This is a genomic window from Scopulibacillus darangshiensis, assembly GCF_004341035.1.
In the GTDB taxonomy this organism is placed as follows: domain Bacteria; phylum Bacillota; class Bacilli; order Bacillales; family Sporolactobacillaceae; genus Scopulibacillus; species Scopulibacillus darangshiensis.
This window is the reverse complement of record NZ_SLXK01000018.1, coordinates 1-57,671: the sequence shown is the minus strand read 5'-3', so window position 1 is coordinate 57,671 and position 57,671 is coordinate 1. Positions and strand designations below refer to the sequence as shown.

58 protein-coding genes (1 of these 58 running past the window's edge) are annotated in these 57,671 nt (G+C 41.9%); 22 read left to right on the top strand and 36 right to left on the bottom strand.

Annotated elements, in window-relative coordinates:
- Together EV207_RS12845 and EV207_RS12840 are read right to left on the bottom strand one after the other, a co-directional pair.
- On the bottom strand, positions 1-374 hold the 5' portion of the coding sequence (locus tag EV207_RS12845; RefSeq protein ID WP_132746555.1) for an RNA polymerase sigma factor. 187 nt of this gene lie to the left of the window's left edge; 374 of the gene's 561 nt are visible here — the first part of the coding sequence; its start codon is at positions 372-374; the stop codon falls past the left edge of the window.
- Between the two features lie 75 nt (positions 375-449).
- Positions 450-680 carry a hypothetical protein gene (locus tag EV207_RS12840; protein ID WP_132746554.1) on the bottom strand — a complete coding sequence of 77 codons (231 nt, stop codon included), beginning with the start codon at positions 678-680 and terminating at the stop codon, positions 450-452.
- A 586-nt stretch (positions 681-1,266) separates the two neighbouring features.
- On the opposite strand from EV207_RS12840, the gene EV207_RS12835 reads away from it, so the two are divergent.
- Positions 1,267-3,144 carry an LTA synthase family protein gene (locus EV207_RS12835; RefSeq protein WP_132746553.1) on the top strand — a complete coding sequence of 626 codons (1,878 nt, stop codon included), beginning with the start codon at positions 1,267-1,269 and terminating at the stop codon, positions 3,142-3,144.
- Between the two features lie 28 nt (positions 3,145-3,172).
- On the opposite strand, the gene EV207_RS12830 is transcribed toward EV207_RS12835, so the two are convergent.
- The 4 genes from EV207_RS12830 to EV207_RS12815 form a co-directional block, all read right to left on the bottom strand.
- Positions 3,173-3,430, bottom strand: coding sequence for a hypothetical protein (locus EV207_RS12830; protein ID WP_132746552.1), 258 nt, complete (start codon positions 3,428-3,430; stop codon positions 3,173-3,175).
- A 103-nt stretch (positions 3,431-3,533) separates the two neighbouring features.
- Entirely contained in the window at positions 3,534-4,676 is a 1,143-nt protein-coding gene (gene spoIIP / locus EV207_RS12825; RefSeq protein ID WP_132746551.1) for a stage II sporulation protein P, read from the bottom strand.
- A gap of 273 nt (positions 4,677-4,949) precedes the next feature.
- A complete protein-coding gene (locus EV207_RS12820) occupies positions 4,950-5,690 on the bottom strand; it encodes a YwaF family protein (protein ID WP_132746550.1) in 741 nt (246 codons plus the stop codon).
- Between the two features lie 85 nt (positions 5,691-5,775).
- Positions 5,776-6,918: an AbrB family transcriptional regulator gene (locus EV207_RS12815; RefSeq protein ID WP_132746549.1), complete on the bottom strand. Its 1,143-nt coding sequence runs from the start codon at positions 6,916-6,918 to the stop codon at positions 5,776-5,778.
- 173 nt (positions 6,919-7,091) lie between these two features.
- Here EV207_RS12815 and EV207_RS12810 point away from each other — a divergent pair, with 173 nt between their 5' ends.
- Positions 7,092-7,964, top strand: a complete 873-nt coding sequence (locus tag EV207_RS12810) for a LysR family transcriptional regulator (protein WP_132746548.1) — start codon at positions 7,092-7,094, stop codon at positions 7,962-7,964.
- 35 nt (positions 7,965-7,999) lie between these two features.
- On the opposite strand, the gene EV207_RS12805 is transcribed toward EV207_RS12810, so the two are convergent.
- Positions 8,000-9,538, bottom strand: a complete 1,539-nt coding sequence (locus tag EV207_RS12805; protein WP_132746547.1) for an ABC-F family ATP-binding cassette domain-containing protein — start codon at positions 9,536-9,538, stop codon at positions 8,000-8,002.
- A 557-nt stretch (positions 9,539-10,095) separates the two neighbouring features.
- On the opposite strand from EV207_RS12805, the gene EV207_RS23080 reads away from it, so the two are divergent.
- Positions 10,096-10,242 (top strand): hypothetical protein, encoded by a 147-nt coding sequence (locus tag EV207_RS23080; RefSeq protein ID WP_165886935.1) that lies wholly within the window; start codon positions 10,096-10,098, stop codon positions 10,240-10,242.
- Positions 10,243-10,320: 78 nt separating this feature from the next.
- The gene (gene aceA, locus EV207_RS12800) at positions 10,321-11,601 is read left to right on the top strand and encodes an isocitrate lyase (RefSeq protein ID WP_132746546.1); all 1,281 of its coding nucleotides are present in this window, start codon (positions 10,321-10,323) and stop codon (positions 11,599-11,601) included.
- A 51-nt stretch (positions 11,602-11,652) separates the two neighbouring features.
- Here the strand turns inward: aceA and EV207_RS12795 are convergent, their stop codons facing one another.
- Positions 11,653-11,940: a hypothetical protein gene (locus EV207_RS12795; RefSeq protein WP_132746545.1), complete on the bottom strand. Its 288-nt coding sequence runs from the start codon at positions 11,938-11,940 to the stop codon at positions 11,653-11,655.
- A 201-nt stretch (positions 11,941-12,141) separates the two neighbouring features.
- Between EV207_RS12795 and EV207_RS12790 the strand changes: the two genes are divergently transcribed.
- Positions 12,142-12,285 carry an acid-soluble spore protein N gene (locus EV207_RS12790; protein WP_132746544.1) on the top strand — a complete coding sequence of 48 codons (144 nt, stop codon included), beginning with the start codon at positions 12,142-12,144 and terminating at the stop codon, positions 12,283-12,285.
- A gap of 134 nt (positions 12,286-12,419) precedes the next feature.
- Here the strand turns inward: EV207_RS12790 and EV207_RS12785 are convergent, their stop codons facing one another.
- The gene (locus EV207_RS12785; protein WP_165886934.1) at positions 12,420-13,901 is read right to left on the bottom strand and encodes a PAS domain-containing sensor histidine kinase; all 1,482 of its coding nucleotides are present in this window, start codon (positions 13,899-13,901) and stop codon (positions 12,420-12,422) included.
- A 154-nt stretch (positions 13,902-14,055) separates the two neighbouring features.
- Between EV207_RS12785 and EV207_RS12780 the strand changes: the two genes are divergently transcribed.
- Positions 14,056-15,114 (top strand): M20/M25/M40 family metallo-hydrolase, encoded by a 1,059-nt coding sequence (locus tag EV207_RS12780; protein WP_132746542.1) that lies wholly within the window; start codon positions 14,056-14,058, stop codon positions 15,112-15,114.
- A 233-nt stretch (positions 15,115-15,347) separates the two neighbouring features.
- On the opposite strand, the gene EV207_RS12775 is transcribed toward EV207_RS12780, so the two are convergent.
- The 5 genes from EV207_RS12775 to EV207_RS12755 form a co-directional block, all read right to left on the bottom strand.
- A complete protein-coding gene (locus tag EV207_RS12775; protein ID WP_132746541.1) occupies positions 15,348-16,376 on the bottom strand; it encodes a hypothetical protein in 1,029 nt (342 codons plus the stop codon).
- Between the two features lie 111 nt (positions 16,377-16,487).
- Positions 16,488-16,904, bottom strand: a complete 417-nt coding sequence (locus EV207_RS12770) for a (4Fe-4S)-binding protein (RefSeq protein WP_132746540.1) — start codon at positions 16,902-16,904, stop codon at positions 16,488-16,490.
- A gap of 78 nt (positions 16,905-16,982) precedes the next feature.
- Positions 16,983-17,192: a hypothetical protein gene (locus EV207_RS12765; protein WP_132746539.1), complete on the bottom strand. Its 210-nt coding sequence runs from the start codon at positions 17,190-17,192 to the stop codon at positions 16,983-16,985.
- Between the two features lie 190 nt (positions 17,193-17,382).
- Positions 17,383-17,868, bottom strand: a complete 486-nt coding sequence (locus EV207_RS12760) for a dihydrofolate reductase (RefSeq protein WP_132746538.1) — start codon at positions 17,866-17,868, stop codon at positions 17,383-17,385.
- Positions 17,865-18,659 carry a thymidylate synthase gene (locus EV207_RS12755; RefSeq protein ID WP_132746537.1) on the bottom strand — a complete coding sequence of 265 codons (795 nt, stop codon included), beginning with the start codon at positions 18,657-18,659 and terminating at the stop codon, positions 17,865-17,867. Before EV207_RS12755 ends, EV207_RS12760 begins: the two co-directional genes overlap by 4 nt.
- 149 nt (positions 18,660-18,808) lie before the next feature.
- Between EV207_RS12755 and EV207_RS12750 the strand changes: the two genes are divergently transcribed.
- Both EV207_RS12750 and EV207_RS12745 read left to right on the top strand, forming a co-directional pair.
- A complete protein-coding gene (locus tag EV207_RS12750; protein ID WP_132746536.1) occupies positions 18,809-19,684 on the top strand; it encodes a transporter substrate-binding domain-containing protein in 876 nt (291 codons plus the stop codon).
- Positions 19,685-19,690: 6 nt separating this feature from the next.
- Positions 19,691-20,362: an amino acid ABC transporter permease gene (locus tag EV207_RS12745; protein WP_132746535.1), complete on the top strand. Its 672-nt coding sequence runs from the start codon at positions 19,691-19,693 to the stop codon at positions 20,360-20,362.
- 61 nt (positions 20,363-20,423) lie between these two features.
- On the opposite strand, the gene kapB is transcribed toward EV207_RS12745, so the two are convergent.
- A complete protein-coding gene (gene kapB / locus EV207_RS12740) occupies positions 20,424-20,813 on the bottom strand; it encodes a kinase-associated lipoprotein KapB (protein WP_165886933.1) in 390 nt (129 codons plus the stop codon).
- Positions 20,814-20,938: 125 nt separating this feature from the next.
- Between kapB and hpaB the strand changes: the two genes are divergently transcribed.
- Genes hpaB through EV207_RS12725 form a run of 3 tightly spaced genes read left to right on the top strand, consistent with a single transcriptional unit; the run spans position 20,939 to position 24,058 of the window.
- Positions 20,939-22,405 (top strand): 4-hydroxyphenylacetate 3-monooxygenase, oxygenase component, encoded by a 1,467-nt coding sequence (gene hpaB / locus EV207_RS12735; RefSeq protein ID WP_132746576.1) that lies wholly within the window; start codon positions 20,939-20,941, stop codon positions 22,403-22,405.
- A gap of 10 nt (positions 22,406-22,415) precedes the next feature.
- The gene (locus EV207_RS12730) at positions 22,416-23,396 is read left to right on the top strand and encodes a hypothetical protein (protein ID WP_132746533.1); all 981 of its coding nucleotides are present in this window, start codon (positions 22,416-22,418) and stop codon (positions 23,394-23,396) included.
- Positions 23,393-24,058, top strand: a complete 666-nt coding sequence (locus EV207_RS12725; RefSeq protein ID WP_132746532.1) for a protein-glutamine gamma-glutamyltransferase — start codon at positions 23,393-23,395, stop codon at positions 24,056-24,058. Before EV207_RS12730 ends, EV207_RS12725 begins: the two co-directional genes overlap by 4 nt.
- A gap of 251 nt (positions 24,059-24,309) precedes the next feature.
- Here the strand turns inward: EV207_RS12725 and EV207_RS12720 are convergent, their stop codons facing one another.
- From EV207_RS12720 to EV207_RS12705, 4 genes are all read right to left on the bottom strand, one after another.
- On the bottom strand, positions 24,310-25,479 hold the full coding sequence (locus EV207_RS12720) for an acyl-CoA dehydrogenase family protein (RefSeq protein WP_132746531.1): 1,170 nt from the start codon (positions 25,477-25,479) through the stop codon (positions 24,310-24,312).
- A 70-nt stretch (positions 25,480-25,549) separates the two neighbouring features.
- A complete protein-coding gene (gene trhO, locus EV207_RS12715; protein ID WP_132746530.1) occupies positions 25,550-26,476 on the bottom strand; it encodes an oxygen-dependent tRNA uridine(34) hydroxylase TrhO in 927 nt (308 codons plus the stop codon).
- 181 nt (positions 26,477-26,657) lie between these two features.
- Entirely contained in the window at positions 26,658-27,101 is a 444-nt protein-coding gene (locus tag EV207_RS12710; protein WP_132746529.1) for a BrxA/BrxB family bacilliredoxin, read from the bottom strand.
- A gap of 106 nt (positions 27,102-27,207) precedes the next feature.
- The gene (locus EV207_RS12705; protein ID WP_424511371.1) at positions 27,208-28,884 is read right to left on the bottom strand and encodes a formate--tetrahydrofolate ligase; all 1,677 of its coding nucleotides are present in this window, start codon (positions 28,882-28,884) and stop codon (positions 27,208-27,210) included.
- 185 nt (positions 28,885-29,069) lie between these two features.
- On the opposite strand from EV207_RS12705, the gene EV207_RS12700 reads away from it, so the two are divergent.
- Genes EV207_RS12700 through EV207_RS12690 form a run of 3 tightly spaced genes read left to right on the top strand, consistent with a single transcriptional unit; the run spans position 29,070 to position 34,114 of the window.
- Positions 29,070-29,471 carry a reverse transcriptase-like protein gene (locus tag EV207_RS12700; RefSeq protein ID WP_132746527.1) on the top strand — a complete coding sequence of 134 codons (402 nt, stop codon included), beginning with the start codon at positions 29,070-29,072 and terminating at the stop codon, positions 29,469-29,471.
- Between the two features lie 20 nt (positions 29,472-29,491).
- A complete protein-coding gene (locus tag EV207_RS12695; protein ID WP_132746526.1) occupies positions 29,492-30,403 on the top strand; it encodes a DMT family transporter in 912 nt (303 codons plus the stop codon).
- A 24-nt stretch (positions 30,404-30,427) separates the two neighbouring features.
- Positions 30,428-34,114 carry a dynamin family protein gene (locus EV207_RS12690; protein WP_132746525.1) on the top strand — a complete coding sequence of 1,229 codons (3,687 nt, stop codon included), beginning with the start codon at positions 30,428-30,430 and terminating at the stop codon, positions 34,112-34,114.
- A gap of 68 nt (positions 34,115-34,182) precedes the next feature.
- Here the strand turns inward: EV207_RS12690 and EV207_RS12685 are convergent, their stop codons facing one another.
- The 3 genes from EV207_RS12685 to EV207_RS12675 all read right to left on the bottom strand — a co-directional run bounded on the left by EV207_RS12685 (position 34,183) and on the right by EV207_RS12675 (position 36,818).
- Positions 34,183-34,410: an IDEAL domain-containing protein gene (locus EV207_RS12685; RefSeq protein ID WP_132746524.1), complete on the bottom strand. Its 228-nt coding sequence runs from the start codon at positions 34,408-34,410 to the stop codon at positions 34,183-34,185.
- Positions 34,411-34,538: 128 nt separating this feature from the next.
- Positions 34,539-35,984 (bottom strand): degradosome RNA helicase CshA, encoded by a 1,446-nt coding sequence (gene cshA, locus EV207_RS12680; RefSeq protein WP_132746523.1) that lies wholly within the window; start codon positions 35,982-35,984, stop codon positions 34,539-34,541.
- A gap of 216 nt (positions 35,985-36,200) precedes the next feature.
- Complete coding sequence (locus EV207_RS12675) at positions 36,201-36,818, bottom strand: trimeric intracellular cation channel family protein (RefSeq protein WP_132746522.1); 618 nt, start codon at positions 36,816-36,818, stop codon at positions 36,201-36,203.
- 119 nt (positions 36,819-36,937) lie between these two features.
- On the opposite strand from EV207_RS12675, the gene zwf reads away from it, so the two are divergent.
- A complete protein-coding gene (zwf, locus tag EV207_RS12670; RefSeq protein WP_132746521.1) occupies positions 36,938-38,413 on the top strand; it encodes a glucose-6-phosphate dehydrogenase in 1,476 nt (491 codons plus the stop codon).
- Positions 38,414-38,559: 146 nt separating this feature from the next.
- On the opposite strand, the gene gnd is transcribed toward zwf, so the two are convergent.
- Together gnd and bcbE are read right to left on the bottom strand one after the other, a co-directional pair.
- Positions 38,560-39,456: a phosphogluconate dehydrogenase (NAD(+)-dependent, decarboxylating) gene (gene gnd, locus EV207_RS12665; protein ID WP_132746520.1), complete on the bottom strand. Its 897-nt coding sequence runs from the start codon at positions 39,454-39,456 to the stop codon at positions 38,560-38,562.
- Positions 39,457-39,497: 41 nt separating this feature from the next.
- Positions 39,498-40,730 (bottom strand): bacillibactin exporter BcbE, encoded by a 1,233-nt coding sequence (bcbE, locus tag EV207_RS12660; RefSeq protein ID WP_132746519.1) that lies wholly within the window; start codon positions 40,728-40,730, stop codon positions 39,498-39,500.
- 152 nt (positions 40,731-40,882) lie between these two features.
- On the opposite strand from bcbE, the gene EV207_RS12655 reads away from it, so the two are divergent.
- Positions 40,883-41,182 (top strand): hypothetical protein, encoded by a 300-nt coding sequence (locus EV207_RS12655; protein WP_132746518.1) that lies wholly within the window; start codon positions 40,883-40,885, stop codon positions 41,180-41,182.
- Positions 41,183-41,217: 35 nt separating this feature from the next.
- Here the strand turns inward: EV207_RS12655 and EV207_RS12650 are convergent, their stop codons facing one another.
- From EV207_RS12650 to EV207_RS12605, 10 genes are all read right to left on the bottom strand, one after another.
- Positions 41,218-41,910 (bottom strand): DUF421 domain-containing protein, encoded by a 693-nt coding sequence (locus EV207_RS12650; protein WP_132746517.1) that lies wholly within the window; start codon positions 41,908-41,910, stop codon positions 41,218-41,220.
- Between the two features lie 80 nt (positions 41,911-41,990).
- Positions 41,991-42,830 (bottom strand): D-amino-acid transaminase, encoded by an 840-nt coding sequence (gene dat / locus EV207_RS12645; RefSeq protein WP_132746516.1) that lies wholly within the window; start codon positions 42,828-42,830, stop codon positions 41,991-41,993.
- Between the two features lie 220 nt (positions 42,831-43,050).
- Positions 43,051-43,155, bottom strand: coding sequence for a small acid-soluble spore protein P (locus EV207_RS12640; protein WP_424511370.1), 105 nt, complete (start codon positions 43,153-43,155; stop codon positions 43,051-43,053).
- Between the two features lie 78 nt (positions 43,156-43,233).
- Entirely contained in the window at positions 43,234-43,905 is a 672-nt protein-coding gene (locus EV207_RS12635) for an SGNH/GDSL hydrolase family protein (protein ID WP_132746514.1), read from the bottom strand.
- Between the two features lie 114 nt (positions 43,906-44,019).
- Positions 44,020-44,322, bottom strand: a complete 303-nt coding sequence (locus EV207_RS12630) for a hypothetical protein (RefSeq protein WP_132746513.1) — start codon at positions 44,320-44,322, stop codon at positions 44,020-44,022.
- Positions 44,323-44,468: 146 nt separating this feature from the next.
- Complete coding sequence (locus tag EV207_RS12625; protein ID WP_132746512.1) at positions 44,469-44,588, bottom strand: FbpB family small basic protein; 120 nt, start codon at positions 44,586-44,588, stop codon at positions 44,469-44,471.
- A gap of 88 nt (positions 44,589-44,676) precedes the next feature.
- Positions 44,677-45,234 carry a GNAT family N-acetyltransferase gene (locus EV207_RS12620; RefSeq protein WP_132746511.1) on the bottom strand — a complete coding sequence of 186 codons (558 nt, stop codon included), beginning with the start codon at positions 45,232-45,234 and terminating at the stop codon, positions 44,677-44,679.
- A 112-nt stretch (positions 45,235-45,346) separates the two neighbouring features.
- Complete coding sequence (locus EV207_RS12615) at positions 45,347-45,670, bottom strand: DUF3870 domain-containing protein (RefSeq protein WP_132746510.1); 324 nt, start codon at positions 45,668-45,670, stop codon at positions 45,347-45,349.
- A gap of 18 nt (positions 45,671-45,688) precedes the next feature.
- Positions 45,689-47,362: a thiamine pyrophosphate-dependent enzyme gene (locus EV207_RS12610; RefSeq protein WP_132746575.1), complete on the bottom strand. Its 1,674-nt coding sequence runs from the start codon at positions 47,360-47,362 to the stop codon at positions 45,689-45,691.
- A 28-nt stretch (positions 47,363-47,390) separates the two neighbouring features.
- Positions 47,391-48,563: an LL-diaminopimelate aminotransferase gene (locus EV207_RS12605; RefSeq protein WP_243647055.1), complete on the bottom strand. Its 1,173-nt coding sequence runs from the start codon at positions 48,561-48,563 to the stop codon at positions 47,391-47,393.
- Positions 48,564-48,906: 343 nt separating this feature from the next.
- Between EV207_RS12605 and EV207_RS12600 the strand changes: the two genes are divergently transcribed.
- Genes EV207_RS12600 through EV207_RS12590 form a run of 3 tightly spaced genes read left to right on the top strand, consistent with a single transcriptional unit; the run spans position 48,907 to position 52,471 of the window.
- A complete protein-coding gene (locus EV207_RS12600) occupies positions 48,907-50,403 on the top strand; it encodes an aldehyde dehydrogenase family protein (RefSeq protein ID WP_132746508.1) in 1,497 nt (498 codons plus the stop codon).
- Positions 50,404-50,434: 31 nt separating this feature from the next.
- Positions 50,435-51,619, top strand: coding sequence for a saccharopine dehydrogenase family protein (locus EV207_RS12595; RefSeq protein ID WP_132746507.1), 1,185 nt, complete (start codon positions 50,435-50,437; stop codon positions 51,617-51,619).
- A gap of 51 nt (positions 51,620-51,670) precedes the next feature.
- Positions 51,671-52,471 (top strand): IclR family transcriptional regulator, encoded by an 801-nt coding sequence (locus EV207_RS12590; RefSeq protein WP_243647054.1) that lies wholly within the window; start codon positions 51,671-51,673, stop codon positions 52,469-52,471.
- Between the two features lie 41 nt (positions 52,472-52,512).
- On the opposite strand, the gene EV207_RS12585 is transcribed toward EV207_RS12590, so the two are convergent.
- Positions 52,513-53,706 carry an acyl-CoA dehydrogenase family protein gene (locus tag EV207_RS12585; RefSeq protein WP_132746506.1) on the bottom strand — a complete coding sequence of 398 codons (1,194 nt, stop codon included), beginning with the start codon at positions 53,704-53,706 and terminating at the stop codon, positions 52,513-52,515.
- A gap of 24 nt (positions 53,707-53,730) precedes the next feature.
- On the bottom strand, positions 53,731-54,921 hold the full coding sequence (locus EV207_RS12580; RefSeq protein WP_132746505.1) for a CaiB/BaiF CoA transferase family protein: 1,191 nt from the start codon (positions 54,919-54,921) through the stop codon (positions 53,731-53,733).
- Positions 54,922-55,207: 286 nt separating this feature from the next.
- On the opposite strand from EV207_RS12580, the gene uptA reads away from it, so the two are divergent.
- The 3 genes from uptA to EV207_RS12565 all read left to right on the top strand — a co-directional run.
- Positions 55,208-55,804, top strand: coding sequence for an undecaprenyl phosphate transporter UptA (uptA, locus tag EV207_RS12575; RefSeq protein WP_132746504.1), 597 nt, complete (start codon positions 55,208-55,210; stop codon positions 55,802-55,804).
- 14 nt (positions 55,805-55,818) lie between these two features.
- On the top strand, positions 55,819-57,189 hold the full coding sequence (locus EV207_RS12570; RefSeq protein ID WP_132746503.1) for a dipeptidase: 1,371 nt from the start codon (positions 55,819-55,821) through the stop codon (positions 57,187-57,189).
- Positions 57,190-57,308: 119 nt separating this feature from the next.
- On the top strand, positions 57,309-57,671 hold a 363-nt coding region (locus EV207_RS12565; RefSeq protein ID WP_341539803.1), incomplete at its 3' end, for an HTH domain-containing protein.

Genomic DNA, 57,671 nt, shown 5'->3' with positions numbered 1-57,671 from the left:
CGTATCGTCTCTTTTTCCTCTTTCCATGTAATTTCATCTTCAACACTAGGCTCTTCAGATTGAAGGGCATCGCGTTCATCAAGTTCGAAGGCATCTTCCTGTTTGAGTTTGCGAATATGATCAATCGCAGTATATCGCGTAATCGTTAGAAGCCATGAAGAAAACTTTCCCTTTGTTTGATCGTATTCACTTTTGCCGTGCCAGAGCTTCATAAAAACCTCCTGCACCACATCCTCTGCTAAACCCGTGTTTTGTGTCATACGATAAGCAAAAGAATAGAGCAATTTTTCGTAGCGATCATAAATGGCCTCTAGTGCAGATTGATCGTGTTGTCTTAACTCAAAATACAGTTTGACATCAGTCTGCAAATTCATAGTAAACTCCTTTGTTTCCGTTAGACTGATCGTAACATGCTCTCAATTAGCTAACGGAAAATATTTATTATTGGATCACTTTTTTTGAAAAACAAGTAAAACACCCAATACCAACACAATCAAAATTAAGATATAGACAGCAAAAGGTGTTTCGTGTAAAGCATTTTCATAAGAAATCGATCCTCCGGATTTTGCAAACCATGCTGCTTCTTTTATAGAGGAAGCAACATGTGCCAGCATTAAGACAACAGCCAGCGTTAAGATTGATCCTCCAATTAACAACATGCTGACAAGTTTTTGATTCATCGTTTCTGCCTCCCTTAAATCAGTCCAATAAAAGATTCCAATGCCTTTATTCTATAGTTTTTATATGTAAAGAACAATAAAGAAAACTTGCCGATTGGCAAGCCTTTGGCGAAGACAGAGGCGTAGTTGCACTTATGTGCGTCAGAAAGGCTACTGCCTGCCACTTCGTCTACGTTGCCTTGCGACGAAGCGAAGTGGAGGAGCACATATACTTTCTGATTAACTAAAGAAAACTGACGGCTCCTCTAAGCCGTCAGTCATATACCATTTATTGAGCTGCGTAGCCTCCATCAATGCAAAACCTCCATTATGTTATATTAAACAACTTACTTAATATATTTACTCTTATGAAGTGTTCAAAACCTTTAAATGTCGCATTCACCAGCGAAAAAATAAGCTGAAAGTCTTAAAACATTCCTTGATAAGGCATCATGGCAGGGATTTTAAAGCATAATCGTTTCACTTCACAATAAGCCGTTGACATCTCTTCTTTACATAAATGTAACCAACATGTAATATATCTTGTGTGGCTTTTAAGCATGTCTGTAAAGAGTCCCGGTAGATTTGCAAAGGAGGATACTCTTTAATGAAAGAACAAATCAAAAAAATTGTCTTCAATAAGTATTTCTATTTTATATTAGCGCTCATTTTATTTTGGATAAAATCATACGCTGCATTTAAAATATTTTTTCAACCTGATTTAGAAAATGACACGCAAGGTTTCATTCTGCTAATTACTCCAATAAGCACAGCGCTGGTCTTCTTTGGACTCAGTCTCTTTTTCAAAGGACCGGCACATAGAGTGGCTGTGCTTGTGATTGATTTTGTTTTGAGCTTCATATTAACCGCTAATATTATTTACCATCGCTTTTTCGATGATTATATTACAATACCGGATCTCATGCAGTTTAAGAATTTCGGAGAGCTTGGCGGCAGTGCCAAAGTATTGGCCGAGCCAATAGACATTTTATATTGGGCAGATTTCATTATTCTAGTTATTCTTGCCTTAGTCCTTAAAAAAGCAGGTTCAGGTTCATTTAAATTTAAAAAACGGTTTGCGGTCGGTATAATAGCTGCCGGGATTGCTGTCTTTTTTGTTAACTTGACACTTGCCGAAGAACAGAGATCTGATCTTCTTACGAGAACATTTGATAGAGCAAAGCTCGTAAAGTTACTTGGGCTATACAACTATCATATCTATGACGCCGTCATCAATATTCGCACGTCAAGCCAAAGGGCGATAGCTGACAGCTCCGACATCAACGGTATTAAGAATTATGTGAAGGCAAATCATGTTAAACCGAGCGATAAATTCTTTGGTGCCGCTAAAGGGAAGAACGTTATTCTTGTGTCACTTGAATCGACCCAAAGCTTTTTAATCAATTACAAATTACACGGTCAGGAAGTGACCCCATTTCTAAATGACCTCGTAAGTAAGAGCTTCTATTTCGATAATTTCTACCATAATACTGGGCAAGGGAAGACATCCGATGCTGAATTTCTCATTGATAATTCGATCTACCCTTTACCAAGGGGTGCAGTTTATACGACGAATGCCCAAAATGAGTATCACGCCACACCGGAGATTTTAGATCAGCATGGCTATACAAGCGTCGCTTTTCACGGCAACCACAAGAGTTTTTGGAACAGGGACATTATGTATAAAACGCTTGGATATGACAAATTTTATCCGGAAAAATATTTTAATATAACAGAAGATAACTCAATCAATTATGGGTTAAAGGATATTCCGTTCTTTAAACAGGCCGTTCCAATCCTGAAAAAAGTCCAGCAGCCTTTTTATGCAAAATTTATAACATTGTCCAATCACTTTCCATTCGTGCTTGATCCTGAAGATGAAATGATTGAACCCGCTAACACTGAAGATAATGTTGTTAACCGGTATTTCCAAACGGCACGGTATGAGGATGAGGCATTGCGGATCTTCTTTGAAAAATTAAAGGAAAGCGATCTTTATAAGAATTCAGTGATTGTCCTTTACGGCGATCATTACGGCATTTCCGAAAATCATAATGAGGCAATGGCAAAGGTTATTGGTGTTGATGAGATCAATTCCTATCATCATCTTAAGCTCCAGCGTGTGCCGCTGTTCATTCATATACCTGGCATGGAAGATCAAGCAAAAGTCATGCATACTACCAGCGGTGAAATTGATGTCAAGCCAACTATACTCCATTTATTGGGGATTCAAACAAAGGATGATATTGCGTTCGGCGCTGATCTCTTTTCACCAGAACGGCCGAGCTTTACGATCCAAAGAGACGGCAGCTTCATTTCCGGTAAATACATCTATTCTAAGAAGGATTCGACATGCTATTTACAAAAAACCGGCGATGTTGTAGGGAATAAGCAGTGTAAACCTTTAGAGAATAAAGCCTTACATGAACTGCAATTATCAGATAAGGTTATCTATGGTGATCTGCTCCGCTTCACGGATAGATAAAGAGAACTCGCCAATCGGCGAGTTTTCTTTACCATATAAACGGCCAAGCTACAATGGCGGCAATGGCCGTCACTGCAACCGGAAGGCCGAGTCCCCATCCCCATGCAAAGGTCCCCGAGTCATCCATAGGGCCTTCCTCACCCACCTTATCAAAAGGTTGAATGTAAACATTGGATTCATCCACTCTCGTCAACACCCCGCGATGGACAGTGCCGTCGTAACATGTGATTTCTACCGATTTATTTATATTTTCTAGGCAAATCGTATAGAAGTCATAAGCGGACATTGATTTCCCCCCTGATTCATCGTGCATACTTTCTATTTTATGATAAGCCATGGTGTTTTGGATAGGTTAACCACATACACAATAAAGATGGGGCTCTTGTCGGCTAGACTTTGTCAGCATTCTTCAAGTAATCCTGCACAACCCTGGCTAATGCATCAATGGTGTTTTGTAATTCCTCTTTCGTATTATCTACACCGCCGACTTCAATCAGTATGACGTGAGGTGAAAGGTCCTGATTGTAGACGCCATTTACGCCGGTTCCCCTTTTCTCAAAGATACCTTTTGACAAACCTGGATACAATTTATTTAGATCGTCATGAAGCTTATTGGTTATCGCAAGATTCTTTTTATAATATGGATTTTCCTTGCCGATAACAAATGACACTCTGGCAAACGGTTTATTGTTGATATGTGCTGTTGTATCCTTTTTCCTCGACGAATCCCGATGAACGTCGATAAATAACTTATAGTCCTTATTGCTATTAATAGCTTCCTTGACTATTGGCCTTGAAGCATCGTATGCTTGTGCTGTCGTCCAGTTTTTCTTACGAAGGAGTTCTGTCATACTTGACAGATCCGCTACCGCTTTGACACCTCTCTCCTTCAAGGCTTTTGCAAACATCTCATCAACCATATGAATATTCTTTGATGTACTTGTCGCTTTGTTAGCATCCTTCGCACCGGTTAATCCTAATATCGGAAGATAGGATTCATAGCTGTGTGTTGAATAAAGAAACACCTTTCCATTTTTCACGTCTTCAGGGGCTGGTTTTGGCTTCTCTTGATCATGATCCGTTTTATCCTTTTTCTTTTCCTTTAATAGATAATCCAGCGGCGGTGAGGATTCGACTGGCACGTTCGAGTAGTTTGTCCCTTCCCCAGCCACAATAATTTCTGTGTCAAAAATCGAGAAACCCGGAAGCTCATTTCCCAGCAAACTTCTCGTATCCCCAAAGTTAATGTTCGTCAGTGATTGAAATGAAAGCTTTGAAAGACTAACAGACTGATGATCATCTGGTAAGACTTGCTTAAAATAAGGATTTTCCCAACCCAAGAAATCAACCATTGTCTCCGCTTTCATTGCCTGAAGAGCCTTGCTGACATTTTGGTATGAAAGATAATAGCTTATTTTCGTTACCGTCAGTAAAGAGATAACAATAAACAGGAAACAAATCAATACAGGAAGCATCACAATAGCACGTTTCAAAAAAATCGGTTTCTGCTGTGAGGAGTAAGGTATAAACATCGAATCTTCCTTTTTTAGCTTTTTATAAATTCTATGACTGCAAGTCTATAAAATGACTAGAAATAAATAGAAATGTTAAAAATGAAAGATTTCATTTAAAGAAAACTCGCCGATTGGCGAGCCTTTGGTGAAGACAGAGGCGTAGTTGCGATGCACAGGACGTGCTAGTACTGGCGTTGTAACAGGATGTTACGTCTTTAGCCAGTGCACTTATGTGCGTAAGAAAGTTTATACTTTCTTATTAACTTAAAAAGGGAAAATATAAAAGGCGCCCTAGGAGGCACCTTTTATATTTTCCTCTAATTTCCTTGAAAACCTAAGCAGAGCATATAGAATAAAGAAAATGATAATCATCACAGCTTCGAGCGATAACATGTACCATGGCCACGGGCCTAGGAAATCCAAAATAGAATGTCCCTTTGGTTTCTTCATGATGTACAAATAATTTGCATCTATCATGCGGTTGACAAAAAACACAATAGCACCGTATATGTCTACGATTAGCACCGTGATCCATAAAGAACGGATTGACACGTGATACCTTTCAACCGCAGCCATAAATAAAATAGACAGAAAAGCCCCGCCATGCGATACAAAAAATTCTATATAGCGAAAGTGAGGAAATGAGTAAATCCCTAAGTCTGGCGTCAACATCGCCTGAATGGCACTGCCCAAACCTGCGAAATACAAAAATTTAAACAGATTTGCGCTTCTCGTAAGCAGCATGATTATTGTAAGGAGAACGGTGATATCGCTAAGCTGCAGCGGCAAAGCATATCGAACGGACCAAGCACCTGAGGACACGTACCATATTTGGAGACAAACTTCGGTTGCGAGTAACAAAAAGGCAAGCAAGTATCTAATACATTCGCCTAAGCCCCGATGTCTTAATAAAACTCGAAAGATTAATAACATGACTCCGAGCAACCCAATAATCAGTAACGTGATAAGATGTTCTTTTGAAAAAAGGTGAAATTGCTCACCTTTATAATGATATGCAAAATATTTTTCCATGCGGCCACCTTCGTTTTGCAAGCTAGCCTTAGTTTACATTAAAACCTTGTCATTCATACTTTTTACTTAACAATCAGTACCAATATTAACTTACATGATAAGATGTCGCATGCTTTTTCTTATCGATGCGATGGGTTAGAAAGCCAAACAACGGAGGTAAAATCAAGCAAATTGTCATAACCCTTAGGACTTGAACTGCCACAACAAATGTTGAATCCGCATGCAGCACAACGGAAGTAGTCGCCATTTCCGCAATTCCCCCTGGAGAAAAGGCCAAAATAGAAGTGATTAAATTCATCCCTGTGACCTTCGATACAAGATAGGCATATCCTAGCATTGTGATGATAAAGCAGATTGATCCTAGCAGACCGACGATAAAAACCCGCGCGAGTCCCTTAAACATACCTTTGTTTAGCCGAGAACCAATGCATGCCCCGATGAATATTTGGGATAGAATAATGAACCAATGGGGCCACCACGGAAATACAGGAGCTCCCGCAAGCGCTTCTGTAAGCGGCTTTATAACTGCTACACCAAGCATACTGCCAAGCAGCCATGGTGCGGGGAATCTGAGAAGCTTAGCGGCATACCTTCCTGCAAGTGCAGCAAGGACTAATATGAAGGTCAATGTTAATTGAGTTGCCATGCCTTGATGGACTGCCGAAGCGGGCTCAGTCATGGCAGCTGTTTGCGCGGAATGACCGGGGCTCAAAAAGGAAACCATCATTGGAATGGTACCAACCACAAGGAAGACACGTATCAATTGAATAATACTGACGACGGCTGTGTTAGCACCGGCTTCTGCCGCAATACCGGACATGGCCGAAAGCCCGCCCGGGGTTGTGCCAAAGAAACTCGTCAGCATATCCGTCTTTCCGAGCTTCCATAAAACAACCCCAGATAGCAAAGAAAAGATAATAGACAATAGTAGCATGATGGCAATTGTCAGCCAGTTTTCTTTAAAAGTGCTTAAAACCGATACATTTATTTTTTGGCCTAACTCAATACCTAATATAAATTGACCAATCAAAAGCCAATAGTTCTTTGCCCCTTTTTGCCCGCTTCCAAGCTTCAAAAAAGCCGGGCGCCAAAAAGAGAGTATTCCTGCAAAAAGCAATGTACCTACCATCCAGCCAATTGACATTCCTGCTAAAGTGAACAGATAACCGCCAATACTGCTTATTAAAATAAACCATACATTCAACATAATACTTTTAACTTTTCCCATATTAAAGACCTTCTTCCTGTAAACAATGATGTTTAGATTATGGGAACTTATTGATCCGAAATCATTTTCTAACACAATTAAATATAGTACACTTTCTGTAATAGGTAAAATATCATTTTTTTATAATTAACTATAATAATTTCCTATGTCTTAAATTCCCAAGGGAGGCCTATATGGATCAGCGTGATTGGCATATTTTACAACTCCTCTATCAAAAGAAAAATATTACGAAAACAGCCCAGAGTTTATATATTTCCCAACCCACTTTAACAAATCGCCTTCAGCACATTGAAAGGGAATTTGGGGTAAAAATCGTTAATAGAGGCCGGCGCGGCGTCCAATTTACACCTCAAGGCGAGTATTTAGCAAAATGCGCGGATGATATGCTGTTAAACATGCGTAAAATCAAGGAAAAGGTATTAAATATGGGAGAAAACATTTCGGGAACCCTAAGGTTAGGTGTATCCCATTCATTTACACACTACAAGCTGCCGACCATATTAAAGCATTTTAAGGAACGTTATCCAGCCGTTGAGTTTAAGGTGACGACGGCGCATAGTGCAGATGTCATAAACCTGGCATATAACCAGGACGTCCATATCGGTTTTGTCCGAGGTAATGTTAATTGGCAAGGACAGCAGCGGTTATTATTTGAGGAAACCATTTCTGTTGTATCAAAAAAAAGTTTTAAATTGAGTGACCTCCCCCGCCTCCCGAGGATTGATTATCATACGGACTACATGTTAAAAGGTTTGATCGATCATTGGTGGTCAGCACATTTTACCCAGCCGCCGCTCATCAGCATGGAAGTAGACAAAGCGGAAACATGTAAAGATATGGTCATCAACGGGTTGGGATATGCGATTATGCCAAGCATGATCCTGAACGATTTAGATCATGTTCATCGTATCGACATTGAGACAAAAGCTGGTGACCCAATCCTTCGAAAAACGTGGATGATCTATTATGAGGAATTTTTAGAGATAAAACTTGTAACAGCCTTTGTTGATTTTATAGAAGAAGTGAATTTCATACCGAAAAATTAAAAGCCGGGTACAGCTGCCCCGGCTTTAATGATTCATTATTGTTTTGTCCATTCTTCAATATCCCAAACTTTTGTGACCCAATCTTCATAGAAGTCTGCCTCATGGGAAACGAGCAAGACCGATCCGGTGTATGCCTGCAGCGCCTTTTGTAATGAAGCCTTGGCATCAACATCCAAATGGTTTGTCGGTTCATCCAAAATAAGGACATTACCTTGCTCAAGCATAAGCCTGCATAAACGAACTTTAGTTTCTTCACCCCCGCTTAATGTATTTATGCCTTGGTGGATATGCTTGGATAATAATCCGCATTGGGCTAGTTTTTGCCTGATTTCTTTCTCCGAATATTGTGGGTATCGATCCCCAATGATTTGCAGCGGCGTTAACGAAGACGATAATGCCTGCTGTTCAAAATAGCTTATGTGAACCCTGTCCCCAAACGACAGGGTGCCATTAATAGCAGGGATTTCTCCCAAAAGTGTTTTAAGCAACGTTGATTTGCCTATGCCGTTGTGACCGATAATCGCCGCTTTTTCACCGCGCTTAAAAGTAAGATTAAGCGGCGGCAGCAAAGAGTTTCGATAACCAACCTCCAAATCCTTTGTTTTTAGTAACGTTTGGACAGGCTGTTTGACAACCGAAAAGTGAAACCGGGGTTTGGGAAGATCTTTCGGCCGGTCTATTTTTTCTATTTTTTCGAGCCTTTTCTCACGGCTCTTTGCTTGCTTTGCTGTGGCAGCACGCGCCTTGTTTTTCCTGACGTAATCCTCCAGCTTCTGAATTTCCCTTTGCTGTTTCTGGAAGGCTTGCTGAAGCTCCTGCTTCCTTTGGTCATACAACTTATTAAATTGTTCATAATTCCCAGGATATCTCATCAGTTTTTGATGCTCCAAATGGTAGACAACATTGATGACATCATTCAGAAATACCGTATCATGCGAAATTAAAATAAAAGCATTTGGGTAATCCCTTAGCATCTGAGTTAGCCATTTAATGTGTCCTGGATCTAAATAGTTTGTTGGTTCATCCAGCAGTAAAACATCGGGTTCTTCCAATAACAATTTACCCAGCAACAGCTTGGTCCTTTGCCCGCCGCTTAATTTAACCGCCGGCGTATCCATCCCCAAAGCTTTCAGCCCTAATCCCGAGGCGACGCTCTCAATTTTCATATCCAAAGAATAAAAGTCATTCTGGATAAGACATTCCTGGAGTTCGCCATAACGATCCAGCACCCTTTGCTCAAGGCTGCTTTCCATCTGTGCCGCAAGAGCTTCCATCTCATTATTGGCTTGATAAAGGTCAGCAAATGCTGTTTGTAAAAAGGCTCGTATTGTCAGATTCGCCGTTAAATCATAATGCTGTTCTAAATACCCGATTGTCATTTTAGGATGCAGTGTAACGGAACCGCTGTCTGCCAGCAAACGTCCTGTCAGCAATTTTAATAATGTTGACTTTCCAGAGCCGTTAGGACCAACAAGGCCAATATGCTCGCCATTTAGCAAACGAAAAGCCACCTTTTTAAATATTTCTTTATCTCCAAATGAATGTGTTAAATTATCCGCATGGATCAAGCTCATTTTTTCTACACTCCTTGATTGTATAGTTAGCCAATCGCAACAAGCATAGAAAAACCTGCAAAAAAGGAAAGCGAAAATACGCTTTCCCTTCTCCTATAAGAAAAGATGGGGCAAGTGATCCGCTGTTAAAACGATTGGCTTTTTAAAAAAAGGCAGACTTCACCAATTTCAAGCCAAATCGCTTTGAAAAACAACGGATCTTTGCATGCGCCACCTTCACTCCTTTTCGAATATGATTAGTCATACTATACCATGTTTAAAATTTCTAAACAACAACAGTGCCTTGAAACGTGTATTATGGATGGAAAAAACTATTAATAATTTATTTTAATTAAGATAACAGATATTAAAAAAACTTTGTTAAACAATTTTATTAAATTCTTCTAAACGCTGCTATAAAAGGGTTTTTAGCTTGCTTACACCATGTCCCTCACTAAATTTTAAAATATACTGAAATTTGTGTTGACGAAGACGAGCTCGCTGTTATAGTATAGTAGCAACAAATAAAATTACTGTATTACAACAGAGGCCACAAAAAATCATAAGGAGGTTTTACCATGAACTGCCCAACCTGCAATGGCAACGGTGAACTTGAATGTCGAAAGTGTCAAGAAAAGCAAAAGGACGGAAAATGCACGAGCCACTACTGTCATGATGGCGTTGTTATTTGCCCGCGATGCTGCGGAAACGGAAGAATTGATTAAGAGTGTAAGCAAAAAAGCATCTTAACACTGCCAGGATATGAGTGATTGCATGAACCATTTCAAAAGGAGGAATATATTATGGTAAAGCAAAATGAGGGAAGAGCACTGAAAGAGCAATGGCAATCGAAACGCTGGGACGGTATCACCCGACCTTATACAATCGAAGAGGTGCTGCGGCTCCGGGGTTCGGTTACCATTGAACACACTTTAGCCAAATTAGGAGCAGAACGTTTGTGGCACCTTATTAATAAGGAGGATTATGTCCATGCTCTAGGTGCTTTAACTGGCAATCAGGCTGTCCAGCAGGTAAAAGCCGGCTTGCAAGCGATCTATTTGAGCGGCTGGCAAGTTGCTGCCGATGCAAATCTCGCTGGTCAAATGTATCCTGACCAAAGCCTCTATCCTGCCAACAGTGTCCCTCACGTTGTTAAGCGTATAAATCAGGCCTTGCAGCGCGCCGATCAAATTGATCATGCCGAAGGAAAAAATGAGACATATTGGTTTGCTCCAATTGTTGCGGATGCTGAAGCCGGTTTTGGCGGCTCGTTAAATGTCTTTGAGTTAATGAAATCAATGATCGAATCTGGTGCTGCGGGCGTTCACTTTGAAGACCAACTTTCCTCTGAGAAAAAATGCGGTCATCTTGGCGGCAAGGTACTGCTCCCTACCCAGCAGGCAGTTCAACATTTAGTATCTGCAAGGTTAGCGGCAGATGTCATGGATATTCCTACTGTGATTATCGCCCGTACAGATGCCAATGCGGCCAATCTAATAACCAGCGATGTTGATCCTTATGACCATGAATTTCTGACTGGCGAACGGACGGCTGAGGGCTTTTACCGTACAAAAGCGGGTCTCGACCAAGCGATTGCAAGAGGGCTTGCTTATGCCCCCTATGCCGATATGATTTGGTGCGAAACATCGGAGCCGAATCTTGAAGAGGCGCAAAAATTTGCTGATGCCATACATGAGAAGTTCCCTGGAAAGCTTTTAGCTTACAACTGCTCGCCGTCATTCAACTGGAAAAAGAAGCTTGATGATACGACGATTGCAGGCTTCCAAAATGAACTAGGTAAAATGGGCTATAAATTCCAATTCGTCACTTTAGCTGGCTTCCATGCCCTTAATCACGGCATGTTTGAGCTGGCGCGCCATTATAAAACCAAAGGCATGGCCGCCTATTCGGAACTTCAAGAAAAAGAATTCAAAAGCGAGCAACATGGCTATTCTGCAACGAAACATCAGCGAGAGGTCGGAACAGGTTATTTCGATACTGTTTCGCAAACGATCTCAGGCGGGACCTCATCGACCACCGCTCTTAAGGGTTCAACTGAGGAAGAACAATTTTCAACATTATAGCCGAAAAAAAGCCCTCTTATTATTATAATTAAGAGGGTTTTTGACTCAATATTAGTAAAAGCCGCCGTAGCCAAACCGTCTAAAACCAAATATGCTTCCCAAACCTACACCAAGCAATCCTCCAGTGAATCCACCTGCAAAAGCTCCTGGGAAGCCAAATGCAAATATTCCCGGACCATCATAACCGCCGCCATCGAATCCGTCAAAAGGACGGAGATAAACATTCTCTCTATCAACAGAATGGATAATGCCTCGATGAACGGTGCCATCATGACAGGTGATTTCTACTGCGTTGTTAATATGCTCACAGCATTGATGGTAAAAATGCTCTGCAGACATTCCGACACTCTCCTTTCAAGAAGTGTTAGAAGTTAAGGCGTGATATATGACTTAATTATTATCTTTGCTTATACATTAGTATATGGTTCGATTCCCTTTCCGGATGGGTGATCTGCCAGGGACAATCGTTTGTTTCTATCGCTCCTCATTGGATACTGATTAATAAAGACGGTCATATTAAGGGAGAAAGGAGAGATAACCTTGAGCAATCCAAAAAGACACCCCGAAAACTTTACCCCTGACCATCTTGGCGAGCAGTCTGTGGCAGAGGATAGCAACAAAGGAAAACAAATGGCCAATAAGAGTAATGAGGAACCAAAATACATTCCTCCTAAAGGAAAATAATGTCAAAAACAACGTCCAAGAAGGACGTTGTTTTTATATAGCGTTTTTTCAAAATGGTTCATCGATAAGAAAATGAACCCCCCCCCCGCTCATTAAGATTGCTTATATCTTTGTGAGTATCATGGCTAAGCATGTTATCGCTCTCCCATTTTTCGATCATTAAAATGTGTCGGGAGCGTCACTTCGACGGTAGTCCCTTTATCCATTTCACTTCTTATATCCATCGTGCCATGGTGGCTGCGAATAATCTTCTGGCAAATCATTAAGCCTAGCCCTGTTCCTTTTTCTTTGGTACTATAGAAAGGCTCTCCAAGTTTTGTCAAACGATCTTCAGGTATGCCCATTCCTTCATCAATAAATTGAATCAAAATCCGCCCTTCCCTTAATAAGCGCAATTTAATATAGATCCGGCCCCCTTTTTCCATTGCTTCAATGGCGTTTTTAATAATATTAATAAAGACCTGTTTCAATTTGTCAGGTTCACAAGCAATCTTAATTGACTCGACTTCAAACTCCGTGATCAGCTCAATATTTTTCATGATGGCTTGAGTATTCAGCAATGTCACGGTACGGCTTAATAATTTTACGATATTCTCCTGTTCCACATGGACAACTTGCGGCTTAGCCAGAATAAGCAAGTCGCCGACAATATTATCAATGCGGTCCAGCTCCTGAAGAATGACACTGACGTAATGATTTTCCATGGCTCCGTCCATCAGCTGTGTAAATCCTTTAATCGCTGTTAAGGGATTTCTTATTTCGTGAGCTATACCTGCTGCCAATTGACCAACAACCGTTAATTTTTCAGCCTGTTGCAACATTTCTTCTGTTTTCTTCCGTTCGGTCACATCTCTTAAGACAACCTGAACTGTGTTTCGGCCCTTATAATTTGTAGGAATAAATTTGACATCCGCCTGCCTTGTATCGCGGTCTGTTCGCAAGATAATTAGGTTCTCAATATCAACAGGCCGCTGGGTCCTTTTGACCTTTTCAAGGTGTTCGGTTAATACTTGATGTTGGTCCGGGTGAACATATTTGAACAGTGATTCACCAATGACCTCACCAGGTCTCGTGAAACCAAATAATTTTTTTCCGCCATTATTTATGTATATCCAGTTAGCATCACTGGTCATGATACCAATAGTGTCTTGTGTATGTTCAACGAGCAGTCTGTATTTCGTTTCACTGTCACGTGTTTCTGCTTCAGCTAGCTTTAATTCCGTAATATCCCGTGTAATACAAAGAATTTCCTTTGAGGTCCCATCCTTTTTTCGCGTATCTTGACAAAAAATCGATTCAACCCAAATATAATCGCCTTCCTTCCTGAGAAGACGATAAGATGTTTTCTCCCCCTCTAAAGTTGCTTCCTGCCTGACGAAGCTTTCAACAATCGGGCGGTCATCAGGATGGATCAGTTGGTAAAGCGACTTCCCGGACAGTTCGTTGGGTTCGAACCCCAAAAGCGAACGGCTGGCTGCCGATGTGTAGTTAAAAATACCTGTTTCAATGGCATGACGTGAGATCATATCTGAAAAGTACTTTGTAAAAGCAATAAAGTTATCAACATCCTGATCTATTTGCTTATTGCTGAATCTAAATTTATGCTGGGAATTCATCTTGTAAAAATCCTCCAATAGCAAGACACTAAATAGGGTCAAACATGACAGCTGGCATTTGCTTACAAAGGTCTTTAAGTCGGAACAATTTGTCTTCATATTTATGGTACCATATTTATAAGAAAGATGGTTTAAATTTGAGGAGGTAATAGGAATGAACGACCAAGCGAAACAATTTTTAATGGCTTTGTTAAACACTGCTTCACCTTCCAGCCAGGAAGCGGGCATCCAGCGCAAATGGCTAGACTATGTCAAAGGGTTCAGCCATAAAGTACATACTGACAATGCGGGAAATGTCATTGGCGCCGTTAACCCAGACGCGCCATTTAAAGTCTTGCTTGCCGGACACTGTGATGAAATTGGATTAGTTATCAATCGGATTGATGAGGACGGCTTCCTTCACTTTGATAAAATGGGCGGCATCAGCCCCAAGCCCGCCGTAGGTATGAAGGTTGATGTCTTAGGTTATAAGAAAACCTTCACAGGCGTCGTCGGAGCAAACGCGGAGCATCACGGCGGTGTAAAAGATGACTTATCGTTTGAAGATCTCTACATTGATTGCGGGGCAAAAAGTAAAGAAGAAATCGCCGAATTTGTGCAAATCGGGGACCTTGCTGTTTATAAAAGGACACCTGAAATTCTTTTTAACAATAGATTAAGCGGACGCGGTTTAGATAACCGGACAGGTGCATTCATCGTAGCGGAAGTGCTTCGCCGCTGTGCTGAAGACAATCCTAAAGTAGGCGTTTATGCAGCAAGTACCGTAAATGAAGAAACGAATATGGGCGGCGCGTATTTTGCTGCTGCAGGCATTAATCCGTCAATGGCTATTGCCTGTGATGTAACGTTCGCCACAGATTACCCGGGGGTTAATACTAACAAATATGGTGATATCAAATTAGACGGCGGCCCGGTTCTCGCAAAGGGAGCCCCGATTAATTATAAAATGAATCACCTGCTCGAGGGTGCTGCGAGGCGCTTAAACATGGCTGTTCAATATGAGCTGACACCGCGAATGACCGGGACGGACGCCGACCGCATGAGACTGACTGGAGCCGGCGTTCCCGTCAGCCTTGTCTCACTCCCGCTTAGGTATATGCATTCCCCGGTTGAAACCGTTAGTCTCAAAGACATTGATGAGGAAATTGATCTCCTAACGGACATGATCTTACATTTAACCGGTGAGGAAAGCCTGAAACCGCTTGACATTTAAAGTCATTCAGCTAAAGAAAACTCGCCGATTGGCGAGACAGAGGCGTAGTTGCGACGCACAGGACGTGCTAGTACTGTCGTTGTAACAGGATGTTACGTCTTTAGCCAGTGCACTTATGTGCGTCAGAAAGGCTACTGCTTGCTACACTTCTTTGCTGCCTTGCGACAAAACGAAGTGGAGGAGCACTTATACGCTGGTTAACTAAAAAACCTTGGCAAAAGCCAAGGTTTTTACTATTTTCCAAACAAATCTTTAATCGTATGGTCAAAGGGTACAGATAAGCCTTCATATTGATTGTAATAGCTTTGTGCAAGCTTGATATCTAACATTCCGGCACGCACAAGCTCTCTATATTCTGCAGTGGCTTTTTTTATTACCTCGCTGTGAAGCAAAACCGTTTTATTATTTATAGAATGGCTGTCAATATTATAAACCCGGTCTTCCGGGTGAACAGGCTCAAAGTTATGTGGGCCCATCCCGTCAATGACTGCAAATTGGTGATCTGGGAAGTAAATCAAATCAATGTCATTTGTATAAAATGGACATCGGTAAGCTGTGTGAGTCATGCCTCTTTCACAGGCAGTCAATTCAAGCGCTTTCAGACACCAGGAAATCCCCCTGCGATGGTTCCCCTTAAGTATAATTTTCCTTTTAATGTTTTTTATTATGTCTGGATTCATTGAATGTGTAGAATGAAGGCTGCTGTAAAAACAGTTTTCACCTTTTTCTTTCGTTGCCTTGTTATCTGATTTCGGAAAGGTGCTGTCACAAATCATCGTAAGAAGCTTAGCCATTTGCTCTTTATCCGATGCTGATTCATATTTTTCAAAAACGGTATTAAGACATTTTTGCGCCTCCAAAAATGACCGTTTTGCCTGTAGTATCCGTTTTGCCTTTTCACCTTCTTTATACTCATGCAGCTGCCTGAATTCTTCATTGCCAAATTCGGATAATCCAAGAGAAACAAGGCTTTTGAAATCACGTTTTTTTATTTTCTTGTACAGTTTATCTGACAAAACAGCTGTTTTCCTGTTTAAATGGAAGATGCCGTCAACAGCGGTTGGCTTGATTGGATTTAAAATTAAATAAATGTTGTCTAATGGTGAGTTAAAATCGCCCATTTGTTCCAGATGTTTAACCAAATAAAAAGCATCTTCTTTCACAACCCATAAATGCTCTATTTCATTTAAAAGACTTTCAGGAATAAGCATTTCTTCAGGATCAACAATGCTTTCAACATACAGCTTATGATGATAAAACATCCCTCACAGCTCCCAGTAGATGTGTCCTTAGATTACTGTATGCATGCAGGGCTTTGAGGGTTTATAAGTCATTCAAATTCTTTGAAGGCTAAGACAGTATCATATTGCGGTTTAATGCCTGAGATTTTTATGTGTCCCATCACAGAAAGGCTGATTGCCTGAGCGTTTGCACCTGCATAATGCAACCCTTGTATTTTTTCCGACAATCTCACCTTCTTCATTCATAACTTCGATATTGCCATGAACAAAAAACGGACCATTTTCTAAAGGCTTAATCGTGGTAATTTCCGGAGGCTGTTCCTTTTTACCGCCATCAAGCCTTTCATACTGCAGCGCTCCGGTTGGACATAGAGAAATGGTACGGCAGATCTCCTCCACACTTGCTTGATCCAGATTTACCCAAGGCTTCTTCTCTGGATTAAAGACTTCTTTCAAGGTATCCACGCAAGCTCCAATGTGATTGCAGCGGTTTGGATAAAAGGAAACAATGAGATCGTCTGATTTGTAGTCATGTTTGTCTTCAGCCATAAAAATCACCCTTCCTATATAATGGCTATTATCTTAGCGTAACCTTGTCAAGGCGCGGCCATTCAAAAAGAGGCCCCTTTAGAGAGACCTCTCTTGATAAAAGCTGAGAAAAGGTACGACCACCATTGACATAAAGGATATTGGAAACCACAAGCATACTAATAAAATCAGTGGAAAAAGGCGCTTTTTTATTGATTGTTTTGGAAATGGCATGACTACAAGCGCCAATCCCATGGTCAAACCGACGGTGAAGTAGATCAACATGACGACAATACTGTGTTCGATCATTAAATCAACTCCGTCAGCGTCTCCTGCGCTTTTTAATACAATATGCAAATGTCACCCGGGCGTGAAAGTGATCATAAAGAAAACTCGCCGATTGGCGAGCCTTTGGTGAAGACAGAGGCGTTGTTGCACTTATGTGCGTCAGAAAGTTGTACTTTCTGATTAACTAAAGAAAACGGGGTTCTGATAATGATCATTTTCGTCGATCGTAGATTAAAAACCGATGCGGGTACCGATTCTTTTCATCAACAATGCCTTTTCGGTCTGACACGAGTTCCCACTCTGACTCATCAAAGCCTTCAAAATATGTATCACCTGCAAAAGAATGCTCTATCAAGGTTATGTATAAACGATCCACATACGGAAAAAAAGCGTTAAAAATTTGTGATCCGCCGATGACAAATATTTCTCTATTCGGGCTGTCCATATCAAGAATCGCATCCACGGAATGAAAAATGTCACAGCCCGCAGGATAGTAGTCTTTATTTTTAGTCAAAACAACATTTCTTCTTCCCGGGAGCGGCTTTTTGAAGGATTCTAACGTTTTCCTGCCCATGACAATGGTGTGCCCCATCGTCAGCCTCTTAAAAAATTTAAGATCGTTAGGCAACCGCCAGGGCAGATCATTGTTTTTGCCAATAATGCGATTTTCATCCATTGCAAGTAAATAGGAAATCATACCGAAACAGCCCCTTTGATGTGAGGATGCGGATCGTAGCCTTCAATTGTAAAGTCTTCGTACTTATAATCAAAAATGGAAGGAACAGCACGATTGATAGTCAAGACAGGCAGTTTCCGCGGCTGTCTTCCAAGCTGCTCTTTCACTTGTTCAAAATGATTCGAATAAATGTGGGCATCACCCAATGTATGGACAAAGTCCCCCACACCGAGTCCCGTCACATGGGCAATCATATGGGTTAATAAGGCATAAGACGCAATATTGAAAGGCACACCTAAGAACACATCGGCACTTCTTTGATAAAGCTGGCATGACAGCTTGCCATCACTGACATAGAACTGAAACAGACAATGACATGGCGGCAATGCCATCTTATCAACATCAGCGGGATTCCATGCTGTAACAATCATACGGCGGGAATCGGGGTTGTTTTGTATCAAATCAATTAAATTGCTGATCTGATCAACAGTTTCGCCTTTTTTACCAGGCCACGAACGCCACTGATGACCGTAGACAGGGCCGAGATCACCTTTTTCATCTGCCCATTCATTCCAGATCCTCACGCCATTTTCCTGGAGATATTTAACATTTGTATCCCCATTTAAAAACCAAAGCAATTCATAAATAATCGATCTAATATGAAGCTTTTTGGTTGTTAATAAAGGAAAACCTTCCTGAAGAGAAAAGCGCATTTGATGGCCGAACACACTGATTGTTCCGGTTCCTGTCCGATCTGACTTTTCCGTTCCTTCTTCTAAGATTCTATTGCATAACGTCAAATATTGTTTCATTACTGTTCACCTCTGCCGGGGTTTGATTAACCATCATTTTATCATATTAGGGAACCTGCCGACCAGATAAGCCTCAAAGCTTGGACTTTTATTTGAGCCTGTTATAAGATATATAAGGTTTAATATTTTATTTTAATGGGGTGAAGGATATGCTTAGACAAAAAACAGGAAAAGGCATTGCGCTTATAGCAATCCTATCTGTGATATTCGCGGTTCTCTCCGGCTGTTCCGGAGAAAAGAATTCCGAAAGCTCGGAAACCGCCTGGGATAAAATAAAGAAAAAGGATGTTCTTGTGGTTGGTACAGCGGGAACCCTTTATCCGACGTCATACCACGATGAAAAGACAAATAAACTGACCGGGTATGATGTTGAGGTCATGAAAGAAATAGCCAAAAGGTTAGGACTGGATATTAAATTTAAGGAAATTGGTTTCGACGGGTTATTCTCCAGTCTAAATTCCAGCAGGATCGATGTGGCAGCAAATGATATCGGCATAACTAAGGAACGCAAAAAGAAGCTTGCTTTCTCCGATCCTTACAAATATTCTTTCGGCTCAATGGTTGTCAGGAAGAAAGACCATTCAGGCATTCACAGCTTTGATGATCTTAAAGGAAAAGTTGCTGCAGGGGCCGCTAACACGATTTATACCAATATCGCCAAAGACTTCGGTGCCAAGACAAAGATTTATGGCAATGTAACAAATGATGTCTATTTTAGAGATCTATCCATCGGCAGAACCGACGTTATTTTAAATGATTATTACTTGCAAAAAATCGCCTTAAAATATATGCCGCAATTTGATCTCATGATTGCGCCTAACCTTTATTATAAGCCTAGCCAAGGCGGGCTGGCTGTCAAGAAGGGCAATGATGAGCTCGTCAGCCAACTCAATAAAGCCTTAAAGGATATGAAAGCGGACGGCACGCTTAGTAAAATATCCAAGACATTTTTTGCGGGAATGGATGTCTCAAAAAAACCTGATGTTGATATCAAACCCGTCAAGCTTGATAAAAAGGACAAGTAATAAACCATGTCTTTACACCACATTTTTGATGTCGAACTTGCTGTTAAAAGCTTACCGTATGTCATTCAAGGCCTTGGCTATACAGTACTGATCGCATTTCTCAGCATGTTCTTCGGTCTTTCTCTTGGCTTTATCATCTCTTTATTCAGGAGTTCCGAGCGCTTTATATTGCGGCTTCCAGCAAGGGTGTATATATCATTCATGCGCGGGATTCCAATGCTTGCGTTATTGATGATTATCTATTTTGCCTTGCCGGTTGTCGGCATTCAATTCACTGCTGTAACTGCAGCCATGATTGCCTTCAGCATTAACAGTGCGGCGTACATTGCGGAAATCATCCGCGCCTCACTGATGTCTGTCGGCAAAGGCCAGTGGGATGCCGCATATGCATTAGGATTTAATAAACGGCAAGCTTTAATGAGAATCATCGTGCCACAAGCTTCAAGAATCGCTGTGCCTCCCCTTTTGAACGTGTTTCTTGATCTTGTAAAAACGACATCACTGGCATCGTCCATAACAGTACCTGAACTTTTGTATAAAGCACAAATTGTTGCCGGCAGATCATTTGATTCCATGACAATGTATATTTTGATCGCCCTCATCTACTGGGTCATATGTATCCTCATATCGACATTTGGCGAGAAGTTGGAGAAGCGTTTGTCTGCCAGTTATGAATAAAGAAAACCTCCCGGATGACATTGCCCGGGAGGTTTTTTTGCATTGTTTTCTCTTATGTATATTAACCAAAATAATCCTTTTCTAAATCCCTTAGCTGTTCAATAGCGAGCCTTGCCCAATCATCACCACGCTTGCCCAGCTTCTCTAATTTGTCGTTCACCGCTTTTCGCAGCGATGCCTTATATTCTGGGATCTGATTTCCTTCATATTGCTTTAAGGTATTCACTCTCACCACGGCCTTTTCGTGATAGGCAAGCGCCTTTCTTTGGTGGAACAACGGCACATTAATGTTATTTGGCGAATGAAGGTCACCCTGTGTTGGGTGTTTGATGACTGCCAGGATCTCTACAACCGCTTGTTCTGTTTGGCGGGGTTCAATTACTTTTGCAATATATTCACCTGTTTTATACCTGGCAATGACAAGATCATTCGGCTGGATTGTTTCTGTCAATTTACCTTCCTCCTTTTTGGTAAGGGAAATCCCCTAACAACATTATAGCAAAAACATGGCGGTCACAGGTAAAAGCCTAAATGACTATGATACATAAGGAAAGCTTAATTTCAGAGGTGAAAACAATGCCAGTGGCTGATGGAAAGCAATATATTAACCGAATGGACCAACTAAAGGCCAATATTTGGTATGAAGGACAAAAGGTAACTGGAAAACTATCAGCTCATCCCGCTTTTAAAGGTGTTATCCATAGTCAGGCAAAGTTATATGACCTTCAGTACAGGTCCGACCTAAAAGATGTCATGACATGGACAGCTGGTGCGTCAGGTAAACGATTCGGGACGTCCTATTTAACGCCCAAATCCAGGGAAGATCTAGAAAAAAGGCGGCAGGCGATTCAGGAGTGGGCGAAGCTTTCTCATGGTATGTTAGGACGGACACCGGATTACATGAACACCGCACTAATGACATTTGCCAGTTCAGCAGCAATTTTGAAGGGCCAAAGCGAAGCTTGTGCTGACAATATGAGAAAATACTTTGAATTTGTCAGGGAAAATGATTTAGCTCTAACACATACCTTTATTAAGCCACAGGTGAACCGCTCAAGTTCATATGAGGAATCTGACCCAAAAATTATCGACGCACAAATAATTGATAAAAATGATGATGGCATTGTCATCCATGGCGCCCGCCTGCTGGCGACACAAGGCGGGACGACTGATGAAATCATGGTGTTCCCATCAGGAGCCCAGCTGCCTCAGTTGATCGGAAGCGAGCCCCATGCGTTTGCCTTTGCCATTCCAAACAATACGCCGGGTCTTAAATTCTATTGCCGAGAATCCTTTGACTATGGGAAGTCCCGCTTTGATCATCCGCTCGGTTCACAATTTGAAGAAATGGACACCATTGTTGTTTTTGACCATGTGACTGTACCGTGGGGCAGGGTATTTCTGCACGGTGACATCTTTGTCAATAACAGGCTTTATAAGGACAGCGGCTTCTTTCCACATGTAACACACCAGGTTATTTGCAAAAATATTATTAAAACAGAATTCATCTTAGGGCTCATCCAGAAAATGATAGATGAAATTAATATCGGCGAATATCAGCATATCCATGATAAAGTATCCGAAGTCATCATCTCCCTTGAAACATTAAAAGGCTTTATCTATTCTTCAGAAGCCCAAGCGGATGTTAACGAATGGGGTGTCTATACACCTGCAATCGAGCCGCTTCTTGCTGCATCACAATATTATCCAAAGGTCTACCCTAGATACGTGGAAATCATCCAGCTCATTGGCGCCAGCGGTCTAGTAACCATCCCTACAGAAGCTGATTTTAAATCGGAACGAAAAGAAGACATAGATCATTTTCTTCAATCCGCGAAATCACAAGGTGAGGACAAAGTGCGGTTATACCGGCTCGCTTGGGATGCAAGTATGAGCGCTTTCGGCTCCAGACAAGTTCTGTATGAACGATTTTTCTTTGGTGATCCCGTCAGATTAGCAACCAGTTTATATTGCCAATACAAAAAACAACCGTATGTTGATAGAGTAACCGCGTTTTTGGCTGATCTTCAAAAGGAGGAATGAGGGTTGTATTATGACATTTTCAGAAATAAACCAACCAAACCCATTGAACGAACGTCGCAAAGAAGGCATGGTTTCACTGAAGAAAGAGTGGAACAACCTCTATTCAGAGAATGACCATCACGCATTGGCATTAATCAATGACGGGGACTTGGAATTCCCAACATTGTATGTTTTAAGGGAGGATATTAAAGAAAAAAAATGCCAGCATCTACTTATTGAAAGGAATCAGCTGGCATTACATCATATTGAAAATATTCTTCATGAAACCAATTTGGGTATAGCTGAACATAAGCATTTTAGCGACCAACATTATGTGATTTTATCAAGCTTCCGCTGGATGTTGGATACTGGTGCTGCGGCTTCGCTAAACAATGGCTATATCAAGGTGATCGATGGTGCAGTCATCCAAATGCTTTTAACCTATCAACAAAATATTGCAAAAGACGTTGTTGATCTTATTTTTCGGCGCAAGCGGTCACATCAGCAATCCCACTACTTGTTATGTGCGCTGCAAGAAAACGCTGATCCAAACTGTCTTTTTTATATAGCAAACTATTTATTATCTAATAATCAGAATGACGTTCTTTTTGCTGCTAAATTACTGCATTTTATTCCAGGGATGGCACATGCCGCAACAAAACCGGAGGCTGTTGCTCTGTTTGAGGGATGGATGGAGGATAATCATCGTTACCTCGTCTACACGGGAGAAACAAGTGATGTATCACCAATGCCTAGACCTTATAAAGTAAATCTTGCCGCTAAATACCTCGGCAAACCAGTTTCCCTAGAAGACGGAGAATCCTTACAAAGTTTGTCTAATAAAGAAAAAGAACGTTGGCAGCAATTTTCACAGCTTACCGACGGTACCAAGGAGCAATTAGCTTCACTTTCAGCCCATTACCGCCAAAATCATCGGAATGAGTGGTATGAATGGATGGCAAGCCCGCTCGAACAGCACATCGCCCTTCTGGATAAAGGAGGGATAACATGACCGTTGTTGATCGTGCGTCACCTTTTGAAAACATGATGCGGCAAAATATCGTTGCAGCAGCTCATGCCCTTTATCGAAGCAAGGCAGGCTTTGCTACCTTTTACTATTCAAGGTGTAATGAAAAGTATTGGATCTTAACAGGTGAAGGCGGATTCAAACTAAGGGCGGGTGTGAAATCAAGTGAAGCGATCCGTGATATCTTCGTTAATGGGGAACAATATGCCTTTGAGTGCGCAACGGCGATGATGATTGTTTTATATAAAGCACTGATTGAAACCATATCCTCTGAACGCTTCGATATGTTGTATCACCAGCTTTATTTATGGGATTGGGAGAAGCATCCTGAATTTCCTGTTTACACAGAACACATTACCGGTAATGGGCTCCTTGGTGATGTACGTTATTTTAAAAATCCTGACGTCAATCCGAAAACACCCCAATGGCAAGGCGAGAACGCGGTCCAACTTCCGAACGGCCAATACTTTGGCCATGGAATTGGTATTTTAACCGGCGAAGGGATCATCGAAGAATTAAATAAAAATCGCTTTCCAGGTGCCGAGAGATCGGCCTATTTAATGCAAACGGCCACCCGCCCAGACTTTGATTATCTCTATGCGTTAAGCAATAGCCGGACCATATATTACGGCGGTGCATCCCATTAAATGAATCAACCAACTTAAAGAAAACTCGCCGATTGGCGAAGACAGAGACGTAGTTGCGACGCACAGGACGTGCTAGTACTGGCGTTGTAACAGGATGTTACGCCTTTAGCCAATGCACTTATGTGCGTCAGAAAGGCTACTGCCTGCCACCTCGTCTACGTTGCCTTGCGACGAAGCGAAGTGGAGGAGCACATATACTTTCTGATTAACCATGAAAAAACAGTGTGGTGCGAAGCCACACTGTTTTGAAATTAAGATTCCTGAAAGCCACGTTTTCCTAAAATACTAAGCACAGCATCGTCGCTCGGCGGGTTGTGAATGCCGGCGCGGACATCTCGATAATACCGTTCAAACGGTTTTGACCGAAAAATACTTGTGCCTCCGACCACTCTCATCGCAAGGTCAACCGCTTTAACCGCCGCGTTCGTAGCAGTGTATTTAACCGCAGAAAGTTCCGGCCCAAGATGCGGACGCCTTTCCGGATCACGATCCCATTGTTCCGCAACACCATACATCATATAACGGGCTTTCATAAGCTCAAGCTCAATTGCACCGATTTTCTGCTGAACATGCTGAAGATCTTTTATCGGATGATCAAGGCTATTTGGCTGATAATTGGCTGCGAAATCAATCACATCACGCCGGGCTGCCAGGGCAATCCCAATATAGCAAGCAGGAATATGCAAAAGCCAGCCTGGCGGCAAATGATTTTTGTCCTGCCAGCCGATCCTTTCAACAAAAGCGTCTGGTGGAATCTTAACATTTTTTAAGAACAAATCATCACTGCGTGTCGCCCGCATGCCCAATGTGTCCCATGTTTCTTCAAAGCTGACACCATCGAGATGACGGTTAACTAGGAAGCCGCCGACATCGTCACTGTCTTTCATACTGGCAGTGACGATAAACTCATCCGCAACAGGTGCCAATGTCGTAAACGTTTTGTGCCCGGTAACGCGCCACCCATCATGTTCTTTGCCTGCCTCAGTGGCCGGCTTGCCGCCTCTCGTCGGACTGCCGGTCCCCTGTTCGGTCGCAGCCCGATTTACAATGTGCTTGTCATTAATCACACGGCGGCATAGAGCCTTAAATGTTTCCTCATCCCACTCCCTGCGTAAGGATAAGTCCATCATAATACCAAGGTGCCAGCCTATTCCTAATGTCGTCGGTCCATCCCCTTGAGCGAGGGCCTCTTGGATTAGCACGAGTTCGTATAGTGATATATTCTTGCCGCCATATTCCTCAGATGCGGTTAATCCCGTGTAACCGGATGCCTTTAATGCTTCAAAGTTTTCAAAGGGGAAGTCACCTGTTTCATCATAATGATCCGCACGCCTTGAAAAGTCTTCAGCGTGTGAACGGGCAAGTTCATATAATTCTTTTTGGCGTGCCGTTTTTATAAAAACATGATCTTTATCAAACAACCTGCATCCTCCTTTATTTACATTATGTAATTTAAAGAGGAGACAACTGTCTCCCCTTCACATAAAGTTATTAACTTTCGATAGCCATCTTCTTTTCTTTCTCAAAGCGGTTTCTAGGATGCTCACGGCATTCTTTGGAACATGAGCGATGATAAATCTCCTCACAATCATGGCAACATACGTGCTGGCGATTGCATTCAGGATTGGCACAATTCACGAGTCTGTCCTCTACTCTACCGCAATAATAACAATGGCTGATCACCTTGTCTTCCTCTGTTCTATTGATCGGAACAGATATTCTTTCATCAAAGACATAGCATTTGCCATCATAAAGCCGGCCTTGTACTTCAGGGTCTTTCCCATATTCAACAATACCGCCATGCAGCTGATTGACATCTTGAAAACCTTCTTGAATCAGATAACCAGTGAACTTTTCACAGCGAATGCCGCCAGTACAATATGTCAAGACTTTCTTATCCTTATGTTCACTTAAATTTTCCTTGATCCATTTCGGGAGATCACGGAAAGCCTCAACATCGGGGAGAATCGCATTTCTAAAATGCCCGATCTGATGCTCGTAATCATTTCTGGCATCAATAACGATGACATCCTCTTTTTGGAGATCATCATAAAATTCCTTTGGCGAGAGATGCTTCCCTGTCAAATCATTGGGATTTACATCATTATCCAAATTAAGGGAAACAATCTCTTTTCTTGGTCTGACAAAAATTTTCTTAAATGCATGCTGATCAGCTTCATCAATTTTAAATACCGTATCACTGAATCTTGGATCACTTTTAAGCGTATCCATATATTTTTGCGTCTGTTCAACCGTCCCCGACAGCGTCCCGTTAATTCCTTCAGAAGCTACGAGAATCCGGCCCTTAACACCGAGCGCTTTGCAAAAATCAAGATGTGCGGCAGCAAATGTCTCTGGCTCATCAATTTTGACATATTTATAATAAAGCAATATACGATAAGGTTTATGTTCAGTCATTATTTCGCACCACCTTCTAAATTCCCATAAAATCAAACATTTTCTATCATACCAAATAACGCATACAAATGCACATTAATTATTATACTCGGGAATTTAAAAGGTTCAAGTGGTGAATCTTAACGTTTTTCCAAAACGTATAATTCCTCTTCAATGCCCGATAATGGAAAAAACCAAGCAGTTACGCTTGGTTTTTACAATGGCTGTTGTACGCTGCCTTCAAGGCGCGGGCGATGTTTTCAAGATCCTCATCTTCAATGTCTTCTCTAGGAATAAAATGAACAACATCCTTACCACTTAACAGTGCGATTGATGGTGATGATGGTTCATAGCCTTTAAAATAATCCCTCATTGCAGCCGTTGCTTCCCGATCCTGGCCAGCAAAAACGGTGACCAGGTGATCGGGTATTACGTCACCTTTTAGTGATTCATTAACGGCAGGGCGCGCGAGTCCAGCCGCACAGCCGCAAACTGAATTCACAACCACTAATGTCGTTCCTTCAGCTTTTTCCATATAAGCATCGACATCTTCAGGTGTCAAAAGCTCTGAAAATCCTGCGGAAGTCAGCTCCTCCCTCATCGGCTTCGCTACTTGCTTCATATATTCTTCATACGCCATTGACATGCAAATCATCCTTTCGGCTAAGTACAAATATCTAGAACGGTTTTCATTAAATATAAAGTAACACGTCCCTTTCTTTTCAAGCAAATGTTTCGTTTCGGGTGCTCCCCTAAAATAATCCCGTAGCCTTACCGTTAGGATCTACATCCATATTATGTGCTGCAGGACGCTTAGGCAACCCAGGCATCGTCATGACATTACCGGTTATGGCAACGATAAAGCCGGCGCCAATGGAGGCTTTTAGCTCTCTCACTTGGATATGAAAATCATTAGGCCTTCCGATCAATGCCGGATTATCAGACAAGGAATACTGTGTTTTTGCCATACAGACTGGCAGATGCCCCCACCCATGTTGTTTGAACGTTGCTAATTGCTTTTTAGCCTTTTCAGAAAAGAACACACCTTTTCCGCCATAGACTTTGGTCACAATAGCATTAATTTTCTCCTCTATTGTAGCTTCTAACTCATACAATGGTTTAAAATGCTTCTGCCCCTCTTCAATAACGCTAACCACCTTGTGAGCTAATGCTTCACCGCCTGCACCGCCGTCTTCCCAAACCTTAGCGACTTCAGCTGGATGGCCTTTATCGGCACACCACCCCTTGATAAAATCCACTTCGGCATCAGTATCAGATATGAAATGGTTAATGGCAACGGTGTATGGCAGGCCAAAGGCTTTTATCGTTTCAACATGCTTTTCAACATTAGACATACCGCGTTTTAATGCTGCAAGGTCTTCTTTCTTTAAATTATCCCTTGAAAGTCCGCCATGCATTTTAAGCGCCCTTACTGTAACAACAATGACAACCGCACTTGGGTCAATGTTTCCGGCTCTGGTTTTGATATTCAAAAATTTCTCCGCACCAAGGTCAGCACCGAAACCGGCTTCCGTCACAACATAATCACCCAGTTTACTGGCAAGCTTCGTAGCAATCACACTATTACAACCATGGGCAATATTGGCAAATGGTCCGCCATGGACAAACGCGGGGGTGTTTTCAATGGTTTGGACGAGATTGGGATGGATGGCATCCTTCATTAAAAGGGTTAAAGCGCCTTCTGCCCCAAGGTCTCGGACTGTGACAGGTTCCTTATTATAGTTATAAGCAACGACCATCTTACTGAATCGCTTTTTCAAATCCTCGATGTCATTTGAAAGGCAAAGAATCGCCATAACCTCAGAAGCAACAGTGATATCGAAGCCACCTTCTCTCGGTACCCCGTTTGCCTGTCCGCCTAAACCGACAACCACATGCCTTAATGCTCTGTCATTCATATCAATAACGCGCTTCCATACAATGCGTCGCGGATCAATATTTAGGCTGTTTCCTTGGTGAATATGGTTGTCAATAAGGGCCGCCAGGGCATTATTTGCCGTCGTAATCGCGTGCAAGTCCCCTGTGAAATGCAAATTTATATCCTCCATGGGGACCACTTGTGAATAGCCGCCTCCCGCGGCTCCGCCTTTCATCCCCATGCTTGGCCCAAGCGATGGCTCCCTTAAGGCAATAATTGCTTTTTTGCCAATTCGATTCAAAGCTTGCCCTAATCCAACGGTTACCGTTGATTTCCCTTCACCAGCAGGTGTTGGATTAATTGACGTTACCAAAATAACCTTGCCGTCGGCGTGATCTTGCAGTTTCTTTAAGGTATGCGCCGAAACCTTTGCCTTGTACCTGCCATAAGGTTCCCAGTCTGATTCTTTTAATCCTAATTTTGTCGCAATAACATGGATGGGCTTCAACTCTGTCTGTTGGGCAATTTCAATATCTGTTTTTACTTTCATAACTGCCATATTGTCTCCCCCAATATAAGTATCTGAGATCATATAATTGAATGTTATTTCAAAACAATTTTAACATAAATGATTCAACCCCTCACGAAAAGGGTTATTAAATCAATAAGCTTTTCTTTTCTTCAATAGACGGTTTATTGTATGCTTACATTAGCTGTTTTTCTGGAGGGATACATTTGATCAAGGTCTATTTTGACGGGGCGAGTGCCGGCAATCCCGGTTACTCAGGAGCTGGTGTCTATATAAAGCGTGATTCCGGCCAGGAGGAACGGCATTCACTGCCCCTTGGTATCCTTACGAATCATGAAGCTGAATTCAAGGCGTTTCTATATGCATTGGAGCTTTGCATAGAAAAAGACTACTTGAGTGTCTCATTCCGTACGGATTCACAGCTTATTGACCGTGCAGTTGAAAAAGCATTTGTAAAAAACAGCGCGTTTCAACAAGATTTAAACAATGCGCTCAAACTCATTGACAAGTTCCAGTTATTTTTTCTTAAATGGATCCCTGATAAACAAAATAAAAACGCTGATATATTAGCTAGAAAAGCCATCTATATGCAGAAAGATCATAAGTAATTTAAGGCGAGGGTAGAATAATGAAAAAATCTCTGGGTGCTGACCTGTCACTAGTATTTGTTGCCTTAATCTGGGGAAGTACGTTCGTTGTCGTTCAACACGCGATTTCGACCGTTACACCTTTAACTTTTAACGCTTGGCGCTTTCTTCTTGCAAGCCTGTGTCTATTGATTTGGAAGGCCGTGTTTGTAAAAAACCGCAAACGGATAGAACTGCGAGGAATCTTAGCCGGGGTGCTCTTAGGGTGCTTTCTTTTTACCGGCTATATTGCCCAAACCGTTGGCTTGCTTTACACATCTTCATCTAAAGCCGCTTTTATAACTGGGATGAGTGTCGTCCTCGTTCCGATCTTTTCCGCCGTTATACTAAAAAAGCTGCCGGCTGCCAAAGCGATGGTCGGCGTTCTTATTGCAGCCGCTGGCCTCTATTATTTAACGATGTCAGGTCCTGTTGCCTTTAATTATGGTGATGGCATCGTGCTGTTTTGTGCCGTTATGTTTGCTTTACACATCATTTTTACAGCGAAAGTGACACACCATTATTCAAGCCTTTCCCTGACTATTATTCAATTGGCAACGGTTGCCGTCCTAAGCTTCGTCTGCGGCATAGTGGCAGATGGCACCGGTAAACTGTTTGACTTTTCTTCTTTATTTCGATCTGATACATTATTTTCTTTATTGGTAACCGCTGTTCTGGCCACATCCGTTGCCTTTATCCTGCAGACAGTGATGCAGCGGTTTACATCCCCGACACATGTGGGGCTCATTTTCATTATGGAACCGGTTTTTGCCGCAGTCACTTCGGCTGTTTGGCAGCATGACTATTTGACGTATGGTGGCATAATCGGGTGTCTTCTTATATTATTAGGTATGGTACTATCAGAATGGCCGGTAAAGAAAGCTCGAAAACAACCTTTTACCGACCATCTATAACACATAAAGGCAAGGTGAGAAACGGTGCAACTTATAGACCAAGACATCAGCAAACGCGGAAACATGACTAAGCGGCTTGCGAATTTATATGCAACAATGAAAAAGAACGGCGATTTGTATCACGCCAACAAACTTCGGGATTTATATAAAAAAAATCAATCGGGCCGTTTGTCAATTAGTTTTTGCGGCCACTTCTCAGCTGGAAAATCGAGTTTACTCAACCGGTTAATAGAGGAAGCGGTCCTGCCTTCAAGCCCAATTCCAACTAGTGGAAACCTTGTAAGGTTAATGCACGGCGAACCCAAGGCCAAGGTTTACACATCTGATGGTCAGACTGTCCTTTTTCCAGCCCCCTACGATATAGATGACATCCAAACCTTTTGTAAGGATACCGCCGGTGTCACAGCCATAGATATTCATGTTGGGGAACGACTGCCAGAATCGGTTGAGTTGATTGATACACCAGGTGTTGATTCAACGGACGATGCCCATCAAAGGGCAACAGCAGATGCTTTGCATCTTGCCGATTATGTTATATATGTGACAGACTATAACCACGTTCAATCGACAGTGAATTTTCAGTTCATGGAGCGGCTGACTAAGCTTGGCAAACCTTTCTATCTTGTGGTCAATCAGATTGACAAACACAATGATCAGGAGCTGTCATTTGCCGCCTTCAAAGAACAGGTCAACAATGCTCTTCATACATGGCAATTACAACCTGAAAAGATATTTTATGTTTCTTTAAGAAATGATCAGCTTAACATCAATGAATTTGACCAATTGCTTGTTTCCCTTCAAAAGCTTCTTGGGGGATGTGTCCACCCTTCGGAGGCAGGTACACAAAAGACATTGAGCGACATTATTGAAGAACACGAAGGATGGCTTCGCGAAAGGCTTGAAAGTGATCTTCATGGTTTCAACATGACCGAACTGCCAGATCGTAGTCTGTTACATGATATTGAAGGCGACCTGGCATATCTTAAAGATACATTATTAGCCTTTGACCAAAGCGAAAAGGCTTGGCTGGAAGCAACGTCCGAGCAGATAAAAAAGACAATAAGGTCCGCGATCTTAATGCCGTATGAAACGAGAGAACACGCCAAAAGATATCTTGAATCATGCCAAAATAATTTTAAAACAGGACTATTTTCGAGCAAAAAGAAGATTGAAAAAGAACAGAGCTTGCGACTCAATCTTTTCCATGAGGACATCGTCAAACGGGCGCAAACAATGGAATGGAATGTCAGGGACGTCCTTGTAAAAGCGTGCAAGGAGATCCCTGAGCTGAATGAGTCTGATTATGCGGAAGCTTATGGTTTGGCATTGGATATAAAACCCGAAGAGTTGACCGCTCTTGTTCAATCAGGTGCTGAAACAACCGGGCAATATGTCTTGAAATATGCAGACAATGTATCGGATTATCTCAAAAAGCGGATGGCAAAACAGGTAACGGCTTTTCTCGAATCTTTAAGTGCAAAGGTTAAGGCCGTCTTTGTCTCGAAAAAGGCTGATATTAAAGGACAATATGATCACAAAGCCTATCAAGCGGACCAGTTAAAACAGGTTTTTGATTTGGAACTTTATTATCAAGAAAGAATCGCCGAAGCCCATTTGTTGTTGGAATCGGATGTATGGGATCCTGAATACACGGAGGAGGCTGTTCTTCTTATAGAAAAGGATATTGAAACTGACCAAAAAGAACGTCAGACCATATCCATTAAGGAATCACGGTTGCTTACCCGAAAAACGAAGCAAAAGGAGCATGATACGAACGGCCAAGAAGCAGTCCAAACCCATACTGAACCGGATCGTCAATCACACTCCGAAAAACAATCATGGAGCGATATTTTGGAAAATGCGGCTGATATGATTGACAAGCTTCACGGCTTTTCGGACACGGCTTTGCAGCTAAAACGGCGTGCTAGGAGAATGACGAACAACGCCTTTACCATTGCATTGTTTGGCGCCTTTAGTGCCGGGAAAACGTCATTTGCTAACGCCTTGCTTGGTGATAAGGTCCTCCCGGTTTCACCTAACCCAACGACGGCGGTTATTAATAAAATTATGCCGGCGGAACCGAACCATCCGCACGGTTCGGTCGAAGTCAAAGTGAAACCCGCAAAAGACCTCCTGAATGATGTCAATTATTCTTTATCGTTCTTTGAAATGAAGGCAGATGGGCTTGATGAGGTGACGTCTGTTGTTGAAAAATTAGCTGCCAAAAAAGGCACACCGCAGGAAAAGCTCCATAAGACATTTCTTACCGCTGTGGTAAACGGCCTGTCATATTTCAACGATTGTCTAGGCACAACACTTGAAATGGATTTGTCACAGGCGCATGATGCCATCGCTAATGAAGAAAAGTCGTGTTTCATTGAATCTGTCACCACCTACTATGACTGCCCATTTACGAAAACGGGGGTTATTTTGGTTGATACACCAGGGGCCGATTCCATCAATGCCAGACATACTGATGTTGCCTTCGATTATATTAAGAATGCTGATGCCATACTCTTCGTTACCTATTTTAATCACGCATTCTCACGAGCTGATAAAGAATTCCTTCTCCAATTGGGCCGGGTGAAGGATTCGTTTGCCATGGATAAAATGTTTTTTATCGTCAACGCGATTGATCTGGCAACCACAACGAGCGAGAAACAGCAAGTCATTGATTACGTTGAAAATAATTTGGTCACATTCGGTATCCGTAAGCCAAGATTGTATGGCATCTCAAGCTTGTTGGCTTTGGAGAATCAAACACAAGGCAAAAAAGCAGATGAAGACGTCTCCGGCATGGCGGCATTCATGAAAGACTGGACTCATTTTTCCGTCTATGATTTACTTTATCAAACAGCTAAAATCGGATTTTCAGATATCCAAAAAACACTTAACCAAACAAGCCGTATGATCGAAAACATGCAGCTGAACGAGGATGAAAAGAAGCAGCGAAAAGATGAGCTTGCAGCAAGCTTTGTTAACATTAAAGAGGCGGCCGCATCCGAAAAGCCTGATTTAAAAATTACAGCGATTACCCAACAGATTGATGAATTATTTTACTATGTCAAAAAAAGGGTGATCCAAAGGTATTCAGATGAATTTGCCACCTTTTTCAATCCGGCGCTTTTCCAAGATAAAGGCCAGTCTTTTAATAAAATTTTAAGCAGGAGCCTTAACGAATGCATCAGCTTTTTATCATTTGATATAGATCAGGAGCTGCGCGCGACTTTTTTACGAATCGAAGCATTCATTAAGATACAATATCAAGCCCATACCAATGAGATTAACAACCTGATTAGCGGTTTATTCCCTGAATGGGCTGATAAGGAACAGGACGTCATCAAAATGGACTCCGCTGACATCACGTCCCACTTGGAGTCCATTGATACGGATCAAATGAAAAGCGTCTTTAAGCATTTCAAAAGTCCCAAGCAATTTTTTGAAAAACGGGGCAATGCCCTTATGAAAGAAGATTTAAAGGATCATTTGGATGAGCCGATCTCGCGTATTTTGGAGATAAATAAAAAAACAGCTGAAAATCATTATAGTTTACTTTATAAAAATATCCACAAGGCCATAACAGATAATCTCATCGAAGAATGTCAGCATGATATAGGGCACCAAATCGACGTCTTAACAGCCAAAGATTATGATATTAAAACTTTAACAGCGGTTAACAGCGAATTAAAAATATTATTGGAGAACACTTAATCTTTAATACAGACAACCCCCCGAAAGAAATCCTTTCGGGGGGTTGCTCTTTATAACCAAAACCACTCTTAACGTGTTAGTTGTCGGTACTCTTCACTTAGTGACAAAAACAACTCTTTGTCTTTCTTATCAAGGCTTTCATCAATCATTACCCTAAGCTGTTTGACCCTTTGGTTAAGAACTAATTCATCAAGCATCATTTGAGCGTAGACTTCAGTCACGGATACTTTAGGCTGCTTCTCCCTTAACATCGCTAGTGACTTGGCATTATTATGATAGGATGGTTCGTTTCTCATTTTTAAGAGCCCCCTTCAGCCTTTTTAATATTTTACAACACTTATCTGATTTTTTCAACCATTCTGTATACAATAATGAAGAAAAGAAAAAGCGGTGCCCTTTGGCATCCGCTTTTTTGAACTGTTTTTTAATTATGGTGAACCCTTTTTCTATTACGGTTTCCTTTATAGCGATCGTTTCGGTTATGGCCATCTTGTCGGTGATGATATCCGCCGCGCCCTTTGCCTCTTGGCGGTCTTCTTTTATCACGTTTAGCCATTAGCGGCGATTCATACGTCAATTTAACAGGGGTAGTATCAGGCTCTTTTGTCAAGACCTTCAGAGCTGCTGCGATTAAATCGACCGATTCATTTTCATCTAGAAGATTTTCGGCCATTTTTTTATAATTATCCATGTTACCTGAAGCCAGTGTATCGGTAATTGACTGCATGGCAGCCTTTTGTTGACCGACTAATGCTTCTTGGTAAGTCGGTGCCTTTTCTTCTTTCATCCGCTGTTTGGTCACAGCTTCGATGGCTTTCAGGTGAGGCATTTCACTTGGTGTAATAAATGTAAGCGCCAAACCTGTTTTACCAGCACGACCGGTACGGCCTATCCTGTGGACATAGCTTTCTGGATCCTGTGGCAGATCGAAGTTATAGACGTGTGTGACATTGCTGATATCGAGTCCTCTTGCGGCAACATCCGTTGCAACCAACAAATCAACCTGATCGTTCTTAAATCTTCTTAAAACCTGATCCCTTTTGGCCTGGGTCAAATCCCCATGAATGCCTTCAGCAGTGTACCCTCTTTTTTGCAGGGCTTCATGAAGCTCATCCACGCGGCGTTTTGTCCGGCCGAATACAATCGCTCTTTCAGGTGAATGAATATCAAGGAATCTTGTGAGGACATCGAACTTCTCCCGTTCCCGCACCTTTACAAAGCTTTGGTCAATCATGTCGACAGTTAACGTTTTAGCCTGAATTTTAACCCTGTCAGGATTTTTCATAAATTGTTCTGCTAACAGACGAATTGGTTTTGGCATCGTCGCTGAGAACAAAAGAGTTTGCCGTTCAGATGGCGTTTTTTCAAGAACAGCACGAATATCATCGATAAAACCCATATTAAGCATTTCATCCGCTTCATCCAATACAACCTGCTTGATGTTGTCAAGACGAATCGTTCTTCTTTTAATATGGTCTAACAATCGCCCAGGTGTAGCAGAAATGATACTCGGGCGCTTCTTCAATGATCTGATTTGTTTTTGAATATCCTGTCCGCCGTATACAGGTAAAGTGACAACTTTTTTGTACCGTCCTAAGGCATTTAATTCATCAGCTACCTGAATGGCGAGCTCCCGTGTTGGAGCAATGATGATCCCTTGAACATCCTTATTCATTGGATCTGCCGCTTCAACCAAAGGCACACCAAATGCTGCTGTTTTTCCTGTTCCAGTTTGTGCTTGGCCAATCAAATCAACTCCGCTTAGTGCCAGCGGAATAGCTTTTTCTTGTATAGGCGTCATATCATCGAAGCCCATCTTCTCAGTTGCTTTAAATATTGCGTCACTAATCGTTAGTTCAGAAAATTTCATTAATAAATTTCTTCTCCTTTTTCTATTGCAGGTTTATGTCAAATAGTAAGGCATTCTCCGTTGATGGTCGGAAAATGCCTACTGAAAACATCCGGCTTATAAGACATGATCTTCTTTATTATACGAAAAAAATGTCATCCATCACGCTTTTGAACTAAAAATAACATAGAATAACCTTATCATGTAAAGGGATGAAATGCAATCCAACACCACCATTTAACTTTTCATTGTGGGATGCAATGTTGCCCTTTTTGGCAAATGCCACTTAAACCGAACGGACAATAATCTTAGTATGACCAGTAAGGCCGTCAAAACATACTTTTCCCATTCGATATTTAACCATCCCAATGCAATCACTGTTCCGCCAAGGGTTGCCCAGATAGCATAAATATCAGTTCGGAATACCAAAGGCTTCCGGCCTGCGAGAATGTCCCTAATGATTCCTCCCCCGCATCCTGTTAAAGTAGCGGCCACAACAACAGCAATAGGCGAATAGCCGGCTTCGACCGCCGCGAGAGCACCTTGGACAGCAAAAGCGGATAACCCTATGGCATCAAAGAATAAACCAGGTTTTTCCCAATAAAATATCCAATGCTGGGGTAAAATGAAAACAATGATCACGGCTATTATAGCTAATTTAAAAAGAAGGCCTTGATCCCAAATGTTTTCGATTGGAATGCCAATCAGCAAATTTCGAACCATACCGCCGCCAAAGGATGTCGCTAACGCTAATACTAATATACCCAAAATGTCATAATCCTCTTCCATGGCGATAATGGCTCCGCTGACTGCAAAGGCAATGGTGCCAAAGATACTTAATAATTCCCAGGTCAACCTGAGTCTCCTCCTTTACTATCATAATCAGTGTTATTTGGTTATCTTTTTGTTCTTTTAGATCCAAGTTTGTTAAAATAAAGAACGTACAGATCAATACAAGAAGTGAGGCTAATGTTATGTCAGAAGGAAACAAACAGGCAACAACCCTAATATTATTTGGTGCAACAGGTGATTTAGCCAAAAGAAAGCTCTACCCTGCATTGTACCGCCTTTACAAAAAGCAAAATCACTTCGCGGTGATCGGTGTTGCCAGACGAGATATCAGTCATGACGACTTTAGGGCAATCATCCAAGAATCCCTTGAAAACTATACACATCGAGACGATGATATTCAAGACTTTGTCCAAAAGTTTTTTTATTATGCATTGGATGTCAAGGAAACAGAAGGTTACACAGGTCTAAAATCGTTATGTGACCATGTTGATTCCGAGTTCGGTCTAAAGGAAAATAGAATGTTTTATCTGTCACTGGCACCTGAATTTTTCGCGCCGGTTACATTGAATCTGCAAGCATCCGGATTAACCGATAACAGCGGCTGGAAAAAACTCGTTATTGAAAAACCATTCGGACGGGATTTAAAATCGGCCAATGAACTTAACGAAGCCATCCATAACGTGTTTAAAGAAGATGAGATTTATCGGATTGATCACTACTTAGGTAAGGAAATGGTGCAAAATATCCAAGTGATCCGTTTTGCTAATCCGATTTTTGAATCCATTTGGAATAACCGCTATATCTCAAATGTGCAGATCACCTCAAGTGAAACACTTGGTGTCGGGGAACGGGCAAGCTATTATGATCATACAGGCGCATTGATGGATATGGTACAAAATCATATGCTGCAGATGGTGGCTTTAACAGCGATGGAACCTCCGAGCCGATTTGAGACCGAAGATATCCGTGATGAAAAGGTAAAAGTTCTTAGATCGGTACGGCAAATCACAACGGACGATATTGCGGGCCATATTATTAAAGGGCAGTACACCCGAGGGACGATGCCAAACGGCAACGTTGTCAAAGGTTATCGTGAAGAAGATAATATTAAAGAGAAATCGATGACTGAAACCTTTGTTGCGGCAAAGCTATTTATTGATAATTTCCGCTGGGCAGGTGTGCCTTTTTATATCCGTACAGGTAAAAGAATGACCGTTAAATCAACGGAGATTGTCATTCAATTTAAAGACGCGCCGCAAAATCCTTATTTTAACAACTTCAATGATATTCAGCCAAACCTTTTAGTCATTCACGTACAGCCTGACGAAGGGTTGTCTTTAAAACTAAATGCCAAGAAATTTAGCTCATCAGGCGATACAATGCCGATTACAATGGAATTTTCAAACAGTGACCTCACTGGTGCAGACGCTTATGAACGATTAATTCAGGATTGTCTTAATGGTGATTCAACAAACTTCACTCGCTGGGATGAAGTCGCCCTATCATGGGAATTTGTCGACTCCATTACAAAAGCCTGGAATGAAAAAAATATTCCGCTGGACAGGTATGAATCCGGATCAATGGGGCCGGCCTCCGCTTACGAGCTTCTCGATAAAGATGGGCTGCATTGGTGGCCTTTAACGAAGGTTGAAAAATAAAGAAAACTCGCCGATTGGCGAGCCTTTGGCGAAGACAGAGACGTAGTTGCCCTTATGTGCGTCAGAAAGTTATACTTTCTGATTAACTAAATGAAAAGCGAAAGCGGCCTTCCCTAACGGAAAGGCCGCTTTTTTTATTTCATCAATTACTTTTTTACAATGTCATGGCCGCCGAACTCATTTCTTAACGCAGCAACGACTTTGCCTGTAAATGTATCATCCTCTTGGGAACGGTAACGCATCATTAACGATAACGCAATAACGGGTGTTGGCACTTCAAGTTCGAGAGCCGTATCAACAGTCCACTTTCCTTCCCCTGAAGAATTCATGACGCCTCTGATTTGATCCAGCTTAGGGTCTTTGGAAAAGGCATTTTCCGTAAGCTCCATTAACCAGCTGCGAATGACGGATCCATTAGACCATACACTCGCCACTTTCTCATAATCAAAATCAAATTGGCTTTTCTCAAGCACATCAAAGCCTTCAGCGATTGAGGCCATCATCCCGTATTCAATGCCATTATGAACCATTTTAAGAAAATGGCCGCCTGCCGGCTCATTAGTAAAATGATAACCTTTTTCGACAGCGGTATCTTTAAATAGCGGCTCGACGAGAGAAAAGGCTTTTTGATCGCCGCCGATCATATAACATGCGCCATCTCTGGCCCCAGAAACACCGCCTGATGTCCCTGCATCAATATAATAAATACCCTTTTCTTTCAATTTGTTATAACGTGCAAGAGTGTCTTTATAATTCGAATTTCCTGCCTCAATAATGATATCCCCTTCACCCAAGAGCGGAGTGATGTCGTCAAGGACTTTATCGATAAGTGTACCTGCCGGGATCATTAACCACAAAACACGCGGGGTGTCCAATGACTCAATCAGATCTGAATAAGAATGAACCCCTTTTGCTCCTTTTTCGGATATATCCTTTACCGCGTTTTCATTAATATCATACGCAACAACCTCATGGCCGTGATCCATCATGTTAAGGCTCAGGTTAAACCCCATTTTCCCTAGTCCGATTAGACCTAATTTCATTTCCAGGACTCCTTTCAAACATACATGCTTTTAACATTTTATCATACTGTTGTTAAATTGCCTTCATTTGAAGCATTTTCTTTTTCCTTTGGTTTTATGGCTATAAATGCTAAGACCCCCGCTATAATGGCCGCTGCTGCAGCCACCATAAACATCATCATAACCGACTTATCCATCATCACTGCAAAAAGCGGCGGTCCCGCTGCTACACCTATAAATCGCATGCTGCTATAGAGGCTTGTAATTGTTCCGCGGTTTTCTTTTTGAATCCCCTCAGTAATAAATGCATCCAGACAAGGCAATACAAGACCGATCCCGACGCCGCCAATAAAGAGATAGATTAAAAATAATCGGATGTTCGGCTGAAAACTGAGTAAAAAAAGACCGACGGCAAGCAAAACCATACCAACAAATGTTAACCACTTCATTAACCGCTTGTTTTGGCCGATTTTCTTTCCAGTGGCATATGACGAAACTGATAAAGCGAACAATGGAATGGCAATCACTATTCCCTTGCGTACCGCTTTAATATGATAGGTGCTTTCAAGAAGCTCAGACAAATAAAATAATGTCCCAAACAGAACAAACATAATGATAGCGCCAATAAAAAAAACCGCAAGCAACCATTTCCATTTTTCCTTAAAAATGGATTTTATATCACTGAAAAAAGTCCCAATTGGCTTTGATTCATCTTGATTTTTAGGTGCTTTAACAAACAAAGCAACAAGAATAATGGAAATAAGACATAGAATCGGTATAACAAGAAAAGGCAAATACCAAATAAAGGCAGCCAAAAAAGCGCCAAAAATCGGACTGAGCACTTTACCGAACGTGTTAGACGTTTCAACAACGCCGAGACCGTTACTAACATCCTTTTCACTTTTAAATAGGTCGCCAACCAAAGGAATAACGACTGGAAAGGCACCAGAGGCTCCAATACCTTGGAGAAGACGTCCCAAAAGAATCAGCCAATAAGGCTGACCAATGAACCAAGCCGCTAAGCCTGCTACAAGTCCGCCGGCACCTGAAATAATAAGGCTTGGAATAATGACTTTTTTTCTGCCAATTCGATCGGATAAATAGCCTGCGATTGGAATAAGGATAATCGCGACAACCGAATACACCGTGATAATGAGGCTTGATTGAAAGGCGGTAATGTCCAGTTTCTTTTCGATGGTAGGCAGGACCGGAATCAACATGGAATTCCCCAAAGTCATCATCAGTGGAATAGAAGCGAGAGAAATAAGGTCCAATGTTTTCTTTTCATCTTCCATAAAGCATCCTCCACAATTACATATTTAAAATTAGTTTTAAATAAACCCCATTGAATTATACTCCTGCAACAGTATGGAAATTAAAAACAATCGGAACCGCTGAATCGTTATATAGGAGAAAGAAAACAATACTTTTAAAGGGAGATGTTAATATGTCACAAGCGGATGATTTACAATCAACAAATAAATTAAAACCATTGCAGCAAACACAAATCCATTTGCAACATGCGTTAAATGCGGTGACCCAAGCTCAGGCTATGGAAAATAAGCAAGCCATTATTCAAACGCAACAAAATTTACAAATGGCCGGACAAACCCTTTCCATAAGTCTAAATCAATCAGAACCGGCACAGCAGCCTTTTATCGAGAAGGCACAGCAGGATCTTATAAGAGCACAACAACTTCTGCAGGGGCAGAATAAACGAGAAGGGAGCAAAACTGGAGAGACTTAAAAATCAGGGTTCACCCTGATTTTTATTTATCCAAATCACTTATCATCGGTTGCCGCCTTATCACCATCCCCGTTATCAATTGTTAATAATTGGTGATTATCTCTTATAGCAGCATAAAAAATACGCCTGTGATCTTTATAGCCTTCTTTTTTAAGCTCGTTCATTAACCATTGTTCATCTTTATTAATTAGGGATAAGTTACGTTGCTGAATTTTCCCCTCAATAATGACAGCAATTGGCAGACCTTGATATTCCGGTTTAATGCCTAATTGGATGGGTGTCACTGGTGCAGCTGTCTGTTTTGGAAAAACGCTTATTTCACCATTTGGCTCTAATAAGGCGTACTCAATCACTGCTAAGTCAGGGTAGCCCTTTTCCCGGATGCCTGACAATAATCCCGCTAATGTAAAACGGGAGCGTTTTAAGTTTTCTTTAACAATTTTGCCATGCTTAATTACAATGGTGGGATGTCCAATAAAAGTTTGGTTTAACAAGTTAAAAAGCATAAGCTTAGAGAAGACAATATGAAGAACCGCAATCATAAAGACCGCAACAATCGCGTATGTAAAGTTTCTTGTTACCAAAGGGCCGATAGCTAAGGTAGCAACAAAAAAGATGCCTGTTAAATCATGTGCTGTTAATTGGGCGAATGCTGTTTTTCCCATTAGCCTGATGGCGATAATTGTTAAGATGTATAACAGCATCGCCTTGCCTATAAACAAAAGCATGGGAATTCCTCCATTATTTTATTCAATTGTTAGTATTGACTTTCACAATAAAAAAACTCGCCGATCGGCGAGTTTTTTATTTAAATTTTTAATAACTTAATGCTATCCTCAAAGTGTTTTTGCAAAGCCTTCGTTATTTTACCTGATTTTCCGCCGCTGATTATTTCTTGATCGATCTGAACAACAGGAACAATCTCCATGGTTGTACTTGAGACGAAAACTTCATCGGCCTGTAACAATGTGTCAATGGTAAAAGGCTGCTCAATGATGTCCACGCCGGCTTTTTTCGCCAAATTTATGATATGAAGACGCGTAATGCCGTTAAGAATAAGATTTGTGGCGGGATGGGTAAAGAGTTTGCCTTCCTTAACGATAAACACATTTGTTGAACTGCCCTCTGTAACGGTGCCATCGCGATGAAGGATCGCTTCTTTGCATTGGTCTTCATGAGCCTCTTGTTTTAATAACACATTCCCAAGTAAATTCAGGCTTTTGATATCACAACGAAGCCAGCGAATATCATCAAGAAGTTTTGTGTGGATGCCTTTTTCCATTATTTCAACAGGGCGAACCAGTTCCCTAACATAACCTGTCAGGACACTGGCGGTATCAGCGGGAAACAGATGGTTTCTATTTGCCACACCCCTTGTAATCTGTAAATAAACCATGCCGTCTGAGAGTTGATTTTCGCGAATAAGCCCTTCAATATTATGTTGTAAATCTTTTCGGGAACACGGCCAGTCGAGACGAATTTCTTTTGCACTTCTCTCAAGCCTGTCAAGATGTTCATCTAAAAAGAAGCATTGTCCTTCATATACTCTAATAACCTCATATACTCCATCGCCAAATTGATAGCCCCGGTCTTCGATATCAATGGCGACATCTCGCCTTTCAACGATCTTGTCATTATATAAAATCATGCCGAAACCCCTTTTCCGTTATATCTTTAAATTATTTTAAGCCCTTATGCTTATATTTTCTTAGTATAAAGTTTCTTGTGTCCGGCTTCAATGACTTATTTGTTTATTAGTTATTTTTATAATTGTCTTATTTTCGACGTTTTGGTAAATATAGTATTGCTTTCGGAAATGAAACAGGGCTTGCAATAGAAAAAACCGGCCAAGAAATGGCCGGTTTTTTCTAGCTGCCCTCACCATGTTTTTGGCGTGACATTTGCCTTTGTTTCGCCTTTTTTGAACCGCTTAAAGGCTTAGGTTGATTTGATTTTTTATCTTTATTTGGCATTCTTAAATCCCCTTTCATCAAGGATGCTCTTATTTTTAACAAAATGAAACAACACTATGTGCCATCATTTTACTGCATCTATTGCTTCTGAATATAAGAAAACAACCTTTGGGCAAGCAACTTATACCCCTTTTCATTGGGGTGAAAATGATCATTATAAAGAAGATGATCTGTTTGGCCGTGAAAGATGTCAGCTGTTGGAATAAAAACAGTATGGCGATAAATGGCCAAGATCGATTCACTGGTCTGGTTCCACTGATTTATGATGCTTGAAAACTTATCATCAAGCCCATCCACATAGTTTTCAAAAGGATTATACAGACCGAAATAATAAATGGTGGCATTGGGATTTTGCTTACGAATTTTAAGAATGATATCGTTCAGGTTTGATTCAAAGCTAGCCTTGCGTTTTTTAAAATCATCAAGCTTTAAATTTAAAAAGTTTTTCTTCAATACATTAACGAGATCATTTCCTCCTATTGTTAAAAAAATGTAATCAGCCGTTTTAATTTGCTTTTTTACATCATCCCTATCGAGAACTTTAAGTAAATCCTCCGATGTATCCCCCCGTACGCCAAAGTCGTCTATCTTCACCTTAGATATAGCATCCATTTTTTTTAGGCGGGATGCAACGTCTCCGACATAGCCTTGGTTATCAAGATCGCCAACACCTTTTGTTAGAGAATCACCAAGACCAACAATATGAACAGGAACTTGCTTTATTGCGAGTTGTGTCTTATATGTGGGCAAGGCTTCAGGATGATCAGGCTGAAAAGATATCGTGAGGCCAAACCATATCGCTGCGAGTACTAGAACGATGATAATCGGGGATATAATAACGACTTTTTTTATAATGGCTCCCCCCTACTCCAAATGAAACCGGTTAATGTGGTTTCCATATCCTTCATTTCTTAAGATTAATCGCTGCCTTTCACCTAAAACATCAAAATGTGGATAATCTTTTTTCTTATCGATCCATTCAGGTTTTAGGTCATATTTCTTTCCCCAATGAATGAGTTTTTCAAGATCGCAGCAGCCGATTTTTGTTACTGTATGCTCATGCGGAAAACGCGGATCATACCAATAATGGGTCAGAAAGGCAATCTGGCCGTTCTTGACCTTATGTTTCCAGTCTTCTAATTCTTTTCGCCTTAGTCCAAATGCCATTATTCGAATCCTGCCTTCACTTTATCATTTATCTCGTCTATTTTATCATAGACAGTAGGGTTTAGACGATGAGATGCGCTTTCAGCAATGCCCATAAATGAAAAAATAAGCAGGCGGTTGGCCGCTGCTTATTTTTTCAGTCACATCTACCGGATGCTGTGTTTTTTCTCTATTTTTGCTTCGATTCTATCCATGGTTTGCTGATCTTTTAATATTTCTGATTTGTTTTTTGTGACAAGATCTTTAAATGAAATCTTTCTTTTCATCGCTTACCACCCCGCCTTCCTTTATAAGTTTATTTTACCCGATTATTATGAACATTTTACACAATATTTATTACAAAAGTTTGAAAATTCAATGATAAAATGTTGAACTTGCCCAATCTTTGTATAATAAACTATATAATTCTAAATCAACAAACTGTCCTGCCCACCGCTGGCATTCTCTGAGATAGCCCTCTTTAACAAATGGTGCTTTTTGAATCGTGGCGATTGCCCCTCTATTTTCGGGTGAAATGTGCGCCTCGATTCGATTTAACCTCATTTTTTGGAATCCGAAGCTTATTAGTCCATGAAAGGCTTCTTTTGCAATCCCTTTTCCCCAATAGCTTTTCAAAAGTTCACCGCCGATTTCGGCTTTCCTTGCCTGATAATCTATATGGTGAAAACCGGCTGTTCCATAAAGGGCTCCACTTTCCTTGCCTGTGACCGCCCAGCGGACAGCCGGTTGATTCATTGACGCATAGGCCTGAATAAAACTATGGGCTTCGTTTACACTGCCCATAGTCTGTCCGCCGTCAAACATCATTGTTTCTTTATCAGAAAACAGTCTATAAACATCATAAGCATCATCCGGCTTTAATTGTCTAAGCAGTAAGTGGTCCGTTGTGATTTTAGGAAATCCTGTTGACATCCCTATTCCCCCCTAGAATAATCCCGCTCTTACTATGATATTTAAATGGTGGGAAAGGGGTGAAAAACCCCTTGTATGTTTTGGACACACAAGGGGTTTTTGATTTTTTATATCACACATGTTCAATTGTTTTGGAGTTAACATAGTAATAATACATATCCTTACAGGCGGCCATCAAGGCATCCTTCGCCTTGCCATGATAGCCATTCTGGATGGCTTCAAGGATCTGCTCTTGCCCTTCTATAAGGCTGTAGCCCCTAAGTAAATCATTTAAAAAGTTTTGCGCGTGGATCGTTAATAGAGTACATGAAGCCTCCACAATGACACCATATTTGGGATCAATCTCAGCTGTAACTGTTAATGTTTCATAGACATCTCTTGCCGCCATGCCGCGAGGTAGTTTGGCATGACCGGCAATCATGATGGTTCTCGCCATCCGTATTCCTCCTTTCACTTAAGCCTGGCTTCGGAATGCTTCAATTGTTGACTTTACCGAAATTTGTTCCGGATCCATTGGAATCTCTATAAGAATCGGTGCATTTAAAGGATGCGTCAACAGTTGTTTCAATAATTCATCAAATTCCTTTGAGTTTCCGATTGAATAACTATCAATATTTAACCCTTTGGCAACATCGGTAAAATGGACACGTCCGAGCGATGTCCCTACAACCCGCTCCGGATAATGTTTTTCCTGATGCATCCTTATTGTTCCATACATGGCATTATTAAAAACAAGAGCAATAATTGGGATGTTGTATCTCGCCGCCGTTTCTAGCTCCTGCATCGTCATCATGAATCCTCCATCACCCGATAGAGACACAACAATCCGGTCGGGATAAGCAACCTTCGCCCCTAAGGCCGCCGGCATGCCATAACCCATTGCGCCAGAGGTAGGCCCGATATACGTACCTGGTTTGGTAAATTGATAAAAGGCATGGAGCCATCCGGCAAAATTCCCCGCATCATTGGTAATAATCGCATCACGCGGCAAGACATTCTGCATCGTTTTAATAATATTTTTTAAATTACAGCCTTCCTTATGATCCTCTTCAATTGCCAGGCCAAGAATGGCAGCTGATTCATAAGTCTTCCTGCACGCACTCACCCATTCTGATCGATCAGCGCGCTTATTTATTTCTCCTGCTTCACACAATTGACGAAGCGCATGGTTAGCATCAGCAATAATCCCTATATTAGGATGGTAAATTTTACCAACTGTTTCCTCATGGATATCAATATGAATCAGTTGATGCTCCGGTGTAATTAGTCCATAATCCTGTGTTGTCACCTCAGATAGTTTGGTTCCAACAGCAAGTATAACATCAGCTTTCCTGATCGTATCAAGAACAGGCTTCGGCGTTCCGAGACCAAGATGGCCGCAATAATGACCATGATCATTTGGGAAGACATCATGCCTGCGAAAGCTCGCCAAAACTGGAATATCACATTTTTCAGCCATCGTTTTCAGCATGTCCTCCGCCGCGGAAAGCTTGACGCCGCCTCCCGCAATAATAACCGGTCGGTCGGCACGGGCTAGCATCTCTGAAGCCTGTTTTACTTGATCTGGATCAGCCAATGGTTTGGAGCGGATATACGCTCCGCCAAACGCCATTTTACCTGTTTCTTTCAAAACATCCTCCGGAAGGGAAACAACGACAGGACCGGGTCTTCCGCTTTGTGCTACATTAAAAGCCCTCTGCACCATTTCAGCCATTCTGTCAGCATGATTGATTTCTACAGCCCACTTGGCAATGGGTGAAAAAAAGCGGTCAAGATCAACTTCTTGAAAGCCTTCACGCCCGCGAAATTTACTGTGAACCTGGCCTAAGAAGACAACCATTGGTGTCGAATCCTGAAAGGCTGTATGGACCCCGATTGTGAGATTGGATGCACCGACACCTCTCGTCGCAAAAACAATTCCCGGTTTTCCAGAAGCCTTGGCATAACCTTCCGCCATGAATGAAGCGCCACCCTCATGCCGTCCGGCAATTAATTTAATACTGGGATGATTATAAAAACCGTCAAGAACAGGCAAATAGCTTTCTCCAGGGACACAAAATACCCTTTCGGCCTCTTCTATTTCCAGACAACGGACAAGTGCTTCAGCGCCTGTCATTTCCTCCAACATCATTAAATTCACTTCCTTATTTGTAATATTATACCTTAAACGAAACATTTTTCATTCTTTCAGCCGCTTCAATCAAACGATCATCAGGCACGGATAAAGAGATGCGGAAATACCCTTCACCATGTTCCCCAAATGCTGTCCCAGGTGTTACCACGACACCGGTTTCATCCATTACTTTTTCGCAAAAAGCAGCACTTGTCAGCCCATCCGGAACCGGCGCCCAAAGGAAGATCGATCCTTTAGGTACTTGCGCCTTAATGCCTAAAGCTTCTAATGCATTTGTCATGACACGGCCCCTCTTTTCGTAGATGCTGTTCCTGTCATTCAAAAGTGACAAATCACTTGTTAATGCCGCAGCAGCAGCTTTTTGGATAGGGAGGAACTGGCAGGAATCAAGATTGCTTTTAACCGTATGAAGGGTCTGAACAATCTCCTCGTTGCCAACAACATACCCGATTCGAAAACCAGTCATATTAAAGGCTTTAGACAAAGAACCGAATTCAACGGCTATGGAATTAGCATCAGGAACTTCCAATATACTTGGTGCTTTATAATTACCATATGTGACAAGATTGTAGGCCGAGTCATGAGCTAGATAAATGCCATGCTTCTTGAAGAAATGAACCGCTTCTTCAAAAAAATCTAAATCAACACAAGCCCCTGTGGGATTTCCGGGATAATTTAAAAAGCTAAGCTTCGCCCGCTTAAGAACATTAGTGGGTATAGCTGTAAAATCAGGTACAAACCCTTTTTCGGGCAGGAGCGGCATAGGGTGGGCCACGCCCCCCGCAAGATGGACGGCCATGCGATAAACGGGATAGCTGGGATCTGGAATGAGAACAATGTCACCCGGGTCAATCATCGCTTGAACCAGATTAGCAATCCCCTCTTTTGAGCCGATTAATGTCATGACCTCCTGTTCAGGATTAAGCTTGGTGTTATACTGCTTTAAATAAAAATCAGCGACAGCCTCACGATACTCCGGACAACCGTTAAATGTGGAATAACGCATATTCTGAGGGTGCTTTAATTCCTTGATCAGTTTATCTACAATGAATGCCGGTGTTGGCAAATCCGGATCACCAATTCCTAAATCAATTAAATCAATGCCGCTTTTTCTCAAAGCAGCCTTTTTGCGATTTAAACCCGAAAACAAATATGGCGGCAACTCCTTAACAATTTGTGATGGGACGGCTTTCAAGAAAATCCTCCCTTTCATTTCATATATTGAAATACCTATTCATAATATAAAACCCAATATCTATTTTATTTTAAATATTTTAATTTTTCAAGAACCACAATTTAGATCTTCAGTGCCACTTCCTATTAGTATGATGCCTACTAAAGCAATATGTATTGCACCATTTTGTCGATTATAGTCTCAATAGGTCGAATTGTTGTAATTTTAAAATAGGGGGTTGAACCTTTGAGAATCCTAATTATATAATGAGGATAGTGAAACACATATTTCACACCTTGAAACAAGTCATCACTTTCATGGCATCCATGAAAGCGATTACATATCTTTTAAAGGAGGTTTTACAATGGTTACAACAACTAAGACATCGTATCTCAATTACATTAATGGTGAATGGAAGGCATCGCAAAGCGGGGATTTTGCAGAAAATATTAATCCTGCGAATAGCGAGCTGATCGGTACAATTCCGTCATCAACGAAAGCCGATGTTGACGAAGCCGTAAAGGCAGCCAAAATGGCACAGAAAACCTGGCGCCTTGTCCCAGCTCCTGAACGGGGTGAATACCTTTTCCGTATCGGTGAATTGCTCAGGGAAAGAAAAGAACATCTGGCACAAACATTGACAAAAGAAATGGGAAAAGTGATTGATGAAGCCCGCGGTGAAGTTCAGGAAGCCATTGACATGGCTTATTACATGGGCGGTGAAGGCAGACGTTTGTTTGGTCAAACGGTTCCATCAGAACTGCCTAATAAGCAGGCAATGAGCATGCGTGTTCCAGTCGGCGTAGCCGGATTAATCACGCCATGGAATTTCCCTATCGCCATTGCCAGCTGGAAGTCATTCCCGGCACTTGTCGGGGGAAATACGGTTGTTTGGAAGCCTGCGACAGATACCCCTGCTCTAGCATATGAATTCGTAAAAATTTTTGAGGAAGCCGGCCTGCCAAAAGGTGTCATTAACCTAGTGTATGGTTCAGGGAGCACAGTAGGAAATGCGATCGTTGAACACCCTGATATCGATATTGTTTCCTTTACAGGATCGACAGAAACTGGGAGTGACATTTCGAGCCGTGCCGGCAAATTGTTGAAGCGTGTGTCATTAGAAATGGGCGGCAAGAATGCCATCATCGTTATGGAAGATGCCGATCTGAACCTCGCTGTTGATGGGATTCTGTGGAGCGCTTTTGGCACAGCAGGCCAGCGCTGTACAGCAACAAGCCGGTTAATCGTTCATCGAGATGTGAAAGAAAAACTTGAGACACTGCTGTTAAAACGGATTGACGAACTCAAAATTGGCGACGGTGCTGATGAAGAGGTGGATATCGGTCCGGTAATCAACAAGAAAGCACTTGAGCAAATTTCACATTATATAAAAATAGGAAAAGATGAAGGCGCGACCCTTCTTTGCGGCGGCGAAGCTGCAACTGACGGCAACCTGAGCAACGGCTTTTACTTCCAACCAACCGTTTTCAGTGATGTCGATAGAGACATGCGGATCGCCAAAGAAGAGATCTTTGGTCCAGTGCTATCCATTATTTCAGTGTCAAGCCTTGAAGAGGCGATCGATATTAATAACGAAGTCAATTACGGCCTGTCTAGTTCCATCTTTACGAACGACACAAATAAGACGTTCAAAGCCATGCGTGACTTGGATACAGGCATTGTCTACATTAATGCCGGCACCACCGGAGCGGAAATTCACTTGCCGTTTGGGGGCACAAAGCATACCGGTAACGGCCACCGCGATTCAGGTGTCGCTGCACTTGACGTCTTTACTGAATGGCGCAGTGTCTATGTTGACTATAGCGGACATCTCCAACGGGCACAAATCGATAACAATTAATCAAATCAACTAGCTAAGGGAGGAATGTGTGATGAAAATTGCGGTATTAGGTGCAGGATTAATGGGAAAGGAAGCTGCAAGAGACCTTGTATCAAGTTCTGGTGTCAAAAAGGTTGTGATCGCTGATGTCGACTTAGCCAAAGCAGAAGATGTTGTTGTGACGCTAAAGAGTCCAAAAATTTCCGCGGCACAGATCGACGCCTCCAATGAAGATAAGCTTGCTGATTTTATGAAACACTTTGATGTCATTATTAATGCCCTTTTCTATACGTTTAATGAAACCGTTGCTAGAACGGCCATTAAGGTCGGCGTCTGTTCTTGTGATTTGGGCGGGCATATTGGTCATGCCACAGATAAGGTGCTTGAACTCAAGAAAGAGGCTGAAGACGCGGGAGTCACACTCATCCCCGATCTAGGCGTTGCACCAGGCATGATTAATATCTTGTCAGGATATGGTGTCAGCAAATTAGATCAAACGGATTCCATCAGAATTATGGTCGGCGGCATCCCTGTCAAGCCGGAACCGCCGTTTGAATATAACCACGTCTTTTCCATGGAGGGTGTGTTTGACCATTACACGGATGAATCCATAGTTGTTCGTGATGGCAAATTATTTTCGGTCCCTTCTCTATCTGAGGTAGAGACCATCCACTTTGATCATTTTGGTGCCTTAGAAGCTTTTCACACAGCAGGCGGAACATCCACCTTGTCACAAAGCTATCCTGACTTGAAAAATCTCGAATATAAGACGATACGCTACCGAGGCCACGCCGAGAAGTTCAAGCTGCTCGTCGATCTGGGTTTGACTCAACGGGACTATACGGTCGATGTCAATGGCCTGCAGGTTAAACCTCGCGATGTCCTGCTTAAGGTGCTTGACCCAATTGTTGATCTGGGTAAAAAAGATGATGTCGTGCTCCTTAGAGTCAGCGTGTCGGGAATTAAGGATGGCAAACGGCGAACTTATGAATATGAAATGACCACTTTTAATGATAAAATAAACCATGTGACAGCAATGGCCAGATCAACAGCTTATACGATCGCCGTATGTGCTCAAATGCTTGGAAACGGCGCCATTAACAAGAAGGGTGTCTATCCGCCGGAAAAAATAGTGCCTGGTGATCTTTATATTGAAGAAATGAAAAAGCGCGGTGTCATTATTAAAGAAACCATGATTGCCGGGGAAGAACAACCTGAAGCCTCCGCTCATCGCTAAAGTCTGCAAAACCGGAAATCTCCTCACCATCGGTGAGGAGATTTTTACAAAATGGCATACCGCCTGATAGAAAGGATTGCCATAATGAATCAGAGCGTGCTTAAAGCACTGGATATTTTAAGTCTCTTTACTCAAGAAAAACATGAATATAGCCTTACTGACATTTCAAATAAGTTGGACATGCCTAAGCCAACAGCCTACAGACTAGTAACCGCACTTGAATCACGAGGTTTTTTAATAAAGAAAAAATTCTCTGATCATGATATCCGTTATGTCTTGGGACTGAGGCTGCTCGAGCTTGGCAATCTAGTTAGCGAAAAGCTTGAAGTCAGAAAGATTGCTTATCCCTATATGAAAAAATTATGTGATGAGATTAATGAAGATGTCCATTTAGTCATCGCGGATGGACATGAGGCGATTTATATTGAAAAGGTAGAGGGAAACCAAGCCCTGAGGCTTCACACCAAAGTGGGTATGCGGTCAGCTCTTCACGTCGGATCAGGGCCCAAGCTCCTTCTCGCTTTTAAAGATGCGGCCTTCATTGATGATTACTTTTTGAAAACTAACCTTTCAGCGTTAACCCCTCACTCCTCCCTTACGAGCCATTATGAGTTGTCCAAAGAAATGGAGGGCATCAGATATAATGGTTATTCTATAAGCAGAGGTGAACAAGATGCAGAAACGATTGGCATATCCTATCCAATTCGGGATCACACGGGTAGTGTTGCAGCTGCTCTGGCGGTTAGCGGCCCGACCATCCGGTTCTTTGGTGAACGCGGACAGGTTATTCAAGATGAGACCCAGAGGACTGCCGTGGCAATTTCACAGCAGCTTGGCTACCGAAATGATTAAATGTTAAAGGAGACACCGGATCTGATGTCTCCTTTTCAAATCTATTCTTCGTTCCTCCAAGCCGGGAGCATTTGTCTTATTGCTTTATCTTCACGGTAACCCAAAACATATTCGGCCTGCATAATGGTATGGATTTCTCTAGTCCCCTCGTAGATGACCGGTGCCTTGGAATTTCGAAGATAGCGTTCAACAGGGTATTCATTAGAGTAACCGTATGCCCCGTGAATTTGTACAGCATCGTTCGCTGCTTCGTTAGCAAAATTACATGACTGCCATTTGGCGAGTGATGTTTCCCGGGTATTGCGGACTCCTTTATTCTTTTGTTCCCCTGCCCTAAATACCAGAAGCCGTGACATTACAAGGTTTGCCTCCATGTTCGCAAGCATTTGCTGTACAAGCTGATGCTTGCCGATTTCTTTACCGAACGTTTTCCTCTCATGACAATAAGCGAGAGAGGCTTCAAGACATGCCATAATCGTACCGCAAGCACCTGCTGCAACTGTGAAACGGCCGTTATCAAGTGCTGACATCGCGATTTTAAAGCCTTCCCCTTCTTCACCAATCAAATTTTCTTTTGGCACTCTTACGTTGTCCATGAAAATTTGTCCGGTGTTGCCGGCACGAATGCCAAGTTTCCCTTTTATAGCCTTGGATGAAAAGCCCGGCATGGTCCGCTCTACGATAAAGGCAGATATGCCTTTATGTTTTTTTTCTTTATCCGTATAAGCAAAAACAAGAAAATGATCGGCGACATCACAAAGTGAAATCCAGGTTTTCTCCCCATTTAGGATATAATCATCGCCATCTTTGACCGCCGTTGTTTGTATTTCTTTGACATCGGAACCCGCATTGGGTTCTGTCAAACCGTATGCGGCGATTTTTTCCCCTTTAGCCTGCGGAACAAGATATTTCTGTTTTTGTTCTTCTGTTCCCCATTGCAATAATGTCATGCTGTTCAAGCCGGTATGAACAGATACAGCGGTACGGAAGGCCGTATCGCCTCTTTCCAGCTCCTCACATACTATGGCTAGTGCATTATAATCCATGCCGCTGCCGCCATATTCTTCAGGGATGCATACCCCCATTAAATTAAGGTCGGCTAGCCTTTTGAAAATATCGACATCAACGTGTCCGTTAGCATCCCAATCCCCGATGTACGGCATAATTTCTTTATCAACAAATTGCCTTACCATTTTTTGCAGCATGCTTTGTTCTTCGCTTAGTTCAAAATTCATATCGATCCCTCTCCCTTTTATCATTTATATAATGTGATGGTCTGCAAGTATTTGAATTTCTTCATTAGTAAAGCCACAAGCCGATAATAACTCCTCTGTGTGCTCACCAACTAACGGCGGTGGTGTGTCATATTTTACTTCTGTCCGGGAAAGCTTGAGCGGACTGCCGACAAGTTGGATATCCTCACCGCTTGAATGCCTCAAATTAACAATCATGTCCCTTGCCAACACATGCGGATCTTGAAGAACTTGGTCTATCGTTTGGATTGGGCCGCAAGGAATCTGTCTTTCGCGAAAGACCTTGATCCAATTGTCCGTTGATTGCGTTTTCAATTGTTTATGAACCTCTTCTTCAAGTTCATCGCGATGTGAAAGCCGATCGGAATTTGTTTCGAAACGGGAATCCGAAGATAATTCAGATTTCCCTAGACAATCGCAAAATGACTGGAACTGCCGGTCATTCCCCACCGCAACAACCATCTCACCGTCCCCTGTCTTAAATGTTTGGTAGGGAACGATATTGGGATGATAATTTCCAAGCGGACTCGGCACCTTTCCAGAAACCAAGTAATTGCTTGCAACGTTAATGAGCGCACTGACTGCTGAATCGTATAAGGAGATATCAATAGCCTGGCCGGCACCTGAAGATTCTCTTTCCAGCAGTGCTGCTTGAATGCCAATGTTAGCGTAAAGGCCGGTAAGGATATCGGTAATTGCAACCCCGACCTTCATCGGACCAGAGGATTCAGAGCCTGTAATACTCATAAACCCGCTCATAGCCTGAATAGCGAAATCATACCCGGGCAGTTCGCTTAATGGCCCGGTTTGGCCGAATCCTGTAATCTGGCAATATACAAGTCTTGGATTGATTTCTGACAAAACGGTGTAATCCAATCCCCACTTTTCCATTGTCCCGGTTTTAAAATTATGGATCAGCACGTCACTTGAAGCGATGAGCCTTTTCAGAACCTCTTTTCCTTCATCTGACTTTAAATTGAGTGTCAATGCCTTCTTATTGCGATTAGCGCACATGTAGTAAGCGCTTTCACCATTTAGATAAGGAGGCCCCCATGCCCTTGTATCATCACTGCCGCCTGGTGCTTCTACCTTTATGATCTCAGCACCCAGGTCACCAAGGATCATTGTGCAATAAGGCCCCGCCAAGACCCTTGATAGATCAAGCACTCGAATACCTGATAAAGGACCATTCGTCAAAGCCGCCACCTCCTTCGAAAAAATTAAAACGCCAGAAACAGGCACACTTATAGCATGCTAGTCACTGGCGTCGATTTCTGGGGTGCGATGCTGGTGTGTCACCGCGTCCAAAACTTTCAGTGTTATTATCACTATTTTTATAATATTATAATCAATTTACAGCAATTGTGTCAACATCTTTAACTCATTCATTAATCATGTTATTTCATTTATATGCATATTTATAGTACAGACAAGTTTCGTTATAATAGAAACATGAATTAATCATAGATAGGTTGTTAAAAATATGACAAACATCATTATGGATCTTTTGAATTTTATTATAAGCATGGGCTATTTTGGGGTAGCCCTGGCGCTTGCGATTGAAATCATCCCAAGTGAACTCGTCCTCGCCTATGGCGGATTTATGGTGTCGGAGGGGCATCTTAATTTCCCCTTAACAGTCGTAGCCGGGACAATCGGCATCATGATTGCCCAGCTTATTCTCTATTGGATCGGGTATTATGGGGGACGGCCCTTTCTTAACAAATACGGCAAATACCTGTTAATACATAATAAGCATCTAGATGTTGCCGAAAAATGGTTTGATAAATATGGTGCAGGCGTTGTCTTTTTTGCCCGATTCATCCCGGTCATTAGACAGGCTGTGTCCATTCCGGCCGGCATAGCCAAAATGCATTTGGGGCGCTTCCTCTTTTACACTGTCCTAGCCACCATCCCATGGACGATTCTTTTTATTTACTTGGGGGAGCAGCTTGGTCAGAATTGGGATCAAATCAAACAGTTAACCGCGCCTTATATTGACACGATTGCCATCGCTATCATTGTCTTATTTGCGTTAATCGTTATTTTCAAAATGAAAGGTCGGAAGTACAGACCATAGGAGTTGTTAAAAAAATGAATGAGGATATTAAGCAGTATTTAAAGGCGCATCGTGAACCACAATTAAATCAACTAAAAAACTTTTTATCTCTAGAAAGCATCAGCTCCCTGTCAGAGCATAAGGACGATGTCAAGAAAACAGCTGACTGGGTTGCCGATGAGTTAAAAGCAGCCGGATTAGAGCATGTGAAAGTGATGGAAACGGAAAAGCACCCTGTTGTATATGGTGACTGGCTAAAAGCGGATGGCAAACCGACCGTTTTAATCTATGGCCACTATGACGTACAGCCTGTCGATCCGATTGAGCTTTGGGAAACTCCTCCTTTCGAGCCTGATATTCGCGATGACAAAATTTTTGCCCGCGGTGCTAGTGATGACAAGGGACAAGTTTTCATGCATATTAAAGTAATTGAAGCGATTTTAAAAACTAAGGGAGAACTGCCTGTTAATGTGAAATTTTGCATTGAAGGCGAGGAAGAAATCGGCAGCCCGAGCCTTGACCCTTTTGTTGATGACCATCATGACCTGCTCAAAGCGGACGTCCTGCTCGTCTCAGATACAACAATGGTTGAAAGGGGCATGCCATCTGTATGTTACGGACTTCGGGGATTATGCGGCTTGCAAATCGATTTAAAAGGACCTAAGGGTGACTTACATTCAGGATTATACGGCGGTGCTGTTCAGAATACCATTCATGCATTGGTGGAATTGCTTGGCACCATGCATAATAACAATGGGCAAGTGACTGTAGACGGTTTTTATGACAACGTCCGTCCTTTGACTAAGGAAGAAATTGCGACTTACGAGTCATTATCACATGATGACAAAATGAAAAAGCAGGTTGGCGTCAAGGAGCTTTATGGTGAAGAAGGCTTTTCCACAATCGCAAGGATTTGGGGCAGGCCAACGCTAGAAATCAATGGCATTTACGGAGGGTTCCAAGGTGAAGGCATTAAGACCGTCATTCCATCACTCGCCCACGCTAAGATTTCTTGCCGCATAGTCCCGGACCAAAAACCTGATGAGATTGCAGAGTTATTGCAAAAGCATATCGCTGAACACCTGCCTGTCGGTGTCACGGCAGAAACAACACTTTTTGATCAGGCCAAACCTTTTATCACGCCGTATGACCATCCGGCAATCGAAGCAGCAGGTATCGCTCTTAAGGAGGCTTACGGTGTAGCCCCCACCTATTCCAGAATGGGCGGCTCCGTCCCGATTGTAGAAACCTTTAATACCAAGCTCGGTCTTCCTGCCGTCCTGATGGGATTTGGTTTAAATGAAGAAAACTTCCATGCGCCAAACGAGCATTTCCATCTTGAAAACTTTGATAAAGGCATGGAAGCTTTAATTGATTTTCTTTATGAACTTGATAAAAAGTTATAATAAAAAGAGCGGCCAGAAATAAAATGGTACCTGTAGTTAGGACACTTGAAAAAGAGTGTTTTATCTACAGGTATTTTTTTATATACTTAAATTTCACTATATGGGGATTAGGAGACAACATGAGTAAAATAACATTTTCAGCTAAAGAGATAAAAGCACTTCAAAAAAATCCAAATGTACAACGTGTCAGTGAGAAATCGATTACCTATACTGATGCCTATAAAAATAGATTTATGGATGAATATCTAGCTGGTAAACGACCTCGTCAAATTTTTATGGAGAACGGCTTTGATGTGGACGTAATAGGGATAAAGAGAATTGAACAATCAGCTTGTAGGTGGAAGAAAGCTTATGAAACGAATGGGTTGATCGGGCTTACAGACTCGCGGAAAACTTCATCTGGCAGAACCTTAAAACGGGAGCTTACGCCTTCCGAAGTAATTGAGAGGCAGAATGCGCGAATTAAGCTTCTGGAGGGACAG

Bases quoted from the DNA above. Each gene is read 5' to 3' on its own strand.
- EV207_RS23080 (WP_165886935.1), top strand. From the start codon at position 10,096: ATGAACTGCCCAACCTGCAATGGCAACGGTGAACTTGAATGTCGAAAG.
- EV207_RS12750 (WP_132746536.1), top strand. From the start codon at position 18,809: ATGCTTAGACAAAAAACAGGAAAAGGCATTGCGCTTATAGCAATCCTA.
- EV207_RS12710 (WP_132746529.1), bottom strand. From the start codon at position 27,101: ATGTCAATGGCGTATGAAGAATATATGAAGCAAGTAGCGAAGCCGATG.
- EV207_RS12610 (WP_132746575.1), bottom strand. From the start codon at position 47,362: ATGTTGGAGGAAATGACAGGCGCTGAAGCACTTGTCCGTTGTCTGGAA.
- EV207_RS12655 (WP_132746518.1), top strand. From the start codon at position 40,883: ATGTCACAAGCGGATGATTTACAATCAACAAATAAATTAAAACCATTG.
- cshA (WP_132746523.1), bottom strand. From the start codon at position 35,984: ATGAAATTTTCTGAACTAACGATTAGTGACGCAATATTTAAAGCAACT.
- EV207_RS12705 (WP_424511371.1), bottom strand. From the start codon at position 28,884: ATGAAAGTAAAAACAGATATTGAAATTGCCCAACAGACAGAGTTGAAG.
- EV207_RS12775 (WP_132746541.1), bottom strand. From the start codon at position 16,376: ATGTTTTATCATCATAAGCTGTATGTTGAAAGCATTGTTGATCCTGAA.
- EV207_RS12835 (WP_132746553.1), top strand. From the start codon at position 1,267: ATGAAAGAACAAATCAAAAAAATTGTCTTCAATAAGTATTTCTATTTT.
- EV207_RS12795 (WP_132746545.1), bottom strand. From the start codon at position 11,940: ATGTCTGCAGAGCATTTTTACCATCAATGCTGTGAGCATATTAACAAC.
- bcbE (WP_132746519.1), bottom strand. From the start codon at position 40,730: ATGGAAGATGAAAAGAAAACATTGGACCTTATTTCTCTCGCTTCTATT.
- EV207_RS12745 (WP_132746535.1), top strand. From the start codon at position 19,691: ATGTCTTTACACCACATTTTTGATGTCGAACTTGCTGTTAAAAGCTTA.
- EV207_RS12620 (WP_132746511.1), bottom strand. From the start codon at position 45,234: ATGTCAACAGGATTTCCTAAAATCACAACGGACCACTTACTGCTTAGA.
- EV207_RS12760 (WP_132746538.1), bottom strand. From the start codon at position 17,868: ATGATTTCCTATTTACTTGCAATGGATGAAAATCGCATTATTGGCAAA.
- EV207_RS12695 (WP_132746526.1), top strand. From the start codon at position 29,492: ATGAAAAAATCTCTGGGTGCTGACCTGTCACTAGTATTTGTTGCCTTA.
- EV207_RS12730 (WP_132746533.1), top strand. From the start codon at position 22,416: ATGACATTTTCAGAAATAAACCAACCAAACCCATTGAACGAACGTCGC.
- EV207_RS12625 (WP_132746512.1), bottom strand. From the start codon at position 44,588: ATGAAAAGAAAGATTTCATTTAAAGATCTTGTCACAAAAAACAAATCA.
- EV207_RS12805 (WP_132746547.1), bottom strand. From the start codon at position 9,538: ATGAGCTTGATCCATGCGGATAATTTAACACATTCATTTGGAGATAAA.
- EV207_RS12585 (WP_132746506.1), bottom strand. From the start codon at position 53,706: ATGAATTTTGAACTAAGCGAAGAACAAAGCATGCTGCAAAAAATGGTA.
- EV207_RS12685 (WP_132746524.1), bottom strand. From the start codon at position 34,410: ATGAGAAACGAACCATCCTATCATAATAATGCCAAGTCACTAGCGATG.
- EV207_RS12815 (WP_132746549.1), bottom strand. From the start codon at position 6,918: ATGGGAAAAGTTAAAAGTATTATGTTGAATGTATGGTTTATTTTAATA.
- dat (WP_132746516.1), bottom strand. From the start codon at position 42,830: ATGATTTTATATAATGACAAGATCGTTGAAAGGCGAGATGTCGCCATT.
- trhO (WP_132746530.1), bottom strand. From the start codon at position 26,476: ATGACTGAACATAAACCTTATCGTATATTGCTTTATTATAAATATGTC.
- zwf (WP_132746521.1), top strand. From the start codon at position 36,938: ATGTCAGAAGGAAACAAACAGGCAACAACCCTAATATTATTTGGTGCA.
- aceA (WP_132746546.1), top strand. From the start codon at position 10,321: ATGGTAAAGCAAAATGAGGGAAGAGCACTGAAAGAGCAATGGCAATCG.
- EV207_RS12840 (WP_132746554.1), bottom strand. From the start codon at position 680: ATGAATCAAAAACTTGTCAGCATGTTGTTAATTGGAGGATCAATCTTA.
- EV207_RS12615 (WP_132746510.1), bottom strand. From the start codon at position 45,670: ATGGCGAGAACCATCATGATTGCCGGTCATGCCAAACTACCTCGCGGC.
- EV207_RS12820 (WP_132746550.1), bottom strand. From the start codon at position 5,690: ATGGAAAAATATTTTGCATATCATTATAAAGGTGAGCAATTTCACCTT.
- hpaB (WP_132746576.1), top strand. From the start codon at position 20,939: ATGCCAGTGGCTGATGGAAAGCAATATATTAACCGAATGGACCAACTA.
- EV207_RS12770 (WP_132746540.1), bottom strand. From the start codon at position 16,904: ATGGCTGAAGACAAACATGACTACAAATCAGACGATCTCATTGTTTCC.
- EV207_RS12570 (WP_132746503.1), top strand. From the start codon at position 55,819: ATGAATGAGGATATTAAGCAGTATTTAAAGGCGCATCGTGAACCACAA.
- gnd (WP_132746520.1), bottom strand. From the start codon at position 39,456: ATGAAATTAGGTCTAATCGGACTAGGGAAAATGGGGTTTAACCTGAGC.
- EV207_RS12630 (WP_132746513.1), bottom strand. From the start codon at position 44,322: ATGGCATTTGGACTAAGGCGAAAAGAATTAGAAGACTGGAAACATAAG.
- EV207_RS12830 (WP_132746552.1), bottom strand. From the start codon at position 3,430: ATGTCCGCTTATGACTTCTATACGATTTGCCTAGAAAATATAAATAAA.
- EV207_RS12765 (WP_132746539.1), bottom strand. From the start codon at position 17,192: ATGATCGAACACAGTATTGTCGTCATGTTGATCTACTTCACCGTCGGT.
- EV207_RS12600 (WP_132746508.1), top strand. From the start codon at position 48,907: ATGGTTACAACAACTAAGACATCGTATCTCAATTACATTAATGGTGAA.
- EV207_RS12785 (WP_165886934.1), bottom strand. From the start codon at position 13,901: ATGAATTCCCAGCATAAATTTAGATTCAGCAATAAGCAAATAGATCAG.
- EV207_RS12595 (WP_132746507.1), top strand. From the start codon at position 50,435: ATGAAAATTGCGGTATTAGGTGCAGGATTAATGGGAAAGGAAGCTGCA.
- EV207_RS12725 (WP_132746532.1), top strand. From the start codon at position 23,393: ATGACCGTTGTTGATCGTGCGTCACCTTTTGAAAACATGATGCGGCAA.
- EV207_RS12780 (WP_132746542.1), top strand. From the start codon at position 14,056: ATGAACGACCAAGCGAAACAATTTTTAATGGCTTTGTTAAACACTGCT.
- EV207_RS12590 (WP_243647054.1), top strand. From the start codon at position 51,671: ATGGCATACCGCCTGATAGAAAGGATTGCCATAATGAATCAGAGCGTG.
- spoIIP (WP_132746551.1), bottom strand. From the start codon at position 4,676: ATGTTTATACCTTACTCCTCACAGCAGAAACCGATTTTTTTGAAACGT.
- EV207_RS12755 (WP_132746537.1), bottom strand. From the start codon at position 18,659: ATGAAACAATATTTGACGTTATGCAATAGAATCTTAGAAGAAGGAACG.
- uptA (WP_132746504.1), top strand. From the start codon at position 55,208: ATGACAAACATCATTATGGATCTTTTGAATTTTATTATAAGCATGGGC.
- EV207_RS12650 (WP_132746517.1), bottom strand. From the start codon at position 41,910: ATGCTTTTGTTTATAGGCAAGGCGATGCTGTTATACATCTTAACAATT.
- EV207_RS12810 (WP_132746548.1), top strand. From the start codon at position 7,092: ATGGATCAGCGTGATTGGCATATTTTACAACTCCTCTATCAAAAGAAA.
- EV207_RS12640 (WP_424511370.1), bottom strand. From the start codon at position 43,155: ATGCCAAATAAAGATAAAAAATCAAATCAACCTAAGCCTTTAAGCGGT.